This window comes from Leptolyngbya sp. FACHB-60, from assembly GCF_014695775.1.
Classification (GTDB): domain Bacteria; phylum Cyanobacteriota; class Cyanobacteriia; order Phormidesmidales; family Phormidesmidaceae; genus Nodosilinea.
Genome location: NZ_JACJOX010000051.1, coordinates 1 through 57,671, shown reverse-complemented (window position 1 = coordinate 57,671; position 57,671 = coordinate 1). Strand labels below are relative to the sequence as shown.

47 protein-coding genes are annotated in these 57,671 nt (G+C 55.2%); 22 read left to right on the top strand and 25 right to left on the bottom strand.

Annotated features, from left to right (window positions below; translation table 11 throughout):
* Positions 1 to 319 precede the first annotated feature (319 nt).
* Both H6F57_RS20220 and petH read right to left on the bottom strand, forming a co-directional pair.
* The gene (locus H6F57_RS20220) at positions 320 to 1,636 is read right to left on the bottom strand and encodes a homoserine dehydrogenase (RefSeq protein WP_190627456.1); all 1,317 of its coding nucleotides are present in this window, start codon (positions 1,634 to 1,636) and stop codon (positions 320 to 322) included.
* A 166-nt stretch (positions 1,637 to 1,802) separates the two neighbouring features.
* Positions 1,803 to 3,062, bottom strand: a complete 1,260-nt coding sequence (gene petH, locus H6F57_RS20215) for a ferredoxin--NADP reductase (RefSeq protein ID WP_190627454.1) — start codon at positions 3,060 to 3,062, stop codon at positions 1,803 to 1,805.
* Positions 3,063 to 3,794: 732 nt separating this feature from the next.
* Here petH and H6F57_RS20210 point away from each other — a divergent pair.
* Complete coding sequence (locus H6F57_RS20210; RefSeq protein WP_190627453.1) at positions 3,795 to 4,805, top strand: phosphoribulokinase; 1,011 nt, start codon at positions 3,795 to 3,797, stop codon at positions 4,803 to 4,805.
* 123 nt (positions 4,806 to 4,928) lie between these two features.
* Entirely contained in the window at positions 4,929 to 5,333 is a 405-nt protein-coding gene (locus H6F57_RS20205) for a DUF2721 domain-containing protein (protein ID WP_190627451.1), read from the top strand.
* Between the two features lie 80 nt (positions 5,334 to 5,413).
* Here the strand turns inward: H6F57_RS20205 and H6F57_RS20200 are convergent, their stop codons facing one another.
* Entirely contained in the window at positions 5,414 to 5,965 is a 552-nt protein-coding gene (locus H6F57_RS20200; RefSeq protein ID WP_190627448.1) for a hypothetical protein, read from the bottom strand.
* A 163-nt stretch (positions 5,966 to 6,128) separates the two neighbouring features.
* Between H6F57_RS20200 and H6F57_RS20195 the strand changes: the two genes are divergently transcribed.
* Positions 6,129 to 6,317 carry a CPXCG motif-containing cysteine-rich protein gene (locus H6F57_RS20195; RefSeq protein WP_190627446.1) on the top strand — a complete coding sequence of 63 codons (189 nt, stop codon included), beginning with the start codon at positions 6,129 to 6,131 and terminating at the stop codon, positions 6,315 to 6,317.
* A 230-nt stretch (positions 6,318 to 6,547) separates the two neighbouring features.
* On the opposite strand, the gene H6F57_RS20190 is transcribed toward H6F57_RS20195, so the two are convergent.
* Positions 6,548 to 7,777 carry a DUF4336 domain-containing protein gene (locus H6F57_RS20190; RefSeq protein WP_190627478.1) on the bottom strand — a complete coding sequence of 410 codons (1,230 nt, stop codon included), beginning with the start codon at positions 7,775 to 7,777 and terminating at the stop codon, positions 6,548 to 6,550.
* 197 nt (positions 7,778 to 7,974) lie between these two features.
* On the opposite strand from H6F57_RS20190, the gene msrB reads away from it, so the two are divergent.
* The 7 genes from msrB to H6F57_RS20155 all read left to right on the top strand — a co-directional run bounded on the left by msrB (position 7,975) and on the right by H6F57_RS20155 (position 15,952).
* Positions 7,975 to 8,490, top strand: coding sequence for a peptide-methionine (R)-S-oxide reductase MsrB (gene msrB, locus H6F57_RS20185; RefSeq protein WP_190627444.1), 516 nt, complete (start codon positions 7,975 to 7,977; stop codon positions 8,488 to 8,490).
* A 131-nt stretch (positions 8,491 to 8,621) separates the two neighbouring features.
* Positions 8,622 to 9,062: a hypothetical protein gene (locus tag H6F57_RS20180; RefSeq protein ID WP_190627442.1), complete on the top strand. Its 441-nt coding sequence runs from the start codon at positions 8,622 to 8,624 to the stop codon at positions 9,060 to 9,062.
* A 450-nt stretch (positions 9,063 to 9,512) separates the two neighbouring features.
* Positions 9,513 to 10,199, top strand: coding sequence for a phosphoribosyltransferase (locus tag H6F57_RS20175; RefSeq protein ID WP_190627440.1), 687 nt, complete (start codon positions 9,513 to 9,515; stop codon positions 10,197 to 10,199).
* A gap of 335 nt (positions 10,200 to 10,534) precedes the next feature.
* The gene (gene mfd, locus H6F57_RS20170; RefSeq protein WP_190627438.1) at positions 10,535 to 14,038 is read left to right on the top strand and encodes a transcription-repair coupling factor; all 3,504 of its coding nucleotides are present in this window, start codon (positions 10,535 to 10,537) and stop codon (positions 14,036 to 14,038) included.
* A 30-nt stretch (positions 14,039 to 14,068) separates the two neighbouring features.
* Positions 14,069 to 14,410 carry a hypothetical protein gene (locus H6F57_RS20165; RefSeq protein WP_190795027.1) on the top strand — a complete coding sequence of 114 codons (342 nt, stop codon included), beginning with the start codon at positions 14,069 to 14,071 and terminating at the stop codon, positions 14,408 to 14,410.
* Entirely contained in the window at positions 14,358 to 14,621 is a 264-nt protein-coding gene (locus H6F57_RS20160; RefSeq protein ID WP_190627436.1) for a hypothetical protein, read from the top strand. The genes H6F57_RS20165 and H6F57_RS20160 overlap by 53 nt, the downstream gene beginning before the upstream one ends.
* 242 nt (positions 14,622 to 14,863) lie before the next feature.
* Positions 14,864 to 15,952, top strand: a complete 1,089-nt coding sequence (locus H6F57_RS20155) for a DNA topoisomerase IB (RefSeq protein WP_190627434.1) — start codon at positions 14,864 to 14,866, stop codon at positions 15,950 to 15,952.
* Between the two features lie 160 nt (positions 15,953 to 16,112).
* Here the strand turns inward: H6F57_RS20155 and glgX are convergent, their stop codons facing one another.
* The 3 genes from glgX to H6F57_RS20140 all read right to left on the bottom strand — a co-directional run bounded on the left by glgX (position 16,113) and on the right by H6F57_RS20140 (position 23,031).
* Positions 16,113 to 18,242: a glycogen debranching protein GlgX gene (glgX, locus tag H6F57_RS20150; RefSeq protein WP_190627431.1), complete on the bottom strand. Its 2,130-nt coding sequence runs from the start codon at positions 18,240 to 18,242 to the stop codon at positions 16,113 to 16,115.
* A gap of 443 nt (positions 18,243 to 18,685) precedes the next feature.
* Positions 18,686 to 19,165 carry a hypothetical protein gene (locus H6F57_RS20145; RefSeq protein WP_190627430.1) on the bottom strand — a complete coding sequence of 160 codons (480 nt, stop codon included), beginning with the start codon at positions 19,163 to 19,165 and terminating at the stop codon, positions 18,686 to 18,688.
* A gap of 164 nt (positions 19,166 to 19,329) precedes the next feature.
* Complete coding sequence (locus tag H6F57_RS20140; RefSeq protein WP_190627428.1) at positions 19,330 to 23,031, bottom strand: leucine-rich repeat domain-containing protein; 3,702 nt, start codon at positions 23,029 to 23,031, stop codon at positions 19,330 to 19,332.
* A gap of 85 nt (positions 23,032 to 23,116) precedes the next feature.
* Between H6F57_RS20140 and H6F57_RS20135 the strand changes: the two genes are divergently transcribed.
* Positions 23,117 to 23,554: a hypothetical protein gene (locus H6F57_RS20135; RefSeq protein ID WP_199289727.1), complete on the top strand. Its 438-nt coding sequence runs from the start codon at positions 23,117 to 23,119 to the stop codon at positions 23,552 to 23,554.
* Positions 23,555 to 23,755: 201 nt separating this feature from the next.
* On the opposite strand, the gene H6F57_RS20130 is transcribed toward H6F57_RS20135, so the two are convergent.
* From H6F57_RS20130 to H6F57_RS20120, 3 genes are all read right to left on the bottom strand, one after another.
* Positions 23,756 to 24,040 carry a hypothetical protein gene (locus H6F57_RS20130; protein WP_190627426.1) on the bottom strand — a complete coding sequence of 95 codons (285 nt, stop codon included), beginning with the start codon at positions 24,038 to 24,040 and terminating at the stop codon, positions 23,756 to 23,758.
* Positions 24,003 to 24,242: a hypothetical protein gene (locus tag H6F57_RS20125; RefSeq protein WP_190627424.1), complete on the bottom strand. Its 240-nt coding sequence runs from the start codon at positions 24,240 to 24,242 to the stop codon at positions 24,003 to 24,005. The genes H6F57_RS20130 and H6F57_RS20125 overlap by 38 nt, the downstream gene beginning before the upstream one ends.
* 528 nt (positions 24,243 to 24,770) lie before the next feature.
* Positions 24,771 to 27,029, bottom strand: a complete 2,259-nt coding sequence (locus H6F57_RS20120; RefSeq protein ID WP_190627422.1) for a transglycosylase domain-containing protein — start codon at positions 27,027 to 27,029, stop codon at positions 24,771 to 24,773.
* A gap of 473 nt (positions 27,030 to 27,502) precedes the next feature.
* Here H6F57_RS20120 and H6F57_RS20115 point away from each other — a divergent pair, with 473 nt between their 5' ends.
* The gene (locus H6F57_RS20115; protein ID WP_190627420.1) at positions 27,503 to 27,832 is read left to right on the top strand and encodes a hypothetical protein; all 330 of its coding nucleotides are present in this window, start codon (positions 27,503 to 27,505) and stop codon (positions 27,830 to 27,832) included.
* A 435-nt stretch (positions 27,833 to 28,267) separates the two neighbouring features.
* Here H6F57_RS20115 and H6F57_RS20110 read toward each other — a convergent pair whose 3' ends face one another.
* Positions 28,268 to 29,263 (bottom strand): stage II sporulation protein M, encoded by a 996-nt coding sequence (locus H6F57_RS20110; RefSeq protein WP_190627419.1) that lies wholly within the window; start codon positions 29,261 to 29,263, stop codon positions 28,268 to 28,270.
* A gap of 95 nt (positions 29,264 to 29,358) precedes the next feature.
* On the opposite strand from H6F57_RS20110, the gene H6F57_RS20105 reads away from it, so the two are divergent.
* The 5 genes from H6F57_RS20105 to pdxH all read left to right on the top strand — a co-directional run bounded on the left by H6F57_RS20105 (position 29,359) and on the right by pdxH (position 34,106).
* A complete protein-coding gene (locus H6F57_RS20105; RefSeq protein ID WP_190627417.1) occupies positions 29,359 to 30,342 on the top strand; it encodes a hypothetical protein in 984 nt (327 codons plus the stop codon).
* Positions 30,343 to 30,463: 121 nt separating this feature from the next.
* The gene (locus H6F57_RS20100; RefSeq protein WP_190627415.1) at positions 30,464 to 31,243 is read left to right on the top strand and encodes an RDD family protein; all 780 of its coding nucleotides are present in this window, start codon (positions 30,464 to 30,466) and stop codon (positions 31,241 to 31,243) included.
* A gap of 176 nt (positions 31,244 to 31,419) precedes the next feature.
* Positions 31,420 to 32,121: a zinc metallopeptidase gene (locus H6F57_RS20095; protein WP_190627476.1), complete on the top strand. Its 702-nt coding sequence runs from the start codon at positions 31,420 to 31,422 to the stop codon at positions 32,119 to 32,121.
* A gap of 380 nt (positions 32,122 to 32,501) precedes the next feature.
* The gene (locus H6F57_RS20090) at positions 32,502 to 33,422 is read left to right on the top strand and encodes a TIGR01777 family oxidoreductase (RefSeq protein ID WP_190627413.1); all 921 of its coding nucleotides are present in this window, start codon (positions 32,502 to 32,504) and stop codon (positions 33,420 to 33,422) included.
* Positions 33,423 to 33,470: 48 nt separating this feature from the next.
* Entirely contained in the window at positions 33,471 to 34,106 is a 636-nt protein-coding gene (pdxH, locus tag H6F57_RS20085; RefSeq protein ID WP_190627412.1) for a pyridoxamine 5'-phosphate oxidase, read from the top strand.
* On the opposite strand, the gene H6F57_RS20080 is transcribed toward pdxH, so the two are convergent.
* Together H6F57_RS20080 and H6F57_RS20075 are read right to left on the bottom strand one after the other, a co-directional pair.
* Positions 34,103 to 34,606: a Uma2 family endonuclease gene (locus tag H6F57_RS20080; protein ID WP_190627410.1), complete on the bottom strand. Its 504-nt coding sequence runs from the start codon at positions 34,604 to 34,606 to the stop codon at positions 34,103 to 34,105. The two genes, pdxH and H6F57_RS20080, sit on opposite strands and share 4 nt — an antisense overlap.
* Complete coding sequence (locus tag H6F57_RS20075) at positions 34,599 to 36,008, bottom strand: TldD/PmbA family protein (protein WP_190627474.1); 1,410 nt, start codon at positions 36,006 to 36,008, stop codon at positions 34,599 to 34,601. The genes H6F57_RS20080 and H6F57_RS20075 overlap by 8 nt, the downstream gene beginning before the upstream one ends.
* An 83-nt stretch (positions 36,009 to 36,091) precedes the next feature.
* On the opposite strand from H6F57_RS20075, the gene H6F57_RS20070 reads away from it, so the two are divergent.
* Entirely contained in the window at positions 36,092 to 36,673 is a 582-nt protein-coding gene (locus tag H6F57_RS20070; protein ID WP_190627409.1) for a DUF3611 family protein, read from the top strand.
* Here H6F57_RS20070 and fabG read toward each other — a convergent pair.
* From fabG to hpsA, 5 genes are all read right to left on the bottom strand, one after another.
* The gene (gene fabG / locus H6F57_RS20065) at positions 36,670 to 37,428 is read right to left on the bottom strand and encodes a 3-oxoacyl-[acyl-carrier-protein] reductase (RefSeq protein ID WP_190627407.1); all 759 of its coding nucleotides are present in this window, start codon (positions 37,426 to 37,428) and stop codon (positions 36,670 to 36,672) included. The genes H6F57_RS20070 and fabG overlap by 4 nt on opposite strands.
* Positions 37,429 to 37,545: 117 nt before the next feature.
* A complete protein-coding gene (locus H6F57_RS20060; RefSeq protein WP_190627405.1) occupies positions 37,546 to 38,124 on the bottom strand; it encodes a prepilin-type N-terminal cleavage/methylation domain-containing protein in 579 nt (192 codons plus the stop codon).
* A gap of 58 nt (positions 38,125 to 38,182) precedes the next feature.
* Positions 38,183 to 39,154, bottom strand: a complete 972-nt coding sequence (locus tag H6F57_RS20055) for a type II secretion system protein (protein WP_190627403.1) — start codon at positions 39,152 to 39,154, stop codon at positions 38,183 to 38,185.
* 38 nt (positions 39,155 to 39,192) lie between these two features.
* Complete coding sequence (locus H6F57_RS20050; RefSeq protein WP_190627401.1) at positions 39,193 to 39,879, bottom strand: prepilin-type N-terminal cleavage/methylation domain-containing protein; 687 nt, start codon at positions 39,877 to 39,879, stop codon at positions 39,193 to 39,195.
* 43 nt (positions 39,880 to 39,922) lie between these two features.
* On the bottom strand, positions 39,923 to 44,773 hold the full coding sequence (gene hpsA / locus H6F57_RS20045; protein ID WP_206754731.1) for a hormogonium polysaccharide biosynthesis protein HpsA: 4,851 nt from the start codon (positions 44,771 to 44,773) through the stop codon (positions 39,923 to 39,925).
* Between the two features lie 877 nt (positions 44,774 to 45,650).
* Between hpsA and ftsH the strand changes: the two genes are divergently transcribed.
* A complete protein-coding gene (ftsH, locus tag H6F57_RS20040; RefSeq protein ID WP_190627396.1) occupies positions 45,651 to 47,420 on the top strand; it encodes an ATP-dependent zinc metalloprotease FtsH in 1,770 nt (589 codons plus the stop codon).
* 73 nt (positions 47,421 to 47,493) lie between these two features.
* On the opposite strand, the gene H6F57_RS20035 is transcribed toward ftsH, so the two are convergent.
* The gene (locus H6F57_RS20035) at positions 47,494 to 48,690 is read right to left on the bottom strand and encodes a Coenzyme F420 hydrogenase/dehydrogenase, beta subunit C-terminal domain (protein ID WP_190627395.1); all 1,197 of its coding nucleotides are present in this window, start codon (positions 48,688 to 48,690) and stop codon (positions 47,494 to 47,496) included.
* Between the two features lie 309 nt (positions 48,691 to 48,999).
* On the opposite strand from H6F57_RS20035, the gene H6F57_RS20030 reads away from it, so the two are divergent.
* Positions 49,000 to 51,135, top strand: coding sequence for a serine/threonine-protein kinase (locus H6F57_RS20030; RefSeq protein ID WP_242024887.1), 2,136 nt, complete (start codon positions 49,000 to 49,002; stop codon positions 51,133 to 51,135).
* Between the two features lie 31 nt (positions 51,136 to 51,166).
* Here the strand turns inward: H6F57_RS20030 and H6F57_RS20025 are convergent, their stop codons facing one another.
* The 6 genes from H6F57_RS20025 to gvpA all read right to left on the bottom strand — a co-directional run bounded on the left by H6F57_RS20025 (position 51,167) and on the right by gvpA (position 55,489).
* On the bottom strand, positions 51,167 to 51,637 hold the full coding sequence (locus tag H6F57_RS20025; RefSeq protein WP_190627393.1) for a gas vesicle protein K: 471 nt from the start codon (positions 51,635 to 51,637) through the stop codon (positions 51,167 to 51,169).
* Between the two features lie 62 nt (positions 51,638 to 51,699).
* Positions 51,700 to 51,921, bottom strand: a complete 222-nt coding sequence (locus tag H6F57_RS20020; protein WP_190627391.1) for a hypothetical protein — start codon at positions 51,919 to 51,921, stop codon at positions 51,700 to 51,702.
* 91 nt (positions 51,922 to 52,012) lie between these two features.
* Positions 52,013 to 52,318, bottom strand: a complete 306-nt coding sequence (locus tag H6F57_RS20015; RefSeq protein WP_190627470.1) for a gas vesicle protein — start codon at positions 52,316 to 52,318, stop codon at positions 52,013 to 52,015.
* 57 nt (positions 52,319 to 52,375) lie between these two features.
* Positions 52,376 to 53,758: a gas vesicle protein GvpN gene (gvpN, locus tag H6F57_RS20010; protein WP_190627389.1), complete on the bottom strand. Its 1,383-nt coding sequence runs from the start codon at positions 53,756 to 53,758 to the stop codon at positions 52,376 to 52,378.
* On the bottom strand, positions 53,755 to 54,972 hold the full coding sequence (locus tag H6F57_RS20005; protein ID WP_190627387.1) for a hypothetical protein: 1,218 nt from the start codon (positions 54,970 to 54,972) through the stop codon (positions 53,755 to 53,757). Before H6F57_RS20005 ends, gvpN begins: the two co-directional genes overlap by 4 nt.
* 298 nt (positions 54,973 to 55,270) lie before the next feature.
* Positions 55,271 to 55,489: a gas vesicle structural protein GvpA gene (gvpA, locus tag H6F57_RS20000; RefSeq protein WP_190627385.1), complete on the bottom strand. Its 219-nt coding sequence runs from the start codon at positions 55,487 to 55,489 to the stop codon at positions 55,271 to 55,273.
* Positions 55,490 to 55,793: 304 nt separating this feature from the next.
* On the opposite strand from gvpA, the gene H6F57_RS19995 reads away from it, so the two are divergent.
* Both H6F57_RS19995 and H6F57_RS19990 read left to right on the top strand, forming a co-directional pair.
* Positions 55,794 to 56,264 (top strand): tetratricopeptide repeat protein, encoded by a 471-nt coding sequence (locus tag H6F57_RS19995; RefSeq protein ID WP_190627468.1) that lies wholly within the window; start codon positions 55,794 to 55,796, stop codon positions 56,262 to 56,264.
* Positions 56,265 to 56,274: 10 nt separating this feature from the next.
* Positions 56,275 to 57,531, top strand: a complete 1,257-nt coding sequence (locus H6F57_RS19990) for a glutamine synthetase family protein (RefSeq protein WP_190627382.1) — start codon at positions 56,275 to 56,277, stop codon at positions 57,529 to 57,531.
* Positions 57,532 to 57,671: the final 140 nt, after the last annotated feature.

Genomic DNA, 57,671 nt, shown 5'->3' with positions numbered 1-57,671 from the left:
TGGGCAGCGCCCACCCTACGATTCAATGCTCTTCACAGAGCTGCCAACCAGTCAATTTGCAGAATAGAGGTTTAACCCGATGATCGACTCATCCTTTCCGTGAGGTGCAGGACGGCGGAACGTCCTGGTCGACGGGGGTCTGGGGCCATTTCGCAGGCCCCAGCGGTAGATCTGGCAGATGATCCCCATTGTGCGCCGCCAGGCCCACACAACATACTCGATACCGTAAGCGGTGTATTGTGGCTCCCAGAATTCAAACCAAAGCATTCGCAAGGTTCAAGCCGCCATAGCCCTTTGGCCGGTCTTTGACCATCGCACCCTACAACACCCGCAGCACACTCGCCACGCTGTGAATCTCCGGGTACTCCCGCAGCTCATCCAACGCCGACTGAAAGTTCGCCTCCGTCACCTCATGGCTGACAATCACAATCTCCGCCCGCGTCTCGTGCTGACCAATCTGCACAATCGATTCCAGGCTCACCTGGTGACAGCCAAAACAAATGCCCAGCTTGCCAATCACCCCCGGCGCATCCTCCGCCAGCAGCCGCACATAGAAACGACTGACAATATCGGCCATCGGGCTAACCTTGCAGTAGTGCTGATGACTACAGGCCAGCAGCGGATTGGTAGCTTGAGGCGTTGTCCCTGCCCGCAGATTCGCCGCCAAATTTAGCAGGTCAGACACCACCGCACTGGCAGTCGGCCCCTCCCCGGCCCCCGGCCCAAAGAACATCACCTGACCAATGGGGTCACCCTCGATCAAAATGGCGTTGTAGACATCATTCACCGAAGCTAGCGGATGACTGATCGGCACCAGGGTCGGGTGTACCCGCAGTTGTAATTGATCCAGCGCTTGGTTAGAGGTTTCATCAAACTCACCGTCGCGGCGGGCGATCGCCAGCAGCTTGATCACAAACCCCAGCCGGTCGGCGTAGGCAATATCAGCAGCGGTCACATGGCGAATGCCCTCGCTGTACACCTCCGACAGCTTAATACGGCCCCCAAAGGCCAGCGACGCCAAAATCGCAATCTTGTCAGCCGCATCTAGCCCATCCACATCGGCGCTGGGGTCGGCCTCGGCGTAGCCCAGGCGCTGGGCATCGGCCAAAATCGCCTCAAAGTCGCCCCCCTCCCGCTGCATGCGAGTGAGAATGTAGTTGGTTGTGCCGTTAATGATCCCCGTCACCGCGCGAATGCGGTTGACCCCCAGCGCCTGCTTTAGCGGTTGAATGACGGGAATGCCCCCCGCCACCGCCGCCTCCAGCATCACATAGACCCCTGCCTCATTGGCGGCGGTAAAGATCTCGTCGCCGTAGCGGGCAATCACCGCCTTGTTGGCCGTCACCACATGCTTGCCGTGGGCAATGGCTTTGAGAATCAGCGATCGCGCCGGCTCCAGCCCCCCCATCACCTCCACCACCACATCGATAGTGGGGTCAGCCACAATGCTCTCCAGGTCAGTGGTAAGGCGATCGCCCCCAATGTCTACCGGGCGAGGCTTATCGAGACTTCGCACCCCCACCCGAGCCAGATCTATCTGCCCCACCAGGGGATGGCGATGGGCCGGATCCAGCAAAATCTTGGCCGTTCCCGACCCCACCGTTCCTAGCCCCAGCAAACCGACACGCATAACCAATGGTCTGACTTCCTTAACTGCGATCGCTAGCCCAATTGTAAAGGGATTGCTGTCCCCCCTGGGCACCGATACCAACGGCCACAAAAAAAGGAAGGGCAAAACCCTTCCTTTTTTGTGAGGACAACAACCGTTTGCCCTCACCAGATATTGACTGACACCAAAAACCTTAGTAGGTTTCCACGTGCCAGCGGTGCTCTTTCTTCATCTGCTTGCGGAATTCTATCCAGTCAGCCCCGTGCTTGGTAGCAGCCGTGGTCATCCCTTCATCGATGCCGTCCTCCATACCCTTCAGACCGCACATATAGGTGTGGGTGTTGGGCTTCTGCATCAGTTCCCACAGCTCATCGGCATGCTCAGCTACCCGGTGCTGAATGTACATGCGACCGCCCTCAGCATTCTGCTGCTCACGGCTGATGGCGTAGGTGAGCTTAAAGTTCTTGGGATACTCCTTCTCCATTTGCTCCAACTCCTCTTTATAGAGAACGTTGGGAGTATAGGGTACGCCAAAGATCAGCCAGGCCAAGCCCTTAAACTGGTAATCAGGGTTAGCTTTGCGTTCGGCTTCCTTAAACATGCGCCACAGATAGGCGCGGAAGGGAGCAATGCCCGTGCCGGTAGCCAGCATGATAACAGTGGCGTCGGGGTCATCAGGCAGCAGCATTTCCTTGCCCACCGGGCCAGTAATTTTGACATCGGCACCGGGCTCAACACCGCACAGGAAAGTAGAGCAGGTGCCATAGACCGTCTCGCCACTCTCAGGATGCTTATACTCCAGCTGGCGCACGCAGAGCGACACAGTCTTGTCGTCTAGGTGGTCGCCGTGGCGGGTCGAAGCGATCGAGTAGAGGCGCAGCTTGTGGGGCTTGCCCTTGTCGTCAGTGCCGTCGGGAATAATGCCAATACTTTGGCCTTCTACGTAGTGCAGGTTGCCCTGCGAGAGGTCAAAAGTAATGTGCTGCACAATGCCTGAGCCACCCTCTTGAACCAGGGGCTCATTTGACAACACCTTGCCGACATAGGGGGCATTGGGCTTGTAGAGGTTAACGGGCACGCTGGCACCGGGCTTGGGCGCGGCTTGAGTCATGGGCTTATCGTTGGTTTGGGTGGGCGCGGACTCAGCTGGGGCAACAGCTTCGGCGGACGCAACCACAGGCGCAGTGATCGGTGTAGGCACAGCATTGCTAGCAGTTCCCACTTCTTCAATGGGGCGAATGCTCACAATCTTGCCGCCCATGCGGGTGATCCGCTGCATCTCCTGATTCATACGGGTGTAGGGCACCGTGATGAAGACGCTGCCACTCTTGCGAATGGGGGTGGCCATCTGGTCATTCTCTGCGCTCTGGCGCAGACCCTGCACCTCATATAGAAACAAGCGGCTTCCGGCCTCAGTACTGGCGTTGCCGCCGCTCACACTTGGATTATACATATCTAAATTTCAGTGACTCTCTAGACCCAACTAAGTGCGACGGAGGCACACCGTCATGACCCGTCGCGCGTTCTCTAATGAACCTACTCAGATAGCCCTAGGGCCAATCTAAAGGCGGCAGCACTAGAAATACTTTTAGTTTAGGGTATCACTGTAAGACGGTGTAATGCCGTGAGCCAGGAAATAGAGCGCACTGCAACTAATCCCCACGCTCAGCTGTTGCCCCAATGAATACTTGCACTCTAGTCAAATCCTGTGGGAAAGACTGTGTTCTTTGCAGCAGCAGGCATTAAGTTAATCTAAAATCTCTGCTTAGCTAAAAATGCTGAATTGCTGCCCAATCGATCCCCCCCTGAAAACTGTTGTGGAGGATACTAGCTTCTGATAGGATGAGACTAATTGCGGTAGAAATACTTATCCTCCAAAATGGTTTTGTGCCTAAGGCGGTTTAGCCGCCCCGAGGAGTATAGAAAGAGTCAGCGCTTGGGCTGTAGCTTATTCTCAGTCAGGCAAGTGGCGGTGACCTGAATGCCAGGGAAAATTTCGGTACTCCCTCTATTCAGAAGTCCTAAGCTTCACTGGCTCGACGTTCGCAAGGCATTCACTCCCTTGGCCGCTTGGTTCTGGGATGTTGGGCAACGGCTAAACCAGATTCACATCTAGGAATGGCTTTCTTCTGCTGCGCTGCAGCGCTGGGTCCTAATATATATACGGTTGTTTTAGGGGGAACATATGATCAGCAAGCCAGGTAAGGTAGTTCTAATCGGTGTCGCCGGTGACTCTGGATGCGGCAAGTCGACCTTTCTACGTCGCTTGAGCGATCTGTTTGGCGCTGAGCTCATGACCGTCATCTGTCTAGATGACTACCACAGCCTCGATCGCAAGCAGCGTAAAGAAGCCGGGGTTACCGCTCTCGATCCTAAGGCCAACAACTTTGATCTGATGTACGAACAGATCAAAGCCTTGAAGGAAGGCAAGAGCATTGACAAGCCGATCTATAACCACGAAACCGGTGAGCTCGATCCCCCCGAGCGGGTTGACCCCAACCGCATCATCGTTATCGAAGGTCTGCACCCCCTCTACGACGAGCGCGTGCGCGAGCTGATCGACTTCAGCGTTTACCTCGACATTAGTGACGAAGTCAAAATTGCCTGGAAGATCCAGCGGGATATGGCCGAGCGTGGTCACACCTACGAAGATGTGCTGGCTTCCATCAACGCCCGCCGCCCTGACTTTGAGGCCTATATCGACATTCAAAAGCAGTATGCCGATGTGGTGATTCAAATTCTGCCCACCCAGCTGATTCCCAACGACGAAGAGAAGAAGGTGCTGCGGGTACGCCTCATGCAGCGCGAGGGCATTGAAGGCTTCGACCCCGTTTACCTCTTCGACGAAGGGTCTACCATCGATTGGATTCCCTGCGGGCGCAAGCTCACCTGCTCCTACCCCGGCATTCGCATGCACTACGGCCCCGATTCTTACTACGGGCACGAGGTGTCGGTGCTAGAGGTTGACGGCCAGTTCGATCGCCTCGAAGAGCTGATCTACATCGAGAGCCACCTCAGCAACACCTCTACTAAGTACTACGGCGAGATGACTGAGCTGCTGCTCAAGCACCGCGAGTACCCCGGTTCGACCAACGGTAGCGGCTTGTTCCAGGTGCTGGTGGGTCTGAAAATGCGCGCTACCTACGAGCGCCTGATCGCCGCTGATCGCGAAGTAGCGGCTACGGCCCAAGCGTAAGCGGGTTTAGGGTAACAGGTATAGGGTTTAAGGCTTAACCCTTGAACCTTAAACCGGTCTAATTGAGTTTATCTGGCTTAATCGGGAGAGGATATCGATCAAGATGTCCTCTCCTTTTTTGCTATGGAACTAACTACCCCAGCGCTGCTATTTCCCGCTATTTCGCTGCTGCTGCTGGCCTACACCAACCGTTTTCTGGTGCTGGCCCAGCTGATTCGTCAGCTCCATAGCTCTGAGCGTGATTACTTTCAAAGTCTGGTACAGCGTCAGATCGCTAACCTGCGCCAGCGGATTGCTCTCATTCGTCTAATGCAGGCTCTAGGGGTATCGAGCTTTATTGTCTGCACGCTATCGATGCTGGGGCTATTTCTAAATCAGCAACAGCTGGCGGAAGTGCTGTTTGCTCTCAGCCTGCTATTGCTGGTGGCCTCGCTGCTGACATCGCTTTACGAAATTGCCATTAGCACCCGAGCGATCGAAGCCGAGCTGGCCGACATTGACGCCAAATGTCGCCATCCCAAAGTCTAGGCTGAGTAGAAGTGCAGCGGTTTCGGCTGCGCCCCTGTAACGGAGCAGAGCGGTTCACCCATTGTCCCCCCAGGGAAAAGTTACCGAGAGGTCAAGGTGAGGGTCTGGTTGGGCTCTATCACCACCACCCGCTGAGCAGTCGTATTGCCAATAATAGCCCCGGCTGCGGCTCCGCCAATGATGCTGCCCACCGAGACGCGCCCGCTGAGAATGCCACCGACAGCCGCCCCGCCCGCGGCCCCAATGCCGGCATCGGTAAGAATGGCACCTGTGCTGGTTTCTCTAGGGTCTTTGATATCGCGCAGCAGTTCAGAAACGGCGTTGACGGTGTAGACCTGGTTGCCTACCTCTACCGCTGTGGCGACGTAGCGCACGCCGCCCTCGGCCGGCTCAAACCGACCGCGCACAACAGATCCAGCGGGAATGCTGCGCCCGTTGAGGTTGGTGGCGGCCCTTACCTGGAGAGTCTTCTCGACCGTGGCGTCGGTGTTGAGGTAGAGGGTTTCGCTGTTGGGGGTGATGGCCTGAATGGGCGATGACACAAACAGCTGGGCCTGGGCGATGGGAGCTTGCCCCAGAGCTATTACCGGCATGACCGCTAGCGCCAAAGCGGCTAAGTGACTGACTTTCATCACGACCTCCAGAAACATGCTTAAGTAGGGTTGCCCTTGTTGCGAGTCGGGCTCAGGGGAGAGTGGTAGGGTGACTTAGGCCTGCGATCGCCCCAACACCTCTAGTGTTCGAGGACGGGTCGCCCCTTGAAATGTTCCTGTCGGCTTTGAGCCGCTGTTACCTATGGAATCTACCGTCGAGTACACCTGCGCCTTTTGCGGCGAGATCAGCACCACCTTTATCGATCTCTCCGCTGGGCTTACCCAGTCTTACATCGAAGATTGCCAGGTGTGCTGTCGCCCCAATCAGTTCTACGTCACCATAGATGATGTTTCGTTGGCGATCGAAATTGCCACTGACTATGTTGAGTGATGCCTAAACGTCTGAAATTTCAGTGCGCTTCGCAATGGCCATTAATGCTGCCCCCTAAACGTCACCCCATAATGCAAAGGAAGTAGAGAGCCAGAAACCGAGCTGAAAACCGCAGAGGTTACCGTCGGATTACTAACGATCTCGATGGCTGTGATCACGTAGAGAATGGTGAACCGAGCAAAGGCTTTAAGCCTGTGGCGCTGACACCGCAACCCTTGGGCAGAGGTACCCTAGGCTTCTTTTTTGCTCTCCTGGAGGTTAAGAAGCGCCTGGCGAGGTCGAGAAATGCCCCGACTGAGCAACAACGCCTCAATTTGCTGCAACAGTCCAAAATCAGCCGCTGGCAAAGCTGCACTGGCTTCAGAGGCTAGATCACCTTGCAAAAAATCAAACGCTTCTAGAAACTGCTCTGGGGTAGCGGCGATGGGAGCGTCTAAATGACCTGGAATAATGCGCTCGAATTGCCAGTTGGCGACTGTTTTTGCCCAGTCTAAAACTGCTTCTGGGCCTCGGTTAAAGATTAAGGTTTTGAGGATTGGCGCTACTTGAAGCTGCCCGCCATTGTGCAGCGCTTCAAAGGATTTGGACCAGTCAGACCGCCAGCGAAAGGGGTAGAGGCCGAAGTAGTGCTGGCGCGATCGCACCGGGGCCTGCTTTGCCTCTTGCAACATTTCTCCTGTAGTGGCTACATCCAAGGTGCTGGGGCAAAAGTACAAGGCAAACAAGGCAATTCGCTGCCAACCTCTGCGGCGATTCTCAGGAGTATCGACGATCGCATCGGTCGCCTTGTCTCTAGCGTGAAACAGCAGCGGAAACGGGTCGATCTGCACGATCGCTGGTGGCTCCGCTGGGATGGCCACGATCGCATCGGTCAGCATCAGCGTGCGGCTGGCCCGATGAAAGCAGGCGGTTTCGCCAAATGGCCCCAACCCCAGATCGATCGGGGACAGCAGGGCATAGTCAACCTGGTCGGCAAAGGGAGCCTGGGAGCTATCAGCGGGGAGAATATGGGTGCGATCGCGCGGTAGCCCCAGCCACGGCAGCGGCAAATTGAGCGGAAAACTCCACTGGTTGGGCGTGACATATACCTGCGCCTGGGGAAATTGGCGGGCAAAGGGGCCTACAAACACCTTGTGCTCAATGCCCGTCACTGTAGACATGACAATGTAGGTCACTGGGCCGTAGCGCCCCTCTAGCTCGCGCACCAGGGCAACGCACTCCGGCGTGGGGGCGACTGGGGAATACACCAGCAGACCGGCGGGCTCCAGCCGCACTACCGTCATGCGAATCGGCACGACCACGTAGAAAATGCCCTGGAATTGCTCAAAGGTCCATACCTGGTCTTTGACCACCTCCACCCGCTGGGTCGGTCGCTGCCCATAAGGGTAAAGGGGCACTAGGGGCCAGAAGGGCCAGGCGCGGTCGCGGCGAGTAGATGGAACAGAGGTAACAGCTGACATAGGGCTCGGCGACAATCCCTGAAGCGAATCAATCGTAGTCATAGCCTACTAAATAAAAGGGATTCAGGGAAATTGCCACCAATTCTCAGGGCGCTATCAGCGTTGCCTAGGGGAGATACGTTAAGTTAAATAAAACAAGGTTCTGACCACGGCATGGTTGGCGATCGCCGGTCCTTACACCCTACTGATACTCTGCCATGAAGCGACGCAAGCTACTGGAAGCGGGCACCGCCGTTGTTGGCGGCACCTGGCTTTTGAATAATTTCACCGCTGAAGTCCTCTCTAATCAACTGGATACTATGGCTACTACCAACGAACAGTTTACCGTCAACAAAACCGATCAAGAATGGCGCGATCAGCTCACTTCAGAGCAGTTTCGCGTACTGCGCCAGCACGGCACCGAGCGGGCTGGTTCTAGCCCCCTCGACAAGGTCTATGAGCCCGGTACCTACAACTGCTCGGGCTGCGGCACTCCCCTATTTACCTCTGACACCAAGTTTAACAGCGGCACCGGCTGGCCCAGCTTCTACGCGCCCATTGAGGGTGCCATCGCTACCACCACCGATCGCTCCTTCTTTATGACTCGGGTCGAAGTGCACTGTGCCAACTGCGGTGGTCACCTGGGCCACGTCTTCCCCGATGGACCTGCCCCCACCGGCCAGCGCTACTGCATGAACGGGGTCTCCCTGGAGTTCGTGCCCAAGACAGCCTAGACTCCTAAGCTCGTCTTTTGCCCCCGTTGCGGCCTCGGTCACAACGGGGGCTTGCTGTTGCAAATCTTGTAACCCAGGTAGTTGCTCCCGTTAGCCTTCCTAGAATGGGGCAACAGTTACAAGAGAATGCCATGAAGACACAGACAGGATTATCGCGGTGGTTTGGGCTAGCTGCTGGCTTCGGTCTACTGGTTGCCGGTGGGGCCGGCATTTCGATGGTCACCCAGGCCAAACCGAGCCTGGCCCAAACGGCGGAAGCATCGGCTTTGTCTGGGGTGTGGCGACCCGCCAACGCAGCCGATGAAGCACTAATTTGGCGCTTTGTGCTGCAAAGCCCCATGGGGGTAGCAGCACTCAACCAGCTTGCCATTGAAGGCTTTATCAGCCCCCTCTGCGAAAAGACGTTGTACACCCACGCAACGTACGAGTCATTCCAAACGTTATTGCAGGTGCAGTGCCCTACGCCGGGGGGCATCTCTACTGCCCGAGCCTACGACGAAATGCGCGTTACCTTTAACCGTTTTGAAGATACTATCGACAGCTTCTCGGTAGAGCGCATCTACACCGACTGACGCCTGAGTTTTAGCCACCTGAACGGATGAGAACGCAGGTCAACCTAAAGCAACGCTGTCGCACGGTGTGTTGAGCTGTAAGCCTGACACACCGCCAAGTCTAGGCCAATGCGTTAGCGCGCTAGCTTAACGCATCTTCATAAAAATTGAGACATTTCTAAGGTTTGCCAACTTGCTTAATTACTGCTGGCAATCGCTCCTTTGAGTGGCAAAATATTGCTCGGCTTTTTTCTTAAGAAATACATCTAATGAAAGAAGCTGCTGCTAACTGAGCGCCATACCATTTATTCATGGAATCAAATTTTTAGTATTAGCGCTAAAAGCCTATTTTTTCGCCAGTCCAAAAGTTACTAAAGAGTGAATAAATATGGCATTAAATCAAGTAAATACCTGACCAACCAGACGTTGTGTATCCCAGTTATCTGGTCATACTTTATTGAGTTCAAAGCCATGCTTTTTCAAAATAGAGTTGATGCTGGGCAACGATTGGCCAATCTGTTGCAGTCCTACGCCAATCGGCCTGGTGTAATCGTCATTGCGCTACCCCGAGGTGGCGTACCGGTTGCAGCCCAAATTGCCAATGCCCTTGAGGCTCCCCTAGATGTACTGGTTGTGCGAAAGCTGGGTATACCGGGGTTTAGAGAGACCGCTATGGGGTCGATCGCCTCGGGAAACTTTATATATTTTAATCAAGATCTAATCCAGCGGCTGGCTATTTCGCCTGAAGCAATTGATGTCGTGGTGCAGCACGAACAAGAGGAACTGCGGCGGCGAGAGAAAGCGTATCGAGACAATCTTGCTCCTCTGGATCTGCGCGATCGCACCGTTATTTTGGTTGACGATGGTCTAGCCACCGGGGCGACAATTCAGGTTGCTATTGAAGCCGTTAAGCAGCAGCGTCCTAAGCAATTGATCGTAGCCGTTCCGGTGGCTGACCGTGAGGCTTGCAACTGGGTCGGAACTGTCGTTGACCGCATCATCTGTGCCGAGACTCCTCAACCGTTCTATGCGGTAGGGCTTTGGTACGAAGAATTTGCTCAAACCTCTGACGACGAGGTGCGATCGCTTCTGCATCAGGCCAAACACCGTTTCCGAGAGACCGCCAGCTGTCCTCAATACCCCCACCGCTCTCATTGATCTGCCTTGGCGAACCCCTCATAGTGCCAGAGCAGCAGTTCCCTCAGTTAGGGCGCGCTTGACATTTATCTGTCGCCCTAAACATAGAATTTGTTGGCTGTTACTTTTGGGCTAAGCGGGCTCAACCGCTGGTGGCAACTCCCATGATCAGCTCTTGGGTGTTTGAGTCAGAAACGTTTCTTTTAGCTCAGTAGCGTTCCATAAAGCTGTCATAATGGCTTGGCCATTATTAAAATAAGTAACGTGAGGCTGGCTCTCTAAGGCCGATTGTCCATGCCCTCTGCTGCAAAGTTGAGGGGGTTTTGTGCTTCTAATTTTGCCCTGTCGCGCGTCCTATGGCCTTTTCTTCCATTACCCGTGCTCTGCAACGCTCCCCTTTAGCTAGGGAACTGCTAACTAAGCTCGACCAGCAGGGCCAGCTGGTGCTCAACGGCGTGGCTCGATTGCCCAAGGGGCTTGTATCCTCAGCTCTGGCCCTAGCTCAGCAGCGCCCCTTGTTGGTCATTACCGCCACGCTAGAAGAAGCCGGACGCTGGGCCACCCAGCTCGAAGCCATGGGCTGGGACACTGTGCACTTTTACCCCACCTCCGAAGCCTCCCCCTACGACCCCTTTGACCAAGAGTCAGAAATGACCTGGGGGCAGCTGCAGGTCTTGGCAGAGCTGTTAGCCCTGCGGGCTGCTGGGGAAGCATCGCCATTGCGCAAGCTGGCGGTGGTCGCGACCGAACGGGCATTACAACCTCACCTACCGCCGGTCTCAGCCCTAGAGCCTTACTGCCTGCGGCTGGAGCTAAAGCAGGAAATCAACTTCAAGGCTTTGGGACAGCGGTTGGCTGCCCTCGGCTACGAGCGCGTCACGGTGGTTGAAACCGAGGGCCAGTGGGCGCAGCGGGGCGACATCATCGACGTATATCCGGTGGCGTCAGAGCTGCCGGTGCGGCTAGAACTGTTTGGCGATGAGCTGGAGCGCCTGCGAGAATTTGACCCCGCCACCCAAAGATCCTTAGACGCCATTGACCACTTGGTGCTCACCCCTACCCAGTATGGCCCGGTGATCATTGAGCATTTGCGATCGCAGGGCAAGCTGGAAGGACTGCTTTCTGAAGCCGCTCAAGAAGGGCTAGAAAGCGGCATTCTGCCCGAAGGCACCCGCCGCTGGCTGGGGCTAGCGTTTTCCCAACCTGCCTCTCTGTTAGACTACCTGCCCGAAAACACCCTGATGGCGGTGGATGAGGTAGATCAGTGCCAGGCCCACAGCGATCGCTGGCTCGAGCATGTCGAGGACCACTGGAACGAAGTCAATAGCACCAGCCCGGCAGAGGGAGAGACGGCGGTTCAATTGCCCAAGATCCACCGCGCCTTTCTCGACACCCTCAGCGATGCTGAGGTGTTCCCTCGCATTGATCTATCTGAAATTGCTGAGGCCAACAGTGGCCTAAACCTATCGAGTCGTCCGGTGCAGGCGATTCCGCACCAGTTTGGCAAGCTAGCCGAGACGATTCGCAAGGAGTGCGATCGCAAGTACTCGGTTTGGCTGGCCTCGGCCCAGCCCTCGCGCTCGGTGTCTCTGCTGCAAGAGCATGACTGCCCGGCCCAGTTCATTCCTAACCCCAAAGATTTCAATGCGATCGACAAGCTGCATACCCAGCATGTCCCTGTGGCGGTCAAGTATTCAGGATTGGCGGAATTAGAAGGTTTTGTGTTGCCCACCTTCCGCATCGTGGTGGTGACAGACCGCGAATTCTTTGGTCAGCACACCCTCGCTACCGGGGGCTACGTGCGCAAGCGGCGGCGGGCTGCCTCCAAACAGGTCGACCCCAACAAGATGAAGCCGGGGGATTTTGTCGTTCACCGCAGCCACGGCATCGGCAAATTCATCAAGCTCGAAAGCCTGGTGCTCAACAATGAAACCCGCGACTACCTAGTAATTCAGTACGCCGACGGGCTGCTACGGGTGGCCGCTGACCAAGTGGGCTCCCTCTCCCGCTACCGGGCGGCCAGCAGCCAGGCCCCGGTGCTCAACAAAATGACCAGCACCGCCTGGGAAAAAACCAAGGGCCGGGCCAAAAAAGCCATCCAAAAAGTGGCGGTAGATCTGCTCAGGCTCTACGCCCAGCGGGCCAAGATGGAGGGCTTTTCTTACCCCGCCGACATGCCTTGGCAGCAGGAACTCGAAGACTCCTTTCCCTACCAAGCTACCCCCGACCAGCTCAAGGCGGTGCAAGATGTCAAGCGCGACATGGAGAGCGATCGCCCCATGGATCGCCTAGTCTGCGGCGATGTCGGCTTTGGCAAAACCGAAGTTGCCCTGCGCGCCATCTTCAAAGCCGTCACCGCCGGGCAGCAGGTAGCGCTGCTGGCTCCCACCACCATCCTCACCCAGCAGCACTACCACACCCTCAAAGAGCGCTTCGCTCCCTACCCGATCCAGGTGGGGCTGCTCAACCGCTTCCGCAGCCTGACCGAGAAAAAAGACATTCTGCAACGGCTAAAGACCGGCGAACTCGACGTGGTAGTGGGCACCCACCAACTGCTTGGCAAAGGGGTTGCCTTCAAAAGCCTGGGGCTGCTGGTGGTCGATGAAGAACAGCGCTTTGGCGTCAATCAAAAAGAGCGAATTAAATCCCTCAAAACCCAGGTGGATGTGCTCACCCTCAGCGCTACCCCGATCCCCCGCACCCTCTACATGGCCCTCTCCGGCGTGCGCGAAATGAGTCTAATCACCACGCCGCCGCCGTCGCGTCGCCCGATTAAAACCCACCTGTCGCCCCACGATCCCGAAGCGATCCGCACTGCCATTCGCCAAGAATTGGATCGGGGTGGCCAAGTGTTCTACGTGGTGCCTCGGGTTGAGGGCATTGAGGAGGTTTCTGCCAAAATTCGCGAGATGGTGCCAGCGGCGAGAATTGCGATCGCCCACGGCCAGATGGACGAAGGCGAGCTGGAATCGACCATGCTCACCTTCAGCAACGGCGACGCCGAAGTGCTGCTCTGCACCACCATCATCGAGTCGGGGCTGGATATCCCTCGGGTCAACACCATTCTGATCGAAGATGCCCACCGTTTTGGCCTCTCTCAGCTCTACCAGCTGCGGGGAAGAGTCGGACGGGCGGGCATTCAGGCTCACGCCTGGCTGTTTTACCCCAAAAAGTCTCTCACCGACAAAGCCCGCCAGCGCCTGCGCGCCATCCAAGAATTTACCCAACTCGGCTCGGGCTATCAGCTGGCCATGCGCGACATGGAAATCCGCGGCGTCGGCAACCTGCTGGGGGCCGAGCAGTCGGGGCAGATGGATGCGATTGGCTTCGACCTCTACATGGATATGCTCGAAGAAGAAATCGCCGAAATTCGTGGTCAAGACATTCCCAAGGTGGAGGACACTCAGGTGGATCTCAACGTCACCGCCTTTGTGCCCAACGACTACATCCCCGACCTGGAGCAAAAGATGGGAGCCTACCGCTCCCTGGCCTCGGCCAACAGCAAGGTCGAGCTAATGCAAATTGCGGCGGATTTGAGCGATCGCTATGGCCCCATCCCCTACGCCACCGAGCAACTCGTGCGCATGCTGCAACTCAAGCTGGTGGCCAAGCACGCCGGTTTCTCGCGCATCAAGCCCGAGGGCAAGCAGCACGTGGTGATGGAAACCCCAATGGAAGAGCCCGCCTGGAAGAAGATCAGCGAGAATCTGCCCAGCCACCTGAAAACGCGCTTTGTCTACAGCGGCGGCAAGGTCGTGGTGCGTGGCTTGGGCGTGCTCAAACCCGAAAAGCAGCTTGAGAGCCTGACCGAATGGTTGGGGTATTTGCAGGGGGCAATGCCAGAGCCAGTGTTGGGGTAAGGTCGTTGGTACATTTCGCATGAGCTATGCATGAGTGGTATTGAACGTGAGATTACTCTCGATACCAGACACGTCGCCAAGCATTTGCCCAATACGCCTCAGGTGCAGCGACTACTCCGACGAGGCAGGGCTGCTCATATTTTTAAGAATGCAGCCACAATGGAGAGGGTTGCCCAAGCCATTATTGCTAGGGGCGAGTTTACAGGCAGCATTCGAGGGTATGAGCGTTACGGCTTGTTTTTTGCCGAAGCCATTGGTTATCGCATCAACCCCAAAGATGGTTTAAGCACTCCGTTATTTTATGGAGAGGTAAAAATTGATGCAGAAGATCGATACCACGTCATCCCCCGCACACGACCCAGCCAAGACTGACTGGGATTTCGTTGAAGTGTGGATCGACCCCTTGCTGTCTCCGCCCTACCTCTTGTTGTTAATAGGTGAGCCCTCTGGCAGTTGCCTCGTACACGATCCATCTGATGGCTACAAGATTGTATTTAGCAGCGCCACCTACGACGAGGCTCAAACCTGGCTGCTAGAAGACGAATATGAGCCCATTGAAGGACGGCTTTCCTCCTCAGATTGATAGAGAAATTGATGTTTCTCCTACTATTAAAGGAGCTGTTTCTCTGCTGTGAGTGATTTCAATATTTGAACTCCAGCGAGAACCTCGGTTCCTCCTTGCTGCTAATCGACGATTATCCTCCCGTATAACTCTACCTAGGCTAGAGCCAGCAGACTTTGGGCCTTCCTAAGCTAGAGAAATTACCAGACCAGTGCGTGCATCGCTGTTGGGCAATGTCCTGGTTTGCTCGACTTAAAATGTAAATGGCTAAAGTTTTGCCTCAGCTTATAACTAGTGCCCCCTCAGTCACAATTGAGGAACCGGCTCAGTCAGCTCGGGCTGCTGGGTTGCGCTACGTCTGCGACGATCGCCCCGGTTGGGGGCGGCGGCGCAGCGGCAAGGGGTTCATCTACTTTGACGAGAGGGGCGATCGCATCTCAGACCCCGACCAGCTGAAACGAATCAAGGCTCTAGTGATTCCCCCCGCGTGGGAAACGGTGTGGATCTGCCCCTCTCCCGACGGTCATCTGCTGGCTACCGGCCGCGACGGCAAAGGTCGCAAGCAGTACCGCTACCATCCCAACTGGCGGACGGTTCGCAACCAGACCAAGTTTGACCGGCTGATTCCCTTTGCCTATGCCCGCCCCCTGATTCGCGAGGTCACTGATCGCGATCTTCGCCTGCGGGGTCTACCCCGAGAAAAGCTGCTGGCGGTTGTCGTGCGGCTGCTCGATGCTACCGTGATTCGCATCGGCAACGACGAGTACCGAGAGCAAAACCAGTCCTTTGGGCTAACTACCCTACAGGAACAGCATGTGGAGGTAGGAACGAGCAAAATTCGCTTTCACTTCGTGGGCAAAAGTGGTGTAGAGCACGAGATTGAACTGAGCGATCGCCGCTTGGCCCGAGCGATCAAGCTTTGCCAAGACCTCCCCGGTCAACAGCTGTTTCAGTATTTGGATGACGAGGGGCAACATCACGCGATCGATTCCGACGATGTCAACCGCTATCTGCAAACCATTACTGGCGAAGACTTCACCTCCAAAGACTTTCGCACCTGGGCTGGCACCGTCTACACAGCCCAAATTCTCAACGAACTAGGGGAACCCACCTCAAAAACCCAGGCTCAGGCCAACATTCGCGAGGCCATTAAAGGGGCGGCGCAGCACCTGGGCAATCGGGTTGCCACCTGCCGCAAGTTTTACGTACACCCCACCGTGACCCAGGCCTACGAAGCCGGCTGGCTGCTAGAAGTCTGGCAAGGGGCAGAACAGGCCCCCAGCGATCTGGATTTAACCACTGAAGAAAAGGCTTTAGTTGCGGTGCTCAGTTATCCCCAACAACAAAAATAAGTTGTCAGGAACCAGGATTTAGCTGCTCTACTCGATGTCGCTGAGCAAACTCGAACTCTAAATCCTGTCAACAACAGTTAGCGCTTTCTCCCCTTGATCAAGGGGAGAAAGCGTATTTTTATAACCTGTTTTACGGAGATGGGTGGTGCTATGAGTGAAACTAAATTACCCGCTGCAAAATCATGAGCGATCGCGCCACCACCGGAAGACTTTCATCACCCGTAACGAGACGCTTCTCAGTAACAAATCGAGGCTCCGTCGTGTCAATTACCACCGACCACTCATAGGGTTGAAATAGCTCAGCTAGCTTAAAATCGATCGTCTCGTAATGGGCATTAAAAAACATCAAAAAGTCATTGTCGCTAATCCGTTCTCCCTGTTTGCCAGGGCTGGGGATCTTGTCGCCGTTGAGGAAAACTGCGATCGACTTAATGTAGCCAATTTCCCACTGCTCTTGGCTCATCTCAGTGCCATCGGGGCTGTGCCAGCTAATATCGGTTACCCCAGTGCCGTGAATGGGCTGGCCCTGAAACCACTTGCGGCGACGAAACACCGGGTGCTGCCGCCGAAAGAAGATTAGCTCTCGGCAAAAATTGATTAGGTCTTCATTGCCCTGGGGCAGGTTCCAGTCGAACCAGGAAACCTCATTATCCTGGCAGTAGCCGTTGTTGTTGCCCCCCTGGGTGCGGCCAATTTCGTCGCCCCCTAGCAGCATGGGCACCCCCTGTGACAGCATTAGGGTCGTCAAAAAGTTGCGGCGCTGCTGCTCTCGCAGCTGCAAGACCTCAGGGTCGTCGGTGAGCCCTTCTACGCCGCAGTTCCAGGAAGAATTGTTGCTTTCCCCATCCTGACTGTTTTCGCCGTTGGCTTCGTTGTGTTTGTCGTTGTAGCTCACCAGGTCGTTGAGCGTAAATCCGTCATGGGCGGTGATGAAGTTAATGCTGGCATTGGGCTGCCGTCCATTCATCTGAAAATAGAGGTCAGGGCTGCCGGTGAGGCGATAGGCAAACTCCCCCAGGGTTTCATCCTGGCCACGCCAAAAATCGCGCACGGTGTCGCGGTAGATGCCGTTCCACTCTGACCAGTTAACCGGAAAGTTGCCCACTTGGTAGCCGCCCATGCCCACATCCCAGGGTTCAGCAATGAGCTTCACCCCCGCTAGCAGAGGGTCTTGGTGAATCAGGTCGAAGAAGGCTGACAGGCGGTCAACGTCGTACAGTTCGCGTGCCAGGGCCGACGCCAGGTCAAAGCGAAAGCCGTCGACATGCATTTCGCCCACCCAAAAGCGCAGGCTATCCATGATTAGCTTTAGCACCTGGGGGCTGCGCATGTGCAACGAGTTGCCGCAGCCGGTGAAATCCATGTAGTAGCGCGGGTCATCTTCCATCAGGCGGTAGTAGCTGACGTTGTCTACTCCCCGTAGCGATAGGGTTGGCCCCATGTGGTTGCCTTCGCCCGTGTGGTTGTACACCACGTCGAGAATGACCTCGATACCTGCTTGGTGCAGGGCTTTCACCATCTCCTTAAACTCGTTAACCTGCTCGCCCAGCACGCCGCTAGAGCTATAGCCCGAGAAGGGAGCAAAGAAGTTAATCGAGTCGTAGCCCCAGTAGTTTTTGAGCCCCTTGTCGACCAGGTGGCCGGGGCAAGAGAGATAGTGGTGAATCGGCATTAGCTCTACGGCACTGATGCCCAGTCGTTGCAGGTGCTCGATGGCAACGGGGTGAGCCATGCCAGCGTAGGTGCCCCGCAGCTCTTTTGGAATGTCGGGATGCTGCTTGGTAAACCCTTTGACATGCACTTCGTAGATAATGGTCTCGTGCCAGGGGGTGCGCAGCAGGGTGTCGTCTTCCCAGTCAAAGGTTTCGTCGATGACGACAGACTTGGGCATTAGGGCGGCGCTGTCGAGATCGGAAAAGGAGAGGTCTTCGTCGGGGCTTTCCCAGTCGTAGCCAAAGATCTCAGGCCCGCTCCCCACTTCCCCCGAAATGGCCTTGGCGTAGGGGTCGATCAGCAATTTATTGGGGTTGAAGCGGTGCCCTTCGTGAGGGGCGTAGGGGCCATGCACTCGGTAGCCATACTCTTGGCCGGGGCCGATGCCAGGCAGGTAGCCGTGCCAAACAAAATTGCTGACTTCAGTCAGGGGAATGCGGGTTTCTCTGCCGTCTTTATCGAAAAGGCAAAGCTCAACTGCGGTTGCATGCTCAGAAAATAACGCGAAGTTGGTGCCTTTGCGGTCCCAATGGGCACCCAGAGGATAGACATCACCGGGCCAAACTGCAACATGCATATGAGTGAAGGGCTTGGGTATAGATGGACAAAAGGCGATCGGCTACACAAGTTTTTCTAAAGTTGTCAGCTAAAAGCAAACAGCCCTAGGAACAAACCTGGGCAACCGTAGTCAGAACACTAAGCCGAGTGCAAATCAGGGAATGTCTTAAGACGCAGGTTTCTGAGCAAAACAAAGCGACCCTTCCTCACTACTATTCGAGAGAGTCAAGGCCGTTTTGTGTCGGCTTTTTAACTGTGTCCGAAGATTATCAGACCTTAGCAAAATCTTTTCTATTCAGAATCTATCTAGGGAAAGACCGAAAACTCGCGATCGCCACCCACCGCACTACTGCAAGGGATCCCTAGTAGCGATGAAACCATTACTGAAAGGGGGATGGCCAACTCAAATCGGCCATCCCCCTCATGTATTTTTTAGGTCAACAGGTTGCCCCTAGGTTGTAATTAGGCGGCTATGTCACTGGCTTTGGAGCGGCGTTTGCCCATGGCTTTGAAGCGTTCGCCTAGCTGATCGGCCACGCTCTTGAGGCCGGGGGAGTGGCGGGCGGCGGTTTTGACGTAGTCGTAGACCAGCAGGCTACCGGTCATCGATTCGCTGCCAACGGCAAGCAGGGTGTCATCGACGGTTTCGGTGAGCTGCTCTAGCAGGCCCAGCACTTCGCTGAGGGCGACGGTGAGTTGGTAGTCGCGGTTAAGCTCGGCTATGTCAAACTTGCCGGGGACAATGTCGGGATTGTTTTGGGTGGCGGTGACGCTGTTGCGGACAAAGGCGAGGCTTTTGTCGCCCATTTTGATGCGCTTGCGGCGTTCGTCGGGGGTGAGGTTGATGAGAAAGGGCAGATTGTTTTGAATGACGGCGATCGCCCCTTTGATCTCGGCCATGGCTGGGTCCGAAATGCTGGCACTGATGTTGTCGTAAGGCATACCCTGAATTTTCCTTCTTTAAAGATGCGGATTATGGTGGCCTAACCGGACAGAACGTTTGAATGGTTTGCTCGGTCATAGGTGAAACATTCCCTGCGATCGGTAGGGGAGAGCGAGGGATACCCTTATGCTGAAGCAATTCAGCCATTAAGCTGAGGGTAAACTCACCACAACTCTGCGAACAGATCCCCTAATGAAACTTGGGCGTTTATTCGGCAATTGGGAACAGCAGCTCTGAGTTTATCAATTCCATTTATATTGTCAGGTTCGAGGTTGAGGGATTTGAGGTTGGTGAGATTGGCCAATGCATTCACATCGCTTACCTTCGTATGACTGAGGTCAAGGGAGGGGAGGTTGGTGAAATTGGCCAGCGCACTCACATCGCTCACCTGGGTATGGCTGAGGTCAAGGGAGGGGAGGTTGGTGAGATTGGCCAACGCACTCACATCGCTCACCTGGGTATGGCTGAGGTCAAGGGAGGGGAGGTTGGTAAGAGTGGCCAACGCACTCACATCGCTCACCTTCGTATAGCTGAGGTTGAGGGATTTGAGGTTGGTAAGATTGGCCAACGCACTCACATCGCTCACCTTCGTATGGCGGAGGTCAAGGAATGCGAGGTTGGTGAGATTGGCTAATGCACTCACATCGCTCACCTGCGAAAAGGTGAGGTCAAGGAATGTGAGGTTGGTGAGATTGGCCAACGCACTCACATCGCTCACCTGCGAAAAGGTGAGGTCAAGGGATTTGAGGCCAGTGAGATTCGCCAGCGGACTCAAGTTTTTGAGCCTCCTTAAAGCCCAACCTGAAGAGGGTAACTGACCTATTTGCTCAACTGATTCCTTAACATAGGGAACTTTTTGCCAATCCTTGAACGCGAGAAGAAGTTCCTCCTTGACCGCTTCTGAGTTGTCGATAAAGTAGGCCTCAAGACACGCGAGTGCTCTTGGTCCTTCAATTAATCTTAGTGTTCGGACACAGGCAGCGCGCTCTTGAGATTTCCAACTCTTCCGATACTTTAGGTATGGAATGACTGCTTCACCACATGTTGCAAGTACCTCTGCATCCGTTTTATTTCGAGGTGGCAAAAGCTGCTTCGATAATTTCTCAAACACCTCCTGAATGTCCGTGTCGTTTAGTTGATAAGTGTTGGTAACGCATCGAAAGAAGAGAAATTGTCGAGCTCTCACTTTGGCCGCTTTGGCCTTTGCTTCTTTTGAACGTCTGTTACCTAGTGAGTCGAGTGGTGTTTTTTCAAGAATGGCTCGCACTAACTCAGTAGCAAAGCTCGATCCATCTCGTGGTAGGGCAACCGCAAATAAAATCACGGGTTGCCAAGCAGGATCTTCAGCGTGGTTTGCCATTATCTGAACTTCACCCATGTTGAAAAATCGTTCTGCTGCCAGAAACTCCTTAAGAGTGTTGTGCAAAAATTCAATTCGCTGCTCGCTCGATTCTTGCAACATGCCGCTGCGCTCAACTAATGCTCGGCGAAGTGTGGTGGGTTCAACTTCGTTCAGACCATAACTTTTGAGGGCTTCGGCTAACTGTTCATCAGCTTCCGTCTCCGAAATGGCAGATACACCAGAGAGCACCATATGATAAGCCAGTTGTGACAGCAAGCCCTTACGAATCCGAAAATCAATCTTGCCATAGGCTTCATCAATTACCCTCTGTGCATCAAGCTTCAGTCGCTCTTTGTCCCGCCGGTCTAGCAGCATTTCGCAGAGCTTTTCACATAAATCGACCGGCGTTTCAGGCAGATTTTCTCGCCGTTGCAGATGCAGCGCACACACCACTGCACACAACAGCGGGTTCACCGTCAGCCTTGCTACAGCAGGTGTTTCATCCAATCGCTGCTTGAGCCGCTTAGCTAAGGGTCGTAGATCAGTTGATTCGTTTGAGTTTCGAAGTTGCACCTCCATAGCCTCGTGCCACCGATCAACAAATGTATTACGGTCAGCAGATGTCATCGGCTCAACACGGGCAGATACAAAGCCTAATTCATAAAACTCAGTCCGCTCAACTGCATTTGGTCGAGTAGTCACTACATAATAGTTGTCAGGATAAGTTTTAATTAATTGACTAATATCTTGAAGCGCTTCATCCCTCATAAGAGGTGGTACTTCATCTATCCCATCAAACATAATGAGCGATTGACCATTATTCAGCAACTCGTAGACCCAACCTGAAGGCGGATCGGGCAGTTCTTTCGCAAGTAGTAACGGAAAGTCTTCTGGACGAGGCAATGTACCATTCGGGCAGTCTCGCAGGCGAATTACGAAAGGAACCTTATCTCGCCAGTCACTCATGATGACAGAGTTTCTAGCGACAATAGTGCCTTCGGATTCTTGATACAAGTCCAGCTGATTTAGATTTTGTTTGAGGCTGATATCTCTATTATCTATACAGTTACTAACTTTGCCTGCTTGTACAGCAGCCCATCGCAGCAGCGTGGTTTTACCGCAGCCTGCTCCACCTCGTATCAGCAATCGATTGGTGGCGATACCTAAGTCCTCAAATACCTCCTCTGCTGATTTTGATGTCGGCTCCAGCTTCGTATCTTCTTCCTTATCCGTTACCTCCTCCGCCTCGACATCTTCCTCAGCTAAATTTAGCGAGACGTAGGCTACTGTCAGTGAATATTTTTTTGACTCCCGTGGCACATCGATGCCAAACAACTGCATATAGTCAAGCCTATTGACAACTGCCTGCCGATACCGCGCTTCATAATCAGTAGCCTGTTTCTGCGGAAAGATTATTGCTGCCGAATCTGTTGTCTCAGCAGTAGTCTTCGGATTATCGGACGTATCAGTGTGATCGCTGCTGGTTTCTGTATCCGGCAATTTTGCTATCCAAGGGGTGAGATGATTTAGCGACCAACAGCCCAAATCATCAGTTCGGTTAGCGATACAGCGAGACACCCAGCCCTTACCCTTGTTGTCATACTGGCGTAACCAGACTTCTCCAGCCCCTGTATCAAAGTTTAGTCGTACCAGGTTATAACCATTTCTAGGGCTATCGGACCACTCATGACAGGCACCAGCTGAAATTATGGTATGCCCTGTAGAACCATCTAAACGGACAAAATCCTGATGTTCATGACCATGCAAAACAAATGGAAATTCGTGTTTTAGGTCACGGTCGAAGTCAGGATCCTCTTCTGATACCAACCAGTTAGATGGATGGTGCATTAAAGCGATAGCAAAATCATTAGGTGGCATTGCTTGAAGTAATGTCTCAAGCTGGAAGCGTCCTGCCATCCAAAGCTTTCCCTTTTCGGAACGGCCCGCTCCTGTTGACGACCATGCCGAGTTAAATCCAGCAATGCCAACCCGAACTCCCGCAACTTCGCGGGCATCAGCATAAATTAAATGCTTTCGTCCGGTTAATAAATGCTCATATCCATAGTTGTCTAGAAACCGCTCATAGTCGTCGAGTCGCCCTAGAATTCGCTGCCAATCAATACCCGCTGATTGAACCAATCTAACAATCTCATCCAGTGACTCTGTCGACTCCAGACCAAGAGTCTCAAATTTGGCAATTCGAGTTCGATTGACATCGTGATTGCCTGGCACCAGAAAGATATTGCGCTGTTCTACTTCAGGGCTAAACGCTGTACGAACCTTCTCTAGAAAGTCATGCGCCTCTCGAAACTGATCAGCAATCAACTCTCCGCGTTCGCTGCCAACCTGCCCATAGGCGGCATCTCCTGTGAAGAAAATCAAATCAGGACGCAAGCCCTGCTGGTCCTGCATCTTTTTCAGATCGGCGCAAAGCGTATCAGTAACTCGCTTCGAATCCCATCTCGTCTTTGGCTTACAAGCGTGTAGGTCTGACAGATGGAGCCAAGTCAGAGTTCGAGTCATCGGTTAGGAGAAAAGTAGGGTGCGGAACCGTTACAGCTAGCTAGGTTTGCTCTAATCTTAATCTCAGTATCCAGAGTTGTCCGCAATGTCTGATCGCCAACCGCCTGATTCTCTGCCTGAAGCCGCTTCTAACGCTCTCTCTAGCGATATCCAAGCGTTTGAGCTAAACCTATTGAAGGAAGAATATTTCTTCATACAGAACATCATTGAAGACTATAACAAGCAAATTTGGGTCATCAAAGCCCTGGGCATAACCGGCACAGGGGCCTTATTGGGACTAGCGTTGCAGCAAAAGCAGAACCTCTTCGCCTTAATTGGGTGCGCCATCCCAATTTTTTTCTGGATACTCGAAAGCCAGTGGAAGCATTTTCAAAGGGGTTTTTCCCTCGCGTTGTTGAACTCGAAACAATACTTCTCAATGGGCATCAGCTTAGAGGGCCAGCTATCTACACTGTTTGGAGCCGTTCTTTCAAACGTGCTCCTGTCTCAAAGCGGCAAGGCTATATTTGGGATGGTTTGTTGAACCCTAGCGTGTTTGTTAGCTACGTCTTAGAAATCGGATTCTTGCTTGTCGTTTATGCCTTGGATTTGGTGTAGTCTTTTAAGCTTCTTCCGCCCTTAATGCTTCCGATGACGCTTCAGCCCCAAGTACAGAACGCTAGGGCGTAGAGTAGTCGGCTGGTGCCCACCCTGCTGAAAATGGGCACCAAATAAAGGCCGTTTGCTAGCTTAGCTGTCGATGTCGCAGCAGGTAGCTAAACACCTCCCCCTGCTCAGGGGTAATCAAAATCCCCGACTCCGGTATCGTGAACTGGCGGCTCCACTCCAGCCGCTCGGCGTATTGCAGCAGATGTAGGTGGTTGATCGCCCCCTGCACCCCCTCCGGCGAACCAATCACCAGATGGCGCAATCGCTCGCGCCCCGGCTGGGCATTTGGATTCGCTAGCAACAGCGGACTGGTCGCCACACCCCTACAGGCCGACGACGCCAAAAATGGCAAACACAACATGAGGAATTCCTCCAAAACAATGGTGGGTAGGAAATTCCCCAAAAATTTGGCCGCCCCAGACTTTGTGCAGTTCGGGACGGCCTTGGGTAATAATCACCTTAGCCTCCGAGACAGCGCGCTCTGTCGATGGGGTTAGCTGCTGGTTGGTGTTGGCGCACCTTCCAGCGGCGCTTGACCAAATTTTCAGGAAGACAAGCTGCACTCACACAGCCTTAGCTCAGTAAGATATCTCATTCGGCCTGCGCAGACAAGTTAAATTTGTTACAGCTTGATAATTGAGCTGCATGGCGGCGAATCGCCTTCGGGTGAAGGCGATCGCGACGAGCCCCCCTTGATCCCCTCTTAAAAAGGGGGTGAAGACATACCCTCTAATCTATAGCTCGGCCAAAAAAGACCGCCCCCTTTTTAAGGGGTGACGGTTAGCACCAAGACCATAAGAAACTGGGGGATCCACTTTACCCGGCTGAGTAGACTCTGAACCTAACCGAGTAGTCTCTGAGCTTAGTCGAGTAGTTTCTGAACCTAGCTGAATAATCTCTAAACCTAGTAGAAGCGCTCTCCGAGCCTAGACGAGTAGCCTTTAAACCTAGCTGAGTAGCCTTTGAGCTGAGTTTAGTAGTCTCTGAGCTTAGCCGAGTAGTCTCTAAACCTAGATGAGCAATCTCCGAGCCTAGTCGAGTAGACTCTGGACCTGGTCAAGTAATGTTTGAGCCTACTGACAAACTACTAGCTACTGCACCACCTGCCGCATGTAGTTGCCCCATACCGCCGCCGCTTGGCCGCTGCTGCCCTGGGTAGAGGTGTTGTCGTCGTTGCCCAGCCAAACGCCCGTGGTGAGGTCGCGACCTGGGACGAACCCTATAAACCAGAGGTCGCGGTTGTCGTCAGTGGTGCCGGTTTTGCCCGCTTCCCCCAGGCCTAAAAAGGCGCTGCGGCCAGTGCCGCCCTGCACCACGCCCTGCATGAGCCCCGTCAGGGTACTGGCAATGCTGGAGTCAATGGCTTGGCGATCGGCGTCTCCGGCCTGGCCAAACTCGTAGATGACGCGGCAGGTGTTGATGTCGTTGAGGTCAGCGCAGTCGCTGCTGTCGAGCACCCGTAAAACAGCGTGGGGTCGGTTCCACACGCCGTTATTGCCCACGGCAGCAAAAGAGCCGGTGATTTCCAGCGGGGTGACTACACTTTCGCCCAGGGTGAGACCTGGCGAGGCCACCAGGTCAGACTCGATGCCCAGGCGCTCGGCTACGTTGATGACGTTGCGCAGCCCCGCCTCCTGGGCAATGCGCAGGGCCACCACATTCTCAGAGCGGGCCATACCGGCATACATATCCAGCGGGCCCGAGCCCGACCGGCAGCCCGCAAACCGTTGGCCGCTCCAGTTCATCGGCTCACAGGAGAACGATCGCCCCGGAGAAATGCCCTGCTCTAGGCCCGCCCCGTAGGCAAACAGCTTAAAGGTTGAGCCCGGCTGGCGCAGCGCCTGGGAGGCCCGATTGAACTGGCTCTGAGCAAAGTCTATGCCACCCACCAGGGCGCGAATAGCTCCGGTGCTGGTTTCGAGGGTGACCACAGCCCCCTGGGAATAGGCTAGAGCGGCTCCCTGGGTAGCGATATCCTGGCTGAGGGTTTTTTCTGCCGCCATCTGGAGATCTAGATCGACGCTGGTCTCCACATAAAAGTTGCCCTCCCGCGCCAGGGAGGTGCCCAGCACGTTGTCGAGCTCTTCAAAGACATAGCTGTAAAAGTAGGGGGCACGAGTGCTTTGGAGCTGACGGGTGGCATCGGGGCTAATCTCAATGCGCGATCGCCGCGCCCGTCGCGCATCTTCCTGGCTAACCATGCCCAAAGCCACCATGCGATCGAGCACAAGATCGCGGTTGGACACGGCAGTGTCGTAGTTTTGCACGGGGTTAAAGGCGTTGGGAGCGGGCAAGATACCCACCAGGGTTGCCGCCTCCGACAGGGACAAATCGCGGGCGGGCTTGTCAAAGTAAAACTGAGATGCATCCTCAAAGCCGTAGAGGTTTTCGCCCAGATAAACCCGGTTGAGATAGGTGAGCAGCAGGTAATTTTTGCTGTAGAAAGTCTCCAGCTTGAGGGCTGTGATCGCCTCGCGAATTTTGCGCCCCGCCGAATCTTCAGTGCCTGTGTACTCGCGATAAACGCTGCGGGCCAGCTGCTGGGTAATCGTGCTGCCCCCTTGGCTAATACGACCACTGCGCAGATTAACCACCACTGCCCGTAAAACGCCGAGGGGGTCTACCCCCAGGTGCCAGTAGTAGCGAGCATCTTCAGACGCAATTAGAGCCTGGGGTAGGTAAGACGAAAAGTCGCCTATGCGGCGCATTTCTTGATGAGACTGAGTTAGCTGCTCCCGTAGCGGCACGGTAGCCCCGTCTTCTTCACCCAACACTACCACGGGTCCCTGCACCGAGTCGGGCAAAGGCCGCATCGGAATTTTGGGCCACTCTATCCCAACAATCCAGGCACCCACAGCTAGCGAGAGGCCGGTAAAGCCGTAAAGGGTGTAGCGGGCAGTTTTGACGTACCAGGGGGGCGGCTCGCTAAACCGCAGCTTGACGGCATCCTCTAGCTCCGGCGGGCCGAGGGTGTAGACATCGCCGTGGTTCATCACCACCTGGGTGAGCCGCTTTTTGCCCCGATAAATGCCGTTGGTGGAGTTGCGATCCTTCATTACGAAGGGCTGGCTGGGGCGGTTGGTGTCGCGGGTGAGGGTGGCGTGCACCTGGCTGACAATGGGGCTGGGGGCCACAATGTCGCACTGGGACGTGCTGCGCCCCATAATGTAGTGCTCGCCCAGCAGAGGATAGGTGGTGGGCTTGCCGTTGACCGTGACCTCTAGCTCGGCAGCGCGAGCCCCAGGCTTGACTGCCAGCTTGCCAAAGTCAACCTTGGCTTGCACAGCCTGAAAGGCCTGGGTAACGGTTTTGAGCAGGGTGCGAGGTGGGGATGGGGGTGAGGGCGACATGGCAAGTGGCAATAAGCCCAACCGAAATACTGCCCTATTGTAGTCATAAGCTTCGCGATCGCTCTGGCAGATAGACCACTTTTCGAGATGGTTTTCTACATCAGTGCTTCCATTCGGCAGGTGTGCCAGCCATCACAGGGGACAGGCCAGCTCAGAATTCCTGATCTGAGCCTCATAGTCATATAAGTTAGTAAACCTAAATTAAGACATCATCAAACAGAGCTGTAGGGCACTGCTAGGCGTAGTCGTAACGCATCGCTCTGCAAGGTGCTTATGTATTCGCGATCGCATTGACAATCTCACAGAAGTCTTTTAGTCCGCTGCCAAAGTGCGTTCAATTGTGACCACTTATTTCTTCCATTTTGTGGAAACTCCGAACTCAACCAAAAGAGAGAGGATGACTGCAAACAAGATTTATAACTTGAACCATGTGCATGTTCATTTTATGTCTCATTTGAGACTAGGAGATTCAGATGAAATTCAATTCTAAAGTGCTTTACTCTTTTGCGGTTGGTGCTCTTTCTCTAGGACTTGCTCAAGGAGTTCATGCTCAGCAACAACAAAATGGACTTGTGAATGTTGGTTTGAGTGACGTTTTGAATGACCTTGCTATCGCTCTTGACGTCAATGTGGGTAATATTCCTGTCACGGTGCAAGCGCCCATCGGTGTTGCTGCCAATGTCTGCGACGTTAACGCCAATGTTCTAGCCGAGCAGGTACGGAACGGCGGGGCTGAATGTGATGCAGAAACCACGTCGCAAGCGCTAAATGAAATTGTCCAGCGCCAATTAGTAAATCAGTAATAATCTTCTAGATTAACCGTCAGGCAAGGCTTCAGAAAATAATTTTCTGAAGCCTTTTTATGCTTTCTTATTATCACAACTAGCAGTGCCATACAAAAGTTGATGATTGCGAACTTCTTAGCACCTGATTTTTCTTTTTGATTAAAACCAAGGCGATCGTGCATCAGCTTTTTAGGGGCACTGAAATATTGTTCCCTGCATATTTAATTTAGACTTGTAAAAGATACTGATAAAAGATATAGATGGCTAGCTAAAAGTAAAGACATGAATGACAAGATAAAAGTTCCTTGCGGCTCACACGCCTGTGAAATACAGACGTCAACCGCTTAGACAGCAAAAATCGCAATTTGGGATACAACTTATACCTTGGGAATCGCTGTGAACTGGCTTGCGACTACAGCAAACGTTCAAAATTGCCCGATTTTAAGCGAACACCTACTTCGTCGCGGGTCGCTGAGTGCGGCAGTACTGCACGAGGGCAATGAAGATTGCTGTTCCTGCAATATATTTGAACTCGTTAGGAATCCAGGTCTGGGGAGAGAAAAACCCTTCAATCAACCCGGCCAGCACCAGCATTGGGATGATGCCGTAGAGCAGCTGGGCAGCCTGTAGACCGTACAGTTTCAGCGCATCAATGCGGCGGTAGGGGCCGGGCAGCAAAATGCCTCGGGCCAGCAGCAGCCCGCCCCCCCCAGCCATAAAAATAGCTGGCAGCTCTAGCGCCCCGTGGGGAAACACAAAGGCCCAGAGGTCGTAGGCCAAATTGGCCTGGGCCACCAGCACGCCGACGCAGCCAATCATCAGCCCGTTAAACACTAGCAAGAACATCGTAAACGCTCCTGGCGGAGTAATAAGCGGCACTTCAGGCATAAACATCGTGACACCCCCCACCAGCGCCCGCAGGGAAACGCCAATATTGTTGATCATGATGCCGCTGGAGGCAACGGGCTCAATGCCCATGATCGAAACCGTCCACAATTCCTGGCTAGTTTTGACCTCTTCGACAAAGTCTTGGCCCAGCACCAATGTCAAAAAAGCTGGATCTTGCCAAGCAAACCACCAGCCCACCAACCCACCGATCGCAAATAGCCCCGTAGCCACAGCTATATAGGCCCAACTCCGCTGCACCACCGCCGGAAAGCCGTAGCGGCAGAAATTCCAGAGAGCCTGCCACTCTTGGCGGCGAGAGCCCTGATAAATTTGGCTGTAGCTGCGGCTGGTGAGCCGCTGCAAATCTTTGATAACGGCCTGACCCACGCCATGCCCCTTAGCCCGCGCCAAATCTGCCGAGACTGAGCGATAGAGGCTGGCCATCTGCCGCACCTCGATGGCAGAGAGCGACCTGAGCCCGCTTTTCTCGGCCTGGGTGAGTAAGGTTTCAAGCTGCCGCCAGCTGGCTTCTCGCCGGGCCATCCAACGCTGAATATTCATGAAGCAAAGCCAGAAAAACGGGCATTCTACAAAGAAGTGTAGGCTAACCTCGAAATGAACGCACACCGTTGTAAAACCTCTAGGAGACGGAGCCGATGACCTCATCTGCACAGCAGGGCAGCCAGCTCGGCCCCCTCAACCCCGGTGACGTAGTCAGCGCGGCGCTGCGGCTCTACAAAGACCGATTCAAGACTTTTTGTCAGCTGGCGGCGCTGGCCACTGTATGGTTTGTGGCTGGGATACTGGGCATGGTTCTGGCGATCGCAATTTTGGCCGGTATCGGAGCCGGGGTTGGCGGTGAGGTGGGGGCTGTGATTGGTGTCTTGGTGGGATCGCTGGTCGGGTTTCTGCCGCTGCTCTACGGCTCTGCCAAGTACTACGCGCTCTCTAGCGTCATCGGCAGGCTGTCGTTTCGAGAGTTGATTAGTCAGCCCGAAACCGCTTTAGATGCTCGACGCCAGGTGGCCCCTCGTTTAAGACAGTTCTTATTTCTGGGCTTCTTGCTGCTGCTGGCCTACACGGCCGCTTACATGGCGGCGTCGCTGCTGGCGCTGATTGCCGGGGGGAGCATCGGATTTTTGACGGCAGGCATTTTATCGGCGCTGATCAATGAAACGGTCGGCGGTGTAGTGGGCATTTCCTTAGGTGCGCTGGTTGGCCTAGGAATTTTGCTCGTAGCGCTGATCTGGATAGCCTCGCGGCTGTTTATCTCTGAGGTGGTATTGGCCATCGAACCTCAATCTGATGCTGGTCGCAGCATGAGCCGCAGTTGGGAGCTTACTAAAGACTCAATTGTGCGCATTCAGGTGGTGTTTTTGGCTACGTTTTTAATTCAGCTGCCCATTCTGGCTGTGACTAACTACATTCCCAGCATTTTGCTGGAGCTACTGCCCGCCGATGACATAGTCTATGGCATTACCGCTATGCTCAGCCTGGTGCTAAGTTTGGTGGGCAGCCTGGTAGTGCTCCCTCTATGGCAGGCGGTTAAAGGCGTCCTCTACTACGATTTATGCAGCCGCCGTGAGGGCCTCGATTTCTCCCTGAGCCAAGATGACAATGCGCCAGATCTTAATAACTGATGATCTTTAGTTTTCCAGGTGAGGAAGATGAGGCATTGGGGGAGATGAGGGGATAAGAAGCGCCCCATCCTTCTCACCATCGCCATCCGCCCCACCTTCCTTATCCTCCTCACCTCCCCCAATGCCTCTCTTCAACACCATCACCATTCGCACCCCCGAAAGCGTCGAGCTAGAATTTGTGTTGGCCGGGGTGGGCAGTCGTGCGGTGGCGCTCTCCCTCGACTACCTGTGTTTAGGCATGGGGCTGGTAGGGTTGGCGGTGGTCTATAGTTTTTTGCTGGTGCGGCTGCTGGCAATAGATACGCTACTGACGATTCCGAGCGAGACTGTGCAGCTGTGGATCACCGCGATCGCCGCCGTTCTCGCCTTTGCGCTCTACATTGGTTACTTTGCGCTGTTTGAAACCTGGTGGTACGGCCAAACCCCCGGCAAGCGCTACGCTAAAATTCGCGTGATTCGTGACGATGGCCAGCCCGAGCGATTGCCCCAGGCCACCCTGCGATCGCTGCTGCGCCCCATCGACGATATTCTCTTTATCGGCTTCTTTTGCGTGTTGCTGAGCAAAACTGAGAAGCGACTAGGCGACTGGCTGGCCGGCACCCTGGTCGTGCAGGTCGACCCCATAACCAGCGGTGCGATTCAGGTGCCCGAGCGATCGCAAGCGATCGGCAAAGATTTGCTGGCCCCGGTGGATATCACCCGGCTCTCCCCCGACGACTTTGCCACCGTGCGCGAGTTCTTACAGCGGCGGCAGGCGATGAGCCCCAAGGCCAAAATTTTAGTCAGCGACCAGCTAGCCCGCCGCTTTAAAGACCAGCTTGGTCTAGACAGGCTACCGACTGAAATGACTGCGGAAACTTTTTTAGAAGCTCTCTATTCTGCGTACCAACAGGGGCGGTGAAAAGGTGAGGTGTAAGGGGCAAGGAGCGAGGAAGTAAGATGCGGAATTTTTCTATCTTTCCTATCCCCAATCCTTAGGAGCACCTTAAAGCTTAAAGAATCCTTACTACGCGGCTGCTATCATTCCCAAAATACAGCTTGTCAGTCATCAGTTACCCTCAACCCCAGGGCCAGGTCATGTTCTTCGACCCCATCTACATCCTCCTGGTTGCTATCCCCACCACCATCCTTACCTTTTGGGCACAGAACAAGGTCCAAGGTACCTATCGTAAGTATTCCCAAGTGCATTCCACCATGGGGATGACCGGTGCCCAGGTAGCCCAAACCATCTTGGTTAAAAAGGGTGTGCGCGACGTCAAGGTTGAGCCTGTAGCAGGAGAACTCACCGATCACTACGACCCCCGAGCTAAGGCCGTACGCCTTTCCCAGGGTATCTACAGATCGGGTTCTCTATCGGCGGCAGCGGTGGCAGCCCACGAGTGCGGCCACGTGCTGCAAGATGTCGAGGGCTATAAATTTATGAACCTGCGGGCGGCCCTAGTGCCCGCAGTCAACCTGGGTTCTCGTCTGGGGCCGATGCTGATCTTCGCTGGTCTGTTTTTTAATCTCAGGCTCTTTGGGGTAGACTATGGCCTTGCCTGGCTGGGAGTGATCTTTTTTGCCACAGTGCTATTGTTTCACGTAGTTACCCTACCGGTAGAGTTTGATGCGTCGCGTCGTGCCCTGCGGTTGGTCAATGAGTTGGGCATTCTTCAGGGGGAAGAGAACAAAGGGGCGAGAGCCGTGCTCGGTGCCGCCGCTCTAACCTATGTAGCCACGGCGTTTACCGCGTTTCTCAATCTGCTGTACTACATCGTTTTGATCAATCGCCGCAGCTAGCCCCGTACTGGCATGGCCGAGCCGCTTCTGAAAAGCATTTCACTAATTTTTGTGCCCCCAAGGGCGATCGCCCGCAACCGGTAGAATGCACCCTGGTCATCGATCGCGACGATCCCTAGCCGGTTTTGATGTGCTTTATGGGGCGTTGCGCCGGAGCAAACAGCATAGCTTGGGGTGAATCGTCATAGGTAGATGGTTTATCCTAGACCAAGCCCGCTTCTATGGCGAGGTCACGCAGCAACCGCTCCCAGGGATGGTGCTGTCAGTCTAAACCGCAGGCGGTTGTAGAGCCTGCTAGCTGTCCCGATTTTGGGCAGCGATCGCCCGTTGGCGTCCTGAGCTAGCAGGTCAACCCTATCCTTACCCAAAATCAGGTGCCCATGAAAATTGCAATTACTGGAGCCACGGGTTTTGTTGGCAGCCGCCTGGTAGAACGGCTCCAGGCCGATGGCCACACCGTGGTAGTGCTCACCCGCAGCATCGATCATGGCCGCCGAGTATTTCCCAAAGCCGCCTTCCCTCAGGTGGAAGTGGTGGGCTATAGTCCGTTAGAGTCGGGCGATTGGCAAACGGGTCTACTTTCGGGCTGCGATGGGGTGGTCAACCTAGCTGGGGCACCAATCGCAGAGCGCTGGAGCGACGAGCACAAGCAGGCCATTCTAGACAGTCGGAAGGTAGGCACCGAAAAGCTAGTAGAGGCTCTAGCTAAGGCCGATCCCAAACCCAAGGTGTGGGTAAACGCTTCGGCTATTGGTTACTACGGCACCAGCGAAAGCGCCACCTTTGACGAAACCAGCACCCCCATCGAAAATGACTTTCTCTCCCAGGTGTGCCAGGCCTGGGAAGGGGCGACCCAGTCGGTTAAAGACTACGGCACCCGCCTGGTAATTTTGCGCTTTGGCATTGTGCTGGGTATGGGCGGAGCGGTGGCCAAAATGCTCACCCCCTTTCGCATGTTTGCCGGTGGGCCGATTGGCAGCGGCCGCCAGTGGTTTTCGTGGATTCACCGCGAAGATCTGGTGAGTCTGATCGTGCAGGCGCTCAACGACCCTCAAATGGAAGGAATTTATAATGCTACCGCCCCTAACCCGGTGCGCATGGCCGAGTTTTGCAAAACCCTAGGCAAAGTCCTCAATCGCCCGTCGTGGCTGCCGGTGCCTGACTTTGTGCTAGAAACCATTTTGGGCGACGGGGCCCAGGTGGTGCTAGAAGGACAGCAGGTCTTGCCCAAGCGCACCCAAGCCAGCGGGTTTACCTACCACTACGCCCAGGTCAAAGACGCCCTGGACGAAATTGTTTAAGTCTGAATCTTAAATCTTGAAACCTGACCGTTTGAGCCCAACCACACCATGGATATTGGCGAACTGCGCCGCGACTACAGTCAGCGGGGATTAGACCTAGCTGATCTCAACTCCGACCCCTTTGCCCAATTTGAGCTGTGGTTTCAGCAGGCCCGTGAGGCTGAGTTGTTAGAGCCCAATGCGCTAGTGCTGTCTACGGTGTCTCCAGAAGGGGCTCCCTACCAGCGCACTGTACTGCTCAAGTATTTCGATCGCGATGGCTTTGTCTTCTTTACCAACTATGGCAGCCGCAAGGCGCAGCACATAGCTGAGAATGCTCAGGTTTCAATGCTGTTTCCCTGGTACCCCTTAGAGCGGCAGCTGGCGATCGCAGGCCCCGCCAGCAAAATCTCGGCGGCAGAGTCGTTGCGCTACTTTTCGTCGCGCCCTCGGGGTAGTCAGCTGGGGGCTTGGGTGTCGCAGCAGAGCAGCGTTATTGCCTCGCGACAGCTGCTAGAGATGCAGTTTGAGAAAATGAAGGAAAAATTTCTCAATCAGGAAGTACCCCTGCCTGATTTTTGGGGAGGGTACAGGGTCAAGCCCACCAGCTTTGAGTTTTGGCAGGGGCGGCCCAGCCGCCTCCACGACCGATTTTTGTATAGCTGGGAGAGTGGTAAGTGGGCGATCGCCCGCTTGTCTCCCTAAACCAGCAGGCTGAAATCTACCCGCTCATAAATATCCATCATGGGCAGGCGAGCATCGGTAATCGCCAGTTCTACCACTGAATCGAGCCCGCTCTGGGTCGTCATGCCCCACAGGTTCTCCTCCGCTCGATAAAACTGCTCCACCCGGGCCTCGGTCTGGTGCACAAACACGTAGGCTTGCAGGTAAGGAATCGCCCGGCAGCGGCGAAACATGCCGCTGCGATCGGGCAGCGTAGCCGCTTCTGGGTCATAGATTGGGGTCGGCCCTGACAAAATTTCAAAGATGACGCAGGGGTTGAGCAGTTTATCTTCCTGTCCGTCGTGGAGCAGAGGTTCACCAGCCACCACCAGCAGATCGGGGTAAACCCCCTTACCTCGCTCTGGCAGCCACACCTGTACCCCACGGGGCAGCACCTCGTAGAGGCTGCGGCCGCAGGTAACATCCATCAGGCGCATCAGATTGCGTAAAATGCGCCCCTGGTTCACCGAACTGTCACTCATACTCAACTTCGGCCTCGCCCCCGACCACCACATTGCGAATACGTAGGCTGGGGCCTCCACAGCCTACGGGCAGCCCGTTTTGCCCGCCCTTGCCGCAGCCTCCCGACTCATCCCAATAGAAGTCATCGCCGATCGCTTCAATATCGGCCAGGGTGCGAAACACATTGCCCGACAGGGTCACATCGCGCACTGGCTCCGCTAGCTTACCGTTGCGAATCATCCAGGCTTCCCCGGCAGTAAAGGTAAACATTTCGCCGTTGGTCATGCCCTCTAGCCAGTTGCGAGCATAGACGCCTTCTTTTATGCCAGCAAATAGGTCGTCAACCGGGGTGGTGCCTCGCTCAATCCAAGTGTTGGTCATGCGCACCAGGGGCGAGTAGTGATAGTTGAGGCAGCGGGCATTGCCCGTGGGCTGCTCACCCAGCTTGCCCGCTGTTTCGCGAGAGTGCAGTCGCCCCACCAAAACGCCATTCTCAATCAGCTGAGTGGTGGTGGCAGGGGTACCTTCGTCGTCGTAAAAGTAACTGCCCCGGTGGCCCTGAGGAGCAGCGCCATCAAAAATTTGCAGGCTGTCGGGCCCAAACCGCCGACCCAAACTCATTGACTCCAGCAGATCAGGGTTTTCGTAGGCCATGTCGGCCTCCGATAGGTGACCAAATGCCTCGTGGACAAACAGTCCGGTCAAAATGGGATCAATGACCACGTCATAGGCTCCCCCCCGCACGGGGGGGAGGTCTAGAGCCGCCACGGCCCGCTGGGCGGCTCCCATCACCTGGTGGTCTAGGGTCTCTAAATCTTCGTAAGCCTTCCGCGAACCGGTAGTTTCGCGCCCGGTCTGTACCGTGTCGCCGTCGCGGGCGGTGGCGGCAAAGCGCATTTCCATATCTGACCAAGCCTGATCAATCAGAGTGCCTTCAGAAGTGGCCAGAAGCACTCGCTGGGCCACATCGTTGTAGCGTACAGACGTGGTGGCGATCCGGTGGTCTATGCCTTGGAGCAGGTCAGCATAGTGGTTGCACAGAGCCTTTTTTCGGGCTAAGGAGATTTGGCGTGGGTCGGTGCCGGTTAGGGGCAATCGGCGAGTGATTTGTACAGGAGCTACGGGTGCCAGTAAGGTTTCGTCATGGCCGACTAGGCGGGCGGCAGCGACGGCGGCTTCCACACAGGGGGCCAGGCTCTCCAAGTCATTGAAGCTAGCAAAGCCCCAGCCGCCTCGGTAGCAAGCCCTAACGTGCCCTCCGATCGCGATCGCCTCGCTGAGGGTTTCTGCCTGCCCACCCCGCAAAAAAATATCGGTGCCCTCCGACTGTTCTAGGCGAATAGCTAGGTAGTCTACGCGGGAACCCCAGCGATCGCACAACTCCTGCACCCGAGTCTTTGCCTGGTCAATCGCTTCCACCATATCCATGCCCCCAAGCCTTTCCCCAAATGTATCATTCAGAAGACCTTGCCCCCAGGCTAAAATCACAGGCTAAAATCACAGGTATGACTACAGACTTTGACTACACCCTACCGCCCGCCATACGGCGGATTTCAGGCTCCTTTCGCGTGGTGGGCTGGATCAGCTTTTGGGTTCAGATCGTGCTAGCGGCGATCTCTAGTCTGGTGCTGATGTTTGCCTTGGTCAACCTGAGCGCGCGATCGGGAGGGACGGCAAATCCTGGCACTGGTGTGGGGCTGCTGTTTGCCGCCCTAGGGTTGGTAGCCGTCTACCTCAGCGCTTTCTGGGCTTTTCGCTACACTCAGCTCGGGCGGCGTCTACGCAGCCGCGACATCGCCAAGCGCCCCAGCCCCAAAGATGCTCTTCAGGCCCTGCGGCTGGGCACCGTGGTCAGCATGGTCGGGATGCTAATCACCCTGTTTGGCAGCCAGGCGCTGATTGGCTCCCTGTTAGGTAAGGCGCTGGCCCAGCCTCAAGGCGGCACCGTGTTTGTGCCGGGCAACATCAATCAGTACGTTGAAGCCTTCGATATTTTTGTGGTGCAGGCCAACACCAACACGCTGCTGGCCCACTTTGTGTCGCTGTCTGCCACCCTATGGCTGCTGCGTATGGTAAATCGCGCTTAGGCCATTACCATACCGCCATCTACGTTGAATACTTGGCCAGTAATGTAGGATGCCGCCGGATCTGCTGCTAAAAACCGCACCATGCCTGCAATATCTTCAGGCTGGCCAAACCGCCCCAGGGGAATGAATTTGCGAATGTCGTCTGTGTTGGATAGATCGCCGGTCATGTCAGTCTCAATAAAGCCCGGCGCTACGGCATTAACGGTGATGCCCCGACTGGCTAGTTCTTTAGCCACGGTTTTGGTAAACCCAATCACGCCGGCTTTGGCGGCGCTGTAGTTAGCCTGACCTGGGTTGCCCATCTGCCCTGCCACCGAAGCAATGTTGACGATTCGTCCCGATCGCTGCTTCAGCATGATCTTGGCCACGGCCCGAGTGCACAAAAACACCCCGGTCAAATTGAGATCAATAACGGCCTGCCAATCTTCAAGCTTCATGCGCAGCAGCAGTGTGTCGCGGGTAATACCAGCGTTGTTGACCAAAATATCGACGCGGCCAAATTGCTCTAGGGTGCCGCTAATCAGCGCGTCTATCTGGTCTGGCTGGGAGACATCGGCTTGAAGCGCGATCGCACTTCCCCCACCAGCAATAATTTCTGCTACTACCTCATCGGCAGCCGCACCAGAGCGAGCGTAGTTGACAACAACTTGAGCTTTTGCTGCCCCTAGGGCGATCGCCACGGCCCGACCAATGCCCCGTGAAGCCCCTGTGACGATAGCGACCTGGTCCTCAAGGGACGGGGAAGATGCAACCATAGGGTACCTCGCTTAGCAAAACATGCCCATTGTTTTTATCACGAAATGGGAGCAGGCGGGAGTAGATAATTGGGCATCGGATAGCCTAGCTGCGGCTCTTAACGATGTGGTATTTGGTTAGTTAAGACCGACGCTGGGGTTATCGCATTCGGTGTTGTTAGCAGTTTTGAGACTACCCAACAAGTTAGCCACAATTACGCACTGCTGAATCGTGCCTGGTCCACCGCTAATATTAATTACAAAGGGTAGCCTATTTCTATCAGTAGGTAACCCCTGGTGGTTAAAGGCAATACTGTTTACCGTATTGTCTCTACCGCCATTGGGCAGTGCCCTGTAGGCTGTCATCGTAATTTGCCCTGTTTTGTTGGCTTCTCCCCCAAGCACCTGTTGCCTGCCGTTAAATACCGCAGCGCCGGTACTAAAGTCTAACGAGCCAATGCTAAGGGTGGGATTAGTCGCAGTAGTAACAACCTGTATCTGTCTGGCCTGCCGCAGTTGTATAGCGTCTTGCTGAGCAGTTTTAACCGCCTGAATAACATCGCTACGTACAGCGATCGCCCTCTGGCGGTTTGAAAAGGCAAACCAGCTCGGTGCCGCAATACCAGCTAGCACCCCAGCAATAACAATAACCACCAGCAGTTCAATCAGGGTAAACCCCACTTCAGATTGTTTGGCTAGTGTGTGCAGGCGTTTCATAGCAGCTACCAAAGTAAAACAACTCAACTCAAACTAACCTTGAACTGCACCTTACCAACTACAACCCAGGCTGCTTATCGATAACACCCCGAATCAGCACTTCAGACTTTAAAGTGGGCAAGCGCCCGGCCTGCGAAAATGACCCAAGAGCCGAATTTTCGGTGGCAGTATTGCCTCGCAAAAATACAATTAGCGTTTGGTTACTGCCAACAGGTAAGTTACTGCCGTTACGGTTAACCTGTGTACCTTCCCGTACACAGGCATAAAAATTATTGGCATTGGCTGGGGTTTGCAAATAGCCTGTTGGGCAGAGGCCAGTAGTCGCTTCGTTTGGATCAGTGTCGTCTACAAAGTCGGTAAGCACCGACAGGTTGCGAGGGGTAGCTCCAGTTCCTTTAGTCCAATTTGCAAAGGTATTGGTGCCACCCGTCGGCTCTAAATAGCCCGGCGTGATAGTTAGGCTAGACAACCCAGTTGCCGTATATTTGGGCAGCTCATAGCGCACAATCCTAGACTTGCCACCCCAAATATCGTTTCCGGCATTTCGCTGCTGGGCATAGATCACAAGGGTATAGTAGCCCTGGCGAAGTCGTAGGGTATTGCACTCGTTGAGCTTGGTTCCCGAAAAAGCCGAAGAACATGTGCTGTTGAAAAAGGTACGAACGCTAGCATTGTTTGAATCTAGCGGGTCTAACCGCCAAAAGGCTAGCACCGGTACTTCGTCAGTGCGTGGAAAGTCATTAAGCTGGCCAAGTACCGCAGCAGGAGTTGAGTAAATATGGACGGCCTCACTAGCATCGCGAGTAATGTAGTCGATCGCGCGACGCATATCCTGCTGGGTTTGAGTCAGTATTTCTTCGCGGCGGTTGATTCTCAGCATCTCAACCACCAAATACAGCATGGTGCCAACGATGGCCGACCCAACCACGATCGCAACCAGCAGCTCAATTAGAGTAAAGCCACGCCGACTAGTTTGTTTAGCCCGCAGCAGCCAACCCAGCATTAAATTCATATCGGCTTTGTTAGCCATAGGGTGTCACCCTTAAGAGACGATTGTAGATCGCACAGTTAGTTGCAGCCGGTAGGTACCGAAGCCGCAGCATTGAGATGCTGAATGTATTGACATAGGGAAGAACGGCTATCCCCCGCTGTGACATTGGTATAAAGAGCAACCAGAGGGCGGTGCCCCCGCTGCCCTGTGCCGTTAACCATACGTAGAGTAGCGGGGTCTTTGGATAAGTTGCCATTGCCTGTTTGCACGGCCTCGGAGTCGTACACGCGCACACCCATGCCAAAGGTAACGGGCACGCTACCCACAAATCTGCCTGGCGTACGGTAGACCTGCACTGCAAACTGGTTGCCGTTAAGGCTAGCAGCACGGGTTTGAAAGGCCGTAGTTGGAGCAGCTACAGGTGCACCGTAGGTTGGCCCTGCCACCTCGGCCACTCTGCTGTCTGGGTTAGCACCGGCGATGGCAGTAGAGGGCGGCAGGTTGTCAGTATTGGCCTCAGAGCGCTCGACGAGTAGTCGCACCCGGTCGATTTCAGACTGGGCTAGCTCTAGGGCCTGCTCGGCCTTTTGGCTCTGCACCCGAGTAGCCACCGAAATAACCAGGGCAGGAGCAATGGCGCTGCTGACAAGACCCACAATCATAATGGCGACTAGACATTCAATCAGGGTGAGGCCCTGCTGCCCTTGGGCTGGGGAGCGCCCCCCAGCCCAGTAAAGATGGCGTTTGAGTCGATTGGTAATCACGGTGTGCGGCCTCCTGGTATCACAGTGCGAGTGCAGTTGTTAGCTAAGCTCTTGTACATAGGTTAGGCATCAGCCTTGCACCAGCAGCATTTGCTGCGCAGCGCAGGTTGACGATGTACGGATCGTCGGATGGCAACTCGCGGTAGTACTCGCTGCGGGGGGTGCCAATGCTCACAAAGCGTCGAGCGGCGGGGGCAGGCGGTACATATAGCAAGGCTACGTCATAGCCCCAACGGCGACTAGGAGGCTTGTAATAGCCAAGGTTTTCATCGGCGGCAGGGTTTTGGGTCGGGTGCCAAGCATCGTGTTCAAAGGGGCCTGTGGCACTGGTCGAGAAATTGAGCTGAATTAGCGACCCAGCAATGTGTAGTTGAACATCGTCATTCCAGTCTTCTAAAAGGCGAACGAAGTTGTGAAGACCACCGTAACCTTGCTCGGGCCGCTGAGGAACTAGGCCACTCACAAAGGTTGCATTGACAAATGTCTGGTTAGCTCGCTGTGTATTGCGATGCCTGTCAGTAACCGGCCTATCAAAGCCTGTCCAATCGCTGTCGCTGTCGTAGAGGTTGTAGTACGGCTGAATCGGAGGACTTGTGGCGTTATTGCGATAGTAAGTGCCATTACGATCGACCCACACTGGAGCGCCTGCAACCATACTCTCACGCACCCAGCCCGTTTGAGCGACGGAGAGTGTGGGGCGGTTTTGATTCATGTAAGACGAGTCAGCACCACCAGCACTCGCAGGCCTAACCTTTGTGAAAGTGTCCTCTACAGCGCCGTCTTTAAAGGTGCCAGAAAGAACAGTAATGGCATCGGCCAAAATCTCTACTGGTCGCCAGCGGTCTGAAGAAAGCGTAGCAAAGGTATTGGTGTTAAGACCCGTGCGGGCGGTGTAAAAAGGCAGACCAAAGGCCGCAGCGGGGGTTTGATTGTAGAGGGTCTGCGTAAACTCCTCGATGATGTTGGCGACGCTGCCGGTGGTGCTGTGGGGGTTGAAGTCTCCTTGTATATAGACACTATTGTCGGTAACGAGGGTCATGCCTACCTGGCGGGCAAAGCTAGGGCCGCTAAAGTCGGCGGGGTTGCCGCTAAAGGTGCGTAGTCTAAAGCCATGGGCTCTGCGTTGTGGGTCGGCAAAGAAGTCTACCGGTTTGAGACTAATCAACTCGGTCGTCAGAGGAGGATCCTGAAAGACAGGGGTTGTACCAGGCTCAACCCGCATGCGGCAACTTTCCTCGGTTTCGATATTAAATCGTTTGGGGTTTGAGCCGTTGAGGGTTTCGCAGTAGGCTGCCGTTGCCGACGTGGTTTTGGGCCGGGTAATTTCGTCTTCTCGCACAGCGTCTTCTCTAAAAGCAAAGACGACGCCCTCGCCTCGGTTATCTGGGTTAGCCGACAGCCAGAAGTCAAGGCCATTGGCTCTGCGAGTGGTTAGCGCTTCAATGTCAACGTCTAGCACCCGAGTATTGAGCTGTTCGCGACCGTTGTAGACGCCTTTGTCTAAGAAGGGAACTCGAATAATGGCACCGCTAGGGCCAAGAATTTTGAAAGCCTGATCCTGATCGCTGATGGTGGCGGCTGTGGGTGCTCCGGTAGCGGTGGCGGCGGGCACCACCCAGCTGCTAGCGGTGGCCGAATTGGGCACGGCGGCAAGGTTTTCGGTATCAACAACAGGGTCAGTACCGTTGCCTACCCGGCGGAAGAGAATTGTGGCAGAGCCAGGAGGGTTCACTGCGCGAACGTAGGGGTTGGTAATGTACTCTTCAGCGGCCTGGGTAGCGGGTGGCAGAAGGTTGCCATCGGGCTGTTGAGTGCGGCCACTTCCATCAGGATCGCCATCGAGATCGTGGTTTTCTAACGGAAACAGATAGTACAGCGACGGGTGACGAACAGGGATTTGACTACTTTGGCTACAGCCGATCAATCCCATAAAGGCCACATCATCTGTGCCACCACGACCTTGGGCAACGGTAGGGCCATAAAGGTTTGGATCACATCGCAGCAGAAACTTCGTGCTAAAACCGGAGAAGGTTATGGGGCTGGAAGTATATCCGGTTGGTTCAAGAGCTATAAAGTTAGACGGAGTTCCATTGGGGCCGAGACTGGTCCTTGGGAAACCCTGTCTAAAACCCAGCTCGCGATCGCGGATAGAGCTAGTTAAGAAGTTAACCTGTCTGACAAGGTTAGTAATGTTATCGACATCTGTGTTGGTAACACTGGGAAGGATCTCAAGGACTTTGATCCAATCGTCTAGGGTGTACTCGGCAAAGTATTCGCCAAAATCGCAATCTTGTTCATAGCCAGTGGTATCGATGACACCATTTTGACAAACAGTATTAACAGTATTGTCGACATTTCTGTCTACCCAGGTTCTGGTTTTGCCCAGTAGAGCAAATAGCCCAGAAACCCTATAACCCGAACCAGAAATGATAGGGTCGTTAGTAGTGCTAATTAGATAGTTGTTAATGCGCAGAAGCGCATTTTTCATCTGAGAGCCGACATTTTGAAAGCTGATGTTGTTGTTTGCTGCGGCTAATGCGCGCGCTTCTAAATAGTCGCTCTGGATGTTGTAAGCCAGCAGGCTAATGGTGCAGGCTGCACTGTGCAGAGTGGCTTTGTCGGCGGGGCTGAGGTTGGCATAGGGCGTACCGGCATCGAGATATTCGACAAAGACGCGCCGCAGCGGTGAGAAGTCGCCCCACATGTTGAAGTAAGGAGCCGGATGCACATCGGCATCTTGCACGGGTTTAAAGGAGGGGGCACCCCCTTTGGGATCGCCCGCAAAGTAGGCCAGGTTTCTGAGGGCGTTGCCTAAGGGCCCGGAGGCAACGGCCGTGGCAAATTCGCCTTCGGTATCAAAGGCTGGGTTGAGCGCAAACTCCCAGCCGTTAGTGCCAGTACCGTTTAAGAAATCGGCCCGTAGGCGAGTAGTAGAAACTGGGTAGTTGTTGAAGGTACGGCTGTTGAGAATAGTTTGAGTCGTCCCAGGGTGGGCCGTTGTAGCCATGCAGGCGGCGGGGAAGGTGCCGCTGTTGATTTGGTAGTGGTAGACGACCATGCCCTGGACTGCGGCTAGGTTGTCCCGCAGGGCTTTGCGCTGCAATTGCTCGTGGCTGCGACCAAACCGAGTAACGTTAGTGGGTGTCACCTTAGCTGGGTAGAGCGGGTCGGCACCATTGTCAGCGTTTAGAGCTGCATTAACGGGGCTAGAGTTCCATACGTTGGCGTTGCCCAACTCTAGGCGCTGGCCCACAATTAGGCGCATGCCAGTTTTAATGGCCTGGCGCTCCCAATAGCCGTCTAGGCCATTGTCTGTGTCGGTGAGCCGACCTAGGCCATTGATGTTATCGCCAATGGTAGCTGCGTTATTGGTGACATCTAGGGTAGTATCACGGCTGTCGTAGCGAGGCTTTGGCCCCCAACGGTTGTCGGCCCGGTAAAAGTCGTCTACAAAGGGACGAGCGACCTGATCGTTGATGATGCGTTCACGAGTTTTAAAGCCATTGGCATTGTTGGCATCCCAGTTAGGATCGCGTTGCCAAGCTGACGGGTTGATATGTTCAGTGACATCTCGCGTAAATAAGGCCAGCGGGTTCATGGCGACATCCGAAGGCTGAACGTTGTTGTTCGCGGCGCTCGTTCTTACAGAGTCATTGTTATTGCCGAGCGTAAGGTCAATTTTCGCTGCCACCCCAGCGCCATTCCAAACGTGAATAATGGAAGGACTGCCACTGGTGGTGTTATCAAACCGCATGGTGCCTCGAACGGCCTGCCCCTGAAATTCTTGTTGACCATTGACTACGGCACCTGGCACACCTCTGCCGTCACCGTTGAGGTCAACTTCAGATAGCGAAATTTCAGAGGCTTCCTTGCTGTAGAGGCAGGAGTTGTGGGAACTGACCATGTGCGATCTGTAGCCTTCCCCCGCGCCAGTGCCGCCGCCAGCAAAGGTGAAGAAGTTGCCGTCGGTGTGCATGGCCCCATTCCAGTTAAATTCTGGACCAGGGGAGACATCGAGGTCGTAGCGGAACCAGGCACCCCACTTGTTGGCCCGAGCGGCAGTACGCGACTGCTGAAACTCTAAAGTCTCAATGGTGCGGTTGGCGTCGTTGAGGTTGGCAACAAAAGCATTGACCTGGAAGTTCTTTTGCAGGGTTGAGTTGTTGCCCTGCTGCACCACCTGCCAACCGCCTTCTGCCAGCGCACCAGCACAGGCCGCGCTAGCTTCGGTAGTGGCCAGAGGCCCAGTACGGGTTATTAAAGCATTAGCTTTGGCCTGGTTTACGGGGCCATCAATGCGGACGTTAGTAGCAGCTTTTGGCCCCGCATCGTCGACCAGAATTGAATAGACAACCAGCTCATTGGCGGCAACCGCGCCGTCGCCATTGAGGTCGATAGTGAACGACCAGGCGTTGTCTAGCTCACCATCGCCGTTGATATCAACCCGGGTTTCGTCGGGAAGTGTGTAGGGGTCGTTGGCACCCGGCAGGCGGGTAACGCGGCCTGTGTAGCCCGCGTAGGTGTTGGTGATGAGCATGAGGTCGGCCAGAATGTCGCTGGCGGGCACCCCACTGGGAAACCGATTATCGGTCTGAAACAAAAACTCAATTTTGGCCTTGGCCCGGTCGACCGCAGGCGTTGCAGCGTTTGAAATGACCTGCTGCTCGCGCTGGGAGATGGCCATATCGCTGCGGGTAAAGGAGCGATAGGTAAGAGCGGTGGCAGTAAGCACCACCATAAGCACTAACAACACTGTGGTAGGCAGCACAAAACCTGACCGGGCCAAACGGGCCGGTCGGTTAGCCAAAAGCACAAGTTGTAGCAGCCCGGTAACTAATCGCTTAATTGCTGCTTGAGGAAGCCGCAAAGCCTTTCGCAGTAGATGACGACTCATGTTTCTAAGACCGATATGCCGAACAACAAAACCGATAACGCGCGTGGGGTAAGGCCCAGTTAGCAAGCCGAACCTTGCAGCAGCAAGTACGATGAGCCTAAAGCGCGAGCAAATGCCTAGTTAGGGCCGCTACGCTTAGGAGGAAAACAGGGGTGCTCCATTGGCCTTTGGTAATAGCCAGTCAACGTCGAGGGTACTTCTATGGAAGTGACCTACGTTTACCTAATAAAATACCCAGCTATTGTAGCCAAGCGATCACGGTTGTAAAGTCGCTAGGACGACTACGGCGATCGCCTGTGATGTTTTTAACTGTTCTCCAGGTATACCGGGGGCGGATGGGTAAGCCTGGGGACGTGCACCTCAGGTTTCTATCTTAGTGAGAACTTCATATTGTGTACTGAGTATTTTTTCGATACTTAATCGGATTTTAGTAACTTTTTTATGCCGATGCTAGCCAAATACTTAGATAGCACTGGTCTAGACCGAGAATCTCGGCCAGGGTTGGGGGCACAGGTTTCGAGACCGGTGCTGAGGTCGCCGGGTTCCTGGCGTAGGGCAAGCTCTTGCGCCCAGCCTTTTTCACGCAATGAAGGCCTTTTGTAGGCTGGACCGTGTCAACCTGATGGCGGATAGGGGAATGTCTAGCCCTTACCCCCCCACAGCGCTGGTTTTGGGCTGAGAGTACGGCAGTTCTTCGACAAAGGTCGTAAGCACCGTATAGCTGGCGTTTGGCCCTTCGGTAACTACACCTAACTTAGGGCGTTTTCCCCTCTGGAGCAGCGGTGGTTAGGTGCCTCAGAATTAAGGAAGTGAGCGGTCGGCGGGGAGCTTCCCCAGCGTCTCGCACCTTTGAACTCGCCCCTATAGGATTTGCCCCATGAAAACGGAAACCCCATTGCAATCGGCCTACAGCACTTTTGTAGAGCAGGTCAACAGTGCCCAGGTGCAGCGGGTGACGATCGGGCGCGATCGCATTGACTATACTCTTAAGCCTGAATTTGGCCGTCGCCGCTACACTACGCAACCGGTTGGGCCTACGGATGAGGTAATCAGCAAGCTCAAAAGCCAGGGGGTGCAGATTACAACTGCTCCTGAACCTTTACCACCAGCCAGCATTGCTGGGTTGATTATTTCCTCAGGCCTGCTGGTCGGAGCCCTGGCCCTAGCTGCAAAATTTAGTAGTGTAGGCGGCGGTGTAGGCAGCGCCGTAGGCATGGGTAAAAGCAAGGCCCGCAGCTATGGCAAAACCAAGACCGGCGTTAGCTTTGCCGATGTGGCTGGGGTAGATGAGGCCAAGCAGGAACTGCAAGAGGTGGTCGACTTTTTAGCCAACGGCGACAAGTACCGCAAACTGGGGGCCAGAATTCCTAAGGGGGTGCTGTTGGTGGGGCCTCCGGGCACCGGCAAAACTCTGCTGGCCAAGGCCGTTGCTGGCGAGGCCGGGGTGCCTTTCTTCAGCATGGCGGGCTCGGAGTTTGTGGAAATGTTTGTGGGGGTTGGTGCTTCACGGGTGCGCGATCTGTTCAATAAGGCCAAGCGCCAGGCTCCGTGCATTGTGTTTATTGACGAGCTAGATGCTGTCGGTAAAACCCGTGGCGGCAACCCCGTGGGCGGCAATGACGAGCGTGAGCAAACCCTAAATCAACTGCTGACGGAAATGGATGGCTTTGACGGCAATGACGGTGTGATTGTAATTGCGGCCACTAACCGCCCCGAAACCCTAGACCCGGCCCTACGCCGCCCAGGCCGTTTTGACCGTCAAGTGCTGGTCGATCGCCCCGATAAGAGCGGCCGGTTAGAGATTTTGCAGGTTCACGGTCGGGCCGTCGTCCTTGGTGAAGACGTGAACCTAGCAGAAATTGCTGGCCAAACCGCTGGTTTCGCTGGCGCCGATCTGGCCAACCTGGTTAACGAAGCAGCGCTGATGGCCGCCCGCCACAATCGTCAGGCGGTGCTGATGACCGATTTTATGGAAGCCATTGAGCGGGTGATTGCCGGGCTAGAGAAGCGGTCTAGAGTGCTCACTCCGATGGAGCGACAGACGGTGGCTTACCACGAAGTAGGCCACGCCTTGGTGGGGGCACTGGTGCCGGGCGGCAACCGAGTCACCAAAATCTCTATTGTGCCGCGGGGGCTAGGGGCCTTGGGCTACACGATGCAAATGCCGGAGAATGACCGCTTTTTAATGCTCGAAGACGAACTGCGGGGGCAGCTCGCCACTCTGCTGGGGGGGCGCGCCGCTGAGGAAATCGTCTTTGACAAGGTCTCCACTGGTGCTAGCGATGATATCCAAAAAGCAACCGACTTGGCTGAGAAAGCGGTAACCCAGTACGGCATGAGCGCTAGCCTTGGACCTGTGGCCTTTGCCAAAGCCTCGGCTCAGTTTTTGGATGGGGGGAGTGACAGACGGGTGACTAGCCCCGAAGTGGCGACCGAAATCGATCGCCAGGTGAAGCTGCTGCTCAACGGTGCTCGTACGGTGGCGGTGGCCATCCTTCAGCTCAATCGGGGACTTTTGGAGTCGGCCACTCAAACGCTGCTTGAGACAGAGGTGCTAGACGGTGAACAGCTCAAGGCAATCTTGGCCCAAGTCCAGGCTCCTGCCGAGCTACACACTTGGCTGACGCAGGGCCACAGCGTGGTGTAGATAGTTTTATACAGCTGAGGGGCTTTACCAAAAGGACCGCGCGATGATCGCGCCGTCCTTTTTTGCCTGCAAGTTAATCGGGCAGCTTGTACTGGCTGACAATACGCTTGGCAAACTCAGGCACGTGGGCGGCCAGCTTTTGCGGATAATTACGCTTGACGTATAGATAGTTGCGGGTGAAGTGGGAATCGATCGAAAAGCGGGCGTATTCTAGCCCCTTGGGCCCGATGCGCTCGATCACGACACCCATCAGCTTGGCGGCCCACATAGGCAGGGTAACGGCCTTATCGTAGGCAGGGATGCTCTGCTGTACGGCAGCCTTGCGATCGCCCACCGACATCACCGGCTGGGTATCGAGCTGATCCATGACGGTGTCGAGCATGGCTTGGCCGCGATCGTTGCGCACCACGATCCACTGCCAGCCAAAGGGGGCACCCATGTAACCCACGACTAAATCAGCCAGACCATTCACATAATCAAAACAGCTCATGCAGGAGGGGGCAAACACGTCTTTGAGCTGGTTGGTCTTGAGGCCAAAGAAGGGCACCGTTTCGGTGGAGCCATCTTCATGCTTGAAATGCACCCGAAAATCCTGCATGAATTCGTAGTGAACCACCGTGTCGGGCGATCGGCTGGTGGTTTCGAGAAACTTCTGTAGCCCGGCACGGCTGACGTTGTCGACACAGGGGGTGCCCAGCACGTAGAGCTGCTCTAGACCGAGCTGCTTTTCCACCGCTCGCAGCGCCTGGATCTGACAGCCGACACCAATCACCAGCAGGCGCTTCATGCCCGATCGCTCTACCTGCTCTAAGACGGATAGGTTAGGCGACAGGGTGGGCTTATTGACCCGCGCCGCCAGGATTTCTTCGGGAGTAGTAGCGAGGACTGGCTGCGGCTGGAAGCGATCGCTCTCCGTATTCTGAACGCATACCACCCCTTCCACGAGCCCTTTGGTCAGCATTTCAATGGCAATAGTGCTGACGATACCGGTCCACTGCGCCCCCTCAATGGGCTGCTGCTTGCGAGCGGCCATCATGTCCTGGTGCACGCCAAAGTAGACATCGTTCTCAGCTTCCAGATCGCGGCTGCGCCCGTGGGTCTGCTGCTCCAGCGTCGGGAACTGCTGATGGAGAAAGGCGCAGGCCTCTTTGACGTAGTGAATATAGTAAGTATCGCAAAAGCCGCACTCGCTACAGAGTTCTTTGGCGGGGCGGGTGGCCCCAGGGCGGAGGGCTTTGGCTTTGTTGTGGGAAGGCTGGGCCAGGGTCATAGGGACGGTGGTGAATTGCTCAGTAACGGCTGTTCTTCACCATACCGCACGGGTTTGGGCCAGTTGGTGCGATCGCCCAATTATTACGAAATATAGCGCCGGTCTTAGGGCTTGACCGAGCATTAAACGCTCCAGCACCATAGTGAAAACGGAGATTGAGACTGCGATCGCCCTCAGTCTTCCGCTACGGCTTTTGTTTAGCCGAGGAATTAGGCAGCGTCGTTATCCTGCGTTCCCTTGGTTGGGCAGCGTCAGTCTGTGCCTTAGCGGGCTAGGCAAAATCCCCCTCTCCGACCGATTGCGGGTTAAATGGAAGTAGGCATAAGCATAAGCTATGCCTACTTCCCCGGGTTCACCGTCGTGATGATCTGCTGCCTCAATCCCCACTGCACCCAGCCTAATCACGCTACCCTGGCTGCGGTGTGTCCTACCTGCGGCAGCCCCTTAGAGCATCGTCTCCGGGGCCGCTACCGTCCCCTGAAGCTGATTGGCCGGGGCGGCTTTGGGCGTACCTACTTCGCCCTCGATGCCGATCGCCTCAATACCCGCTGTGTGATCAAGCAGTTTGCTCCCCAAACCCAGGGCACCAAGTCATTCTTAAAGGCCGTACAGCTGTTCGAGCAGGAGGCGGTGCGGCTGCACGAATTGGGAGAGCACCCCCAAATTCCCACGCTGTTGGCCTACTTTGAGCAAAATAAGTACCTCTACCTGGTGCAGCAGATGATTCAGGGGCTCACCCTGCATCAGGAGATTTCGGCCCAAGCGGCCTATAGCGAAGGCAGCCTGCGCCAGCTGCTAGAAGATCTGCTGCCAGTGCTGCACTTCATCCATGAGCACGGCGTCATTCACCGAGACATTACTCCGTCAAATATCATTCGCCGCAAAATTGACCAAAAGCCCGTGCTGATCGATTTTGGTGTGGCCAAACAGTTCAGCGAAGCGATTCGCTACGAGCCGGGCACGCGCATTGGCACCGAAGGCTATGCCCCCATCGAACAGCTGCGCAGCGGCCAAGCTTACCCCTCCAGTGACCTCTACAGCTTGGGAGCCACCTGCCTGCACCTGCTGACCGGCCGTAAGCCAGAAGACCTATACAGCCCCCAGGAGGGCCGCTGGCTGTGGCAAGAGCACCTTCACAAGCAAGGACGCACCATTCACGCTGGCCTAGCGGCGGTGCTCAACTACATGACTAAGGATTTGGTTAGCGAACGCTACCAAACCGCCCAAGACGTGTTGGATGACCTGCGACGACTGCCTAAAATCGAAGGTGCGGTGCCGGGCTGGGTTTCAAATCAGTCTCGCCAAAGCCTATTCACCGGCATCGATCGCCCCCCCTTTAGCAGACCAGGTCAGTCGGCTGGTCTGGTCATGCCCACCACCTCAATGCCCTCGACGGCTGAGCCCCAAGCCCCCCTGGCTGGCCCTACCCCAAGTTCTCAGCCGGGAGCAATTTCAGGCAAACCTGCCTCTGGCCTGCCTCGCCCTGGGAGCCACCTGCCCGTCAGCAACGGCCCCCGCTCACAACCGCCTAGCTCACAACCGCCTAATTCTGGCCTGGGCTGGCAGCTCATTGCCACCTTGACGGGTCACCAGTCATGGGTTACGGCCCTTGCTTTTAGCGCCCAGCAGTCCGTGCTAGTCAGTGGCAGCCTAGATGACAGTGTTCGCATTTGGAACTGGCAGACGGGCGACTTGCTCCACACCCTTAAAGGACACGCCCGGGGCGTTAATGCTGTGGCCATTGATCGGCGCGGGCAACTGCTGGTCAGTTGTGGCGACGATGCGACCGTGAAAATTTGGCAGTTGGGCGACGGATCACTGCGCCATACCCTCAAGGGCCATTTGCGAGATGTGAATGCGATCGCCCTAAGCCACGACGGCAACCTAGCCGTCAGTGCCAGTGAAGACGGTACCCTGAAGTTGTGGAATTTGAGCCAGGGCACCCTAATTAAAACTCTGCCAGGCTCGGCGGGCATGCTCAAAACCGTGGCCTTTGCCGCCGCCGACCAGCGACTGGTTAGCGGCGGTCTTGACAACACCGTACGCATTTGGGATGCACAAACCGCCACCACGCTCAAAGTTCTGGTTGGCCACACCAATACCGTCAACCAAGTAGCGATTAGCCCAGACAGTCGCCTAATCGCCAGCGCCAGCAAAGATCGCACCGTGCGTTTGTGGGATTTAACTACGGGTACCCTGCTGCACACTCTCCAAGGTCATACCCAGGAGGTGAATACTGTGGCCTTTTTCCCCGATGGTCAGCGGCTGGTCAGCGGCAGCAGCGACGGTACCCTGCGGTTTTGGCGCAGCCAAGATGGCACACTCAAAGATACCTTATCGGCCCACATCAATCCTGTGCATCAGGTAGCGATGCAAGCAGGCGGCAAAGTGTTAGCCAGCGCCAGTGCTGATAAGACCATCAAACTGTGGCAGTTGCAGCGGTAGCGGAGTCGGTGGCTAGGTAGTTCAGCCGGGCCTAAATTGGTTTAGAAGTCAGTACTAATCGCAGCTTGGCGTGGATGAGGTTGAGCTGTGCCATGCCCAAGTCAACGTCGCCTTCGACGACGACACCGGTATCAAGCAGGCGATCGAGCAGCTCTAAAATGGTCGGGTTCTGATTTTTTTGACCAGGGTAGTAGTTCCCTTCTTTGGGTAGCAGGGTGCCGATTTCCCCCAGGTCAATGTTGAGGTCAGCAGGGTCGACATCAAAGATTTCGCACATCGAGACGACCTGCTCTTCTAGCTTGCGCAGGCTGTCGGCGGCTCGTTCCAGGTCGTTATCGTCGAGATCGCCCGATTCCATTCGGCGAATGACCTGAGCTTCCATCAGCTGCCGCACCAGCTCAATCACAGTGAGCAGCAGCGGCGCTAGGCCCGCATCGGTTTTGGCGGAGGGCTGTAGCGCCAGCGTGGTTGACAGGTCTGGCTCGGCATTTTCGGTGCTCATAGCCACAGTCTAGTGCATCTCAAGGCAGGCGATTCTGTCTGTATAGCGCTAGCTATGCCAGGCTAAGACCGATTTTGCCACTGCTGTTGAAGCCACTGGCGACGGACTTCTTCTGCTTTAGCTCGACTTTGCTGGTGACCGATGCGGTAGGCATCGACTGGATGCAGGCGTTGGTGCCTTAGCACCAGGCCTTGCCTATCGCTCTGGCTGCGGCTTGGGGCCGAACGAAAGCTGGGAATTGTACGGCTGGTGGCAATCTGCCGCACGGTGCGAAGCGTCAGCATGGTGGTTTTTAGGGAATATGAAGTTGAATGGAAAACCCCTGGACTCTTGAAGAACCCAGGGGTTTGTCTGAACCAAAGCCGGATTTCTGACCTAGCTGGTGGGCTCAGCCGATCGCAGGGCCTTGAGTTCGGCTTCTAGGGTTTCTAAACGAGTTTGGAGCTGTTGATTGGCCTCTAGCAGTTCATTGGTGCGGCTGCTGAGATAGGGATCGCTCTCCCACCAGTTAATGCCAATTTCGCGAGCTTTATCCACTGAAGAAATGATCAGGCGAATGCGAATACTCAGCAGTTCGGTAGAGCCGACGGACACCGAGATGTCTCCGGCAATCACAATGCCTTTGTCGAGCACCCGCTCAATGACATCCACTAGAGAAGACCCCTGGGTGGCGGTAACCATACTTCGACCGGGTTGGGGGCGGGTCGTGGGGGTGGAGGTGTTCACGGCAGATTACCTTCAGTTAGAACTCAGCTGGTAGCCCGTGGGCTGCCCATCGATTTCTTGTTTTTCGATCAAAGATTGATCGAGCATCGATCTAAGGGCATTGACCATCTGAAAGCGGTTTAGCCCCAGGGCTGTCTCGATGGTAGCGAGAGATGTGGTACCTGTCGCGTCAAGATAGTCAAAAATGCGGGTTTCAATGTCGTCGTTGAGGCTGACTTCAGTCTGGGGCACCCTCACAGCTAGAGCCTCGGGAGCTAGAGCTTCGGGCTCAGCCGGTACGGCCACTACGGTTTCGCGCTTGGCCTCCGGGAACTCCGCTATAGCAGGTTCTTCAGCCAAAAGCTCTTGAGTTGCAGCCACCGATTCCTGATCGACCACAACATCTTCAGGGGCAGACTCGGCCAGGTTCTCAAGGGGCTGAAGGGGGATGTCATCCTCTTCTTCGCCATGGAAACGGGCGGCGGGCTGGGCCTCGGGTTTGAGGGTGAGGTCGTTAACCAGTGTGGCCTGGGACACCACAAAGCGGTTAAACAAGTTCCACAGGTGGCGGGTGGCTTCTGGGGTGGGCTCTTTGGAGCGGGCCAGCAGAATGTCGCTACACAGGTCGCGGAAATCGGCGTTTTCGGCCAGGGGCAAAATGCCGTGGTCGTGGCAGATAGTAGCAATCATGAGGCTAGGACGCAGACTGGAGACCATGTCTGGGGCGACCGCTGTCTGGAAAGACTTGACCAATTGCACAATTTGCAGAGCCGCGGAGCTGTCGATGCCAACCTTTTGCACCAAAATTTGCTGCTGAGCCAGTTCGTCAGGCTCGGGCATGTTGATGGTGATGAGGCGATCTTGCAGCGCATCTTGGGTGCCGTGGACGCCGCAGTATTCTTCAGGGTTAGAGGTGAGAATGGCGCGGAAGTGAGGGCTAACGCGGATGTACTCGGCCCGGTTGTTACTGGGAGGCAGCACCAGGAGTTTTTCTTCGAGGGCAGACAGCAGCACGTTATTGACTTCGGGGCGGGAGCGGTTGAATTCGTCGTACACCATGGTGAAGCCTTCGCGGCAGGCCAGGGTAAGGCGTGAGTCAGTCCAGTTGTGGCGCAGCTCGTCTTCCACCTTCACGACGCTGTGGATGTAGTTGTCGACCACTTTTTTGCGGGTGTAGCCTGACTGGTTACCGATCAGGTCGGAGGTCTTGAACTCGTCATCGCCAAACAGCAGCATGATGGGGCGGGCGAGTAGGTCAGCCAGGTGCAGGGCCAGGGTGGTTTTGCCGGTGCCAGCGGGGCCTTTGAGGTGAATTGAATACCCCGATTGCAGGTACCGCAGGGCTCTGATGCTGGTGCGCTCTAGGGTGGGGGTAGAGACAAAGTTGCGGGGGCGGGCTTGTAGAACGGTGTTCACAGAACGGCTTCCTCTTGGACGAGATAGGTACGGTCTTGCTTGACTACGAGGTCTTTTTGGATGAGCGATCGCAGCGCGTCTACCGCCTGAAATCGGTTGATGCCCAGCTCAGTCTCAATTTCGCCGAGACGAGCACCCTGAGCCAGGTGCAGGTAGTTGTAAACCACCTCTTCAAGGGAAGGGGCTTCGGGGGCGGGGGGCGGTTCCACAGCCACCGCTGTCGGGGCTGGGGCCATGACGGTGGCAACTAGGGCAGAGCGAGTTGCTGCAACAGCACGAGCAGGAGCGGCCTTAGCCACGGTCGCTGCGGCCGGAGCGACCTTAGCCGCAGGAGCTGCCTTAGCTGGTGCAGCTTTGGCAATTACAGGTTTTGGCGCAGCTTTAGGGGCTACCTTGGCTGGTGCTGGCCCACGAGCGGGCACCGGAGTAACGGCAGGCCGGGTCGCGGCTGGGCTAGGGACTGGAGTCTGGGCTACGGCAGCGTTGCCCCAGACAACATGGGAGAGCTGAGCCCGCTGGGCCTGAAGCTGCTGGCGAAAGTCGGCCAGTTCGGTAAACATGACATCGACAGAATCGGTTAGGGCGGCGCGATCGCTCTGTCGCTGCTCCTGGTTTATCGCTGCTGCCTGCTGACGCACAGCTGTCAGGTCTTTGAGAGTGGCCTGCACCTGCACCTGCAAATCTTCGATGTAGGCGGTGAGCTGGGGCAGCAGTTCGGCCCGTACTATCGCCTGGCCTTGGCGGTAGCCCGCCAGGTCTACAGCTGTTTGAGCCTGAATTTCGTCAACCTGCTGCTGAATCTGGCGCAGTTCTTGAGCAATCTCTAGGCGCAGTTCACTGACGGTGGCTTGCAGCACTTGGCAATCGTACTCTAGCTGCTGGCGCACCTCGACGGCGCTAATTTCGCGATCGGCCTGGTAGGCGGCGAGCAGCACTTCGGTATCGACCTGGAGCTGCTGAATATAGTCTTGGCGAGCCTGCTGCCGGGGTAAAATCTGGGCGGCGCGATCGGCAGTCGTTTGAGCCAGCCATAGGGTGGTGTTGGCGCGCAGGTCGGCCATAAGCTGATTGAGGTCTTGGCGCAGCCGCACAGCGTGGGTTAGCCGGTCAGCCTGCCAGCGTTCTAGGTCAGCAGAGACTTGATCGCGCCGATCAACCACCTCGCTCTGGCGCAGTTGTCGTGCGGCTTGCCACTGGTCAAAAAGTGCTGTCACAGGACTGCTCTCCCTTTAGTGAAAATGAAACGGGGTAAATTTACGGAGAATGTTTGAGAACGGCAAGGAGAGGGAATGGCGCGGAGAGAAGAACGTTGCCAGACTCTAAAACTTAGCTATGTTTGAGTGTCTTAGTGCAATAATGAGGCGCTGTTCTGAAGCTTGCCGATGGCAGTGTCGCCGTTAATAGTTAATAGTTGCTATTTGAAGCGTTAGATCTACTTGATTTATGGGGCAGCTAAAGATTGGCTAATCCAGTATTCTGCTGCCCCATTAGGTATTAAGAGCAGTGGCGCTCTTAGGCAGCAGGTACAGCGGCTTGAGCGGTCAGACCAACGGCTTCGGCGTACTTGAGGTAGGTGTCAACGGAAGCGATTACAATGCGGGCTTCGATAGCCAGCAGCTCAATCCCTACCAGAGAAACACGAACCCAAGCATCAATAACGATGCCTTTGTCCAAAATGCGGTCAACAACTTCAGCCAAGCTAGAGGAAGAGTTTACTTTTTCGACAGCCATGGTTTTGAATCCCTAAACGATTAATGTGTTTAATGAAATTGCAAGGGAGAATTCCTCGGATGCACCTGGCTGCTACTGCAAAGAAGCGGTAGGAACAGACTCAGTGCGTAGGGCTTATTCCTTGCACATTTGTAGTCTGCCCATCTGCCTAGAACAGCTCACAACTTTAGAAAAATCAGTTCACTTATTGTTACCCGTAGGGCATCGGGCTCCAGCCCTTAAAGGCCAAACCGCCTTTGGACAGCCAATCTTAGCCGGATGTCTGATAATAAAAGGCGCAACGCTAAGGTTAGGCAACAGCATGATAGATGACTCGACGCTGGAAGTGCTGCTGCAAAGCCTCAAGCAGGAGGATGAGTACCAGCGCGAGTTGGCAACCGCCGCCCTGTGGCAGCATTGGTTTTACCAAAAGGGAGAGTTGGGTAATCAGCAACTACAAGACGCCCAGGCTTTGGTGGATAGCGGTCGAATAGATGCGGCGGAGCAGCTGCTCTCAACTCTAGTGGATGAACTGCCAGACTTTGCTGAGGCCTGGAATAGACGGGCGGTGCTCTATTACGTTCAGCACCGGTATCGAGAGGCTATGGCTGACTGCGAGCAGGTGATTAAGCTAGTGCCCTACCACTTTGGCGCGCTGCACGGGCTAGGTCTGTGCCATGCGGCTCTGGGGCAGTATGCGGCGGCGATTCAGACGTTTCGTCAGGCGTTGGTGGTGCAGCCCTATGCGCTGGTCAACCAGCGACTGATTTTAGAATGTACAGCGCAGTTGAGCTAGAGACAATCTGATGCCAGAGAATGCCTCGACGATTTTGACTCGGCTGTGGGAAGGCAAGGTGCGTTTTGTGCGGGTGGTGTGGTGCGACAACGGCAACGTCATTCGCGGTAAGGCCATTCACCTTGATGGGCTGACGCAGCAACTGGAAGGGGGAGAAGCGGTTGCCGTAGGGCTATCAGCGGCGCAGCAGGCAATTCCGGTGGTGGCCGATGCAGTGGCCCCTGGCAGCGGGCTGGGGCCGGTGGGGGAGGTGTGGCTGGTGCCCGACTGGGAGACCTTGCAGATGCTGCCCTACGCACCCGGCCAGGCGCGGGTGCTGGGGGAGATGGTGAAGGATGGCCAGCCCTGGCCCTGGTGTTCGCGGCAGTTTCTCAAGCGCATGGTGCAGCGGGCTGCTGACCAGGGGGTTGCGATCAAAGCGGCCTTTGAGCCGGAGTTTTACTTGCTTAAGCAACGTGACCCAGACATTCTTCCTGCCGACAATATGCCCTTTGCGGCTACGTTGGCGATGGACTTACACCAGGAGGTGGTGATGGCGATCGCAGATGCCCTCAGCGCCCAGGACATTGCTGTAGAGCAGTACTATCCTGAGTCGGGGCCGGGCCAGCAGGAAATCTCAGTGCGCTACACTGACGCCTTAGCTGCCGCCGATCAGCATGTGGTCTATCGCGAGACAGTAAAAGCGATCGCCCACCAGCACGGTCTAGTTGCGTCCTTTGTGCCCAAAGTTTTTGAGTTCTCTGCAGGCAGCGGGTGTCACCTGCACCTGAGTCTGTGGCAGGGAGAGCAAAACCTCATGCCTGATGGGGCCGGTGGGCTGTCTGAGATTGCCCAATTCTTTACCGCTGGGCTGCTGCACCACCTGCCCGCCCTGATGACAATCACCACCCCTAGCCCTAACTCTTATCGGCGGCTGCGCCCCCACAGCTGGAGCGGAGCCTATGCCGCATGGGGCATGGATAATCGGGAGGCGGCGCTACGGGTGCCGAGCAATTTCTCATCGCCCAGCCCGACCCATGTTGAGTTAAAGACGGTGGAGGGGGCAGCAAACCCCTACTTGGCGCTGGGAGGGGCGATCGCTGCCGGTCTTGACGGCATAGCCCAGGGCTATGCGCTGCCTGAGCCGGTACAGCAAGACCCAGGCAGTTTGTCGGAGGAGGAAAGGGGCGATCGCGGCATTGCCCTGCTGCCTCAGTCCCTGGCAGAATCCCTCGCCGCATTGGAGGCAAATCCTCTCCTGTTATCCCTCTTTAGTCACTTTCGTTAAGCAAAAAGGATTGTTCAGGCAACTTTCACCTGAATAGCTAGTGGACTAGCCCGAAACTGATGCATGCAATTCATCAGCCGATACAAGCCATGACGCAATCCAGGAATAGCAAACACCTCAAGCCAAGGTTTGAGACGTTG

Bases quoted from the DNA above. Each gene is read 5' to 3' on its own strand.
- H6F57_RS20025 (WP_190627393.1), bottom strand. From the start codon at position 51,637: ATGAGCACCGAAAATGCCGAGCCAGACCTGTCAACCACGCTGGCGCTA.
- H6F57_RS20130 (WP_190627426.1), bottom strand. From the start codon at position 24,040: ATGTTGTGTTTGCCATTTTTGGCGTCGTCGGCCTGTAGGGGTGTGGCG.
- H6F57_RS20160 (WP_190627436.1), top strand. From the start codon at position 14,358: ATGCAGAAGATCGATACCACGTCATCCCCCGCACACGACCCAGCCAAG.
- H6F57_RS20135 (WP_199289727.1), top strand. From the start codon at position 23,117: ATGTCTGATCGCCAACCGCCTGATTCTCTGCCTGAAGCCGCTTCTAAC.
- H6F57_RS20165 (WP_190795027.1), top strand. From the start codon at position 14,069: ATGAGTGGTATTGAACGTGAGATTACTCTCGATACCAGACACGTCGCC.
- H6F57_RS20155 (WP_190627434.1), top strand. From the start codon at position 14,864: ATGGCTAAAGTTTTGCCTCAGCTTATAACTAGTGCCCCCTCAGTCACA.
- H6F57_RS20195 (WP_190627446.1), top strand. From the start codon at position 6,129: ATGGAATCTACCGTCGAGTACACCTGCGCCTTTTGCGGCGAGATCAGC.
- H6F57_RS20105 (WP_190627417.1), top strand. From the start codon at position 29,359: ATGACCTCATCTGCACAGCAGGGCAGCCAGCTCGGCCCCCTCAACCCC.
- H6F57_RS20055 (WP_190627403.1), bottom strand. From the start codon at position 39,154: ATGGCTAACAAAGCCGATATGAATTTAATGCTGGGTTGGCTGCTGCGG.
- pdxH (WP_190627412.1), top strand. From the start codon at position 33,471: ATGGATATTGGCGAACTGCGCCGCGACTACAGTCAGCGGGGATTAGAC.
- H6F57_RS20200 (WP_190627448.1), bottom strand. From the start codon at position 5,965: ATGAAAGTCAGTCACTTAGCCGCTTTGGCGCTAGCGGTCATGCCGGTA.
- mfd (WP_190627438.1), top strand. From the start codon at position 10,535: ATGGCCTTTTCTTCCATTACCCGTGCTCTGCAACGCTCCCCTTTAGCT.
- H6F57_RS20115 (WP_190627420.1), top strand. From the start codon at position 27,503: ATGAAATTCAATTCTAAAGTGCTTTACTCTTTTGCGGTTGGTGCTCTT.
- H6F57_RS20140 (WP_190627428.1), bottom strand. From the start codon at position 23,031: ATGACTCGAACTCTGACTTGGCTCCATCTGTCAGACCTACACGCTTGT.
- H6F57_RS20180 (WP_190627442.1), top strand. From the start codon at position 8,622: ATGAAGACACAGACAGGATTATCGCGGTGGTTTGGGCTAGCTGCTGGC.
- H6F57_RS20110 (WP_190627419.1), bottom strand. From the start codon at position 29,263: ATGAATATTCAGCGTTGGATGGCCCGGCGAGAAGCCAGCTGGCGGCAG.
- ftsH (WP_190627396.1), top strand. From the start codon at position 45,651: ATGAAAACGGAAACCCCATTGCAATCGGCCTACAGCACTTTTGTAGAG.
- fabG (WP_190627407.1), bottom strand. From the start codon at position 37,428: ATGGTTGCATCTTCCCCGTCCCTTGAGGACCAGGTCGCTATCGTCACA.
- H6F57_RS20120 (WP_190627422.1), bottom strand. From the start codon at position 27,029: ATGTCGCCCTCACCCCCATCCCCACCTCGCACCCTGCTCAAAACCGTT.
- H6F57_RS20015 (WP_190627470.1), bottom strand. From the start codon at position 52,318: ATGGTTACCGCCACCCAGGGGTCTTCTCTAGTGGATGTCATTGAGCGG.
- gvpA (WP_190627385.1), bottom strand. From the start codon at position 55,489: ATGGCTGTCGAAAAAGTAAACTCTTCCTCTAGCTTGGCTGAAGTTGTT.
- H6F57_RS19990 (WP_190627382.1), top strand. From the start codon at position 56,275: ATGCCAGAGAATGCCTCGACGATTTTGACTCGGCTGTGGGAAGGCAAG.
- H6F57_RS20060 (WP_190627405.1), bottom strand. From the start codon at position 38,124: ATGAAACGCCTGCACACACTAGCCAAACAATCTGAAGTGGGGTTTACC.
- H6F57_RS20095 (WP_190627476.1), top strand. From the start codon at position 31,420: ATGTTCTTCGACCCCATCTACATCCTCCTGGTTGCTATCCCCACCACC.
- H6F57_RS20100 (WP_190627415.1), top strand. From the start codon at position 30,464: ATGCCTCTCTTCAACACCATCACCATTCGCACCCCCGAAAGCGTCGAG.
- H6F57_RS20205 (WP_190627451.1), top strand. From the start codon at position 4,929: ATGGAACTAACTACCCCAGCGCTGCTATTTCCCGCTATTTCGCTGCTG.
- petH (WP_190627454.1), bottom strand. From the start codon at position 3,062: ATGTATAATCCAAGTGTGAGCGGCGGCAACGCCAGTACTGAGGCCGGA.
- H6F57_RS20175 (WP_190627440.1), top strand. From the start codon at position 9,513: ATGCTTTTTCAAAATAGAGTTGATGCTGGGCAACGATTGGCCAATCTG.
- H6F57_RS20020 (WP_190627391.1), bottom strand. From the start codon at position 51,921: ATGCTGACGCTTCGCACCGTGCGGCAGATTGCCACCAGCCGTACAATT.
- H6F57_RS20090 (WP_190627413.1), top strand. From the start codon at position 32,502: ATGAAAATTGCAATTACTGGAGCCACGGGTTTTGTTGGCAGCCGCCTG.
- hpsA (WP_206754731.1), bottom strand. From the start codon at position 44,773: ATGAGTCGTCATCTACTGCGAAAGGCTTTGCGGCTTCCTCAAGCAGCA.
- H6F57_RS20210 (WP_190627453.1), top strand. From the start codon at position 3,795: ATGATCAGCAAGCCAGGTAAGGTAGTTCTAATCGGTGTCGCCGGTGAC.
- H6F57_RS20145 (WP_190627430.1), bottom strand. From the start codon at position 19,165: ATGCCTTACGACAACATCAGTGCCAGCATTTCGGACCCAGCCATGGCC.
- H6F57_RS20035 (WP_190627395.1), bottom strand. From the start codon at position 48,690: ATGACCCTGGCCCAGCCTTCCCACAACAAAGCCAAAGCCCTCCGCCCT.
- H6F57_RS20190 (WP_190627478.1), bottom strand. From the start codon at position 7,777: ATGTCAGCTGTTACCTCTGTTCCATCTACTCGCCGCGACCGCGCCTGG.
- H6F57_RS20075 (WP_190627474.1), bottom strand. From the start codon at position 36,008: ATGGTGGAAGCGATTGACCAGGCAAAGACTCGGGTGCAGGAGTTGTGC.
- H6F57_RS20080 (WP_190627410.1), bottom strand. From the start codon at position 34,606: ATGAGTGACAGTTCGGTGAACCAGGGGCGCATTTTACGCAATCTGATG.
- H6F57_RS20030 (WP_242024887.1), top strand. From the start codon at position 49,000: ATGGAAGTAGGCATAAGCATAAGCTATGCCTACTTCCCCGGGTTCACC.
- msrB (WP_190627444.1), top strand. From the start codon at position 7,975: ATGAAGCGACGCAAGCTACTGGAAGCGGGCACCGCCGTTGTTGGCGGC.
- glgX (WP_190627431.1), bottom strand. From the start codon at position 18,242: ATGCATGTTGCAGTTTGGCCCGGTGATGTCTATCCTCTGGGTGCCCAT.
- H6F57_RS20070 (WP_190627409.1), top strand. From the start codon at position 36,092: ATGACTACAGACTTTGACTACACCCTACCGCCCGCCATACGGCGGATT.